The sequence below is a fragment of the Nostoc sp. CALU 1950 genome, assembly GCF_051172895.1.
In the GTDB taxonomy this organism is placed as follows: domain Bacteria; phylum Cyanobacteriota; class Cyanobacteriia; order Cyanobacteriales; family Nostocaceae; genus Nostoc; species Nostoc edaphicum_A.
Map to the genome: position 1 here is coordinate 1 of NZ_JBDNJQ010000029.1, position 57,671 is coordinate 57,671.

The 57,671-nt window shown below is 41.6% G+C and carries 29 protein-coding genes (1 of these 29 running past the window's edge); 17 read left to right on the top strand and 12 right to left on the bottom strand.

Going from position 1 to position 57,671, the window contains the following annotated elements:
• Positions 1-88 precede the first annotated feature (88 nt).
• Together ABF638_RS10885 and ABF638_RS10890 are read left to right on the top strand one after the other, a co-directional pair.
• Positions 89-304 carry a DUF2945 domain-containing protein gene (locus tag ABF638_RS10885; protein ID WP_335193624.1) on the top strand — a complete coding sequence of 72 codons (216 nt, stop codon included), beginning with the start codon at positions 89-91 and terminating at the stop codon, positions 302-304.
• A gap of 9 nt (positions 305-313) precedes the next feature.
• On the top strand, positions 314-640 hold the full coding sequence (locus ABF638_RS10890) for a DUF3140 domain-containing protein (RefSeq protein ID WP_435022719.1): 327 nt from the start codon (positions 314-316) through the stop codon (positions 638-640).
• 83 nt (positions 641-723) lie between these two features.
• On the opposite strand, the gene ABF638_RS10895 is transcribed toward ABF638_RS10890, so the two are convergent.
• The 3 genes from ABF638_RS10895 to ABF638_RS10905 are packed head-to-tail and all read right to left on the bottom strand — an operon-like array spanning position 724 to position 26,375.
• Positions 724-936: a hypothetical protein gene (locus tag ABF638_RS10895; protein ID WP_435022721.1), complete on the bottom strand. Its 213-nt coding sequence runs from the start codon at positions 934-936 to the stop codon at positions 724-726.
• Positions 937-942: 6 nt separating this feature from the next.
• Positions 943-15,165: a non-ribosomal peptide synthase/polyketide synthase gene (locus ABF638_RS10900; protein ID WP_435022723.1), complete on the bottom strand. Its 14,223-nt coding sequence runs from the start codon at positions 15,163-15,165 to the stop codon at positions 943-945.
• Positions 15,162-26,375, bottom strand: coding sequence for an amino acid adenylation domain-containing protein (locus tag ABF638_RS10905; protein ID WP_435022725.1), 11,214 nt, complete (start codon positions 26,373-26,375; stop codon positions 15,162-15,164). The genes ABF638_RS10900 and ABF638_RS10905 overlap by 4 nt, the downstream gene beginning before the upstream one ends.
• A gap of 733 nt (positions 26,376-27,108) precedes the next feature.
• On the opposite strand from ABF638_RS10905, the gene ABF638_RS10910 reads away from it, so the two are divergent.
• From ABF638_RS10910 to ABF638_RS10935, 6 genes are all read left to right on the top strand, one after another.
• Positions 27,109-29,118: an ABC transporter ATP-binding protein/permease gene (locus ABF638_RS10910; protein WP_435022727.1), complete on the top strand. Its 2,010-nt coding sequence runs from the start codon at positions 27,109-27,111 to the stop codon at positions 29,116-29,118.
• A gap of 227 nt (positions 29,119-29,345) precedes the next feature.
• Complete coding sequence (locus tag ABF638_RS10915; protein ID WP_435022729.1) at positions 29,346-30,143, top strand: 2OG-Fe(II)-dependent halogenase WelO5 family protein; 798 nt, start codon at positions 29,346-29,348, stop codon at positions 30,141-30,143.
• Between the two features lie 449 nt (positions 30,144-30,592).
• Entirely contained in the window at positions 30,593-31,387 is a 795-nt protein-coding gene (locus ABF638_RS10920; RefSeq protein WP_435022731.1) for a 2OG-Fe(II)-dependent halogenase WelO5 family protein, read from the top strand.
• A gap of 167 nt (positions 31,388-31,554) precedes the next feature.
• Positions 31,555-32,661, top strand: coding sequence for a zinc-binding dehydrogenase (locus ABF638_RS10925; protein ID WP_435022733.1), 1,107 nt, complete (start codon positions 31,555-31,557; stop codon positions 32,659-32,661).
• A 39-nt stretch (positions 32,662-32,700) separates the two neighbouring features.
• A complete protein-coding gene (gene proC / locus ABF638_RS10930; RefSeq protein WP_435022735.1) occupies positions 32,701-33,525 on the top strand; it encodes a pyrroline-5-carboxylate reductase in 825 nt (274 codons plus the stop codon).
• Positions 33,526-33,897: 372 nt separating this feature from the next.
• Positions 33,898-34,623, top strand: a complete 726-nt coding sequence (locus ABF638_RS10935) for an alanine--tRNA ligase-related protein (protein ID WP_435022737.1) — start codon at positions 33,898-33,900, stop codon at positions 34,621-34,623.
• 582 nt (positions 34,624-35,205) lie between these two features.
• Here the strand turns inward: ABF638_RS10935 and purU are convergent.
• From purU to ABF638_RS10950, 3 genes are all read right to left on the bottom strand, one after another.
• Positions 35,206-36,060: a formyltetrahydrofolate deformylase gene (purU, locus tag ABF638_RS10940; RefSeq protein WP_229466265.1), complete on the bottom strand. Its 855-nt coding sequence runs from the start codon at positions 36,058-36,060 to the stop codon at positions 35,206-35,208.
• A gap of 133 nt (positions 36,061-36,193) precedes the next feature.
• Positions 36,194-36,817 (bottom strand): DUF4340 domain-containing protein, encoded by a 624-nt coding sequence (locus ABF638_RS10945; RefSeq protein ID WP_435022774.1) that lies wholly within the window; start codon positions 36,815-36,817, stop codon positions 36,194-36,196.
• A gap of 77 nt (positions 36,818-36,894) precedes the next feature.
• A complete protein-coding gene (locus tag ABF638_RS10950) occupies positions 36,895-38,562 on the bottom strand; it encodes a GldG family protein (RefSeq protein WP_435022776.1) in 1,668 nt (555 codons plus the stop codon).
• A 167-nt stretch (positions 38,563-38,729) separates the two neighbouring features.
• On the opposite strand from ABF638_RS10950, the gene ABF638_RS10955 reads away from it, so the two are divergent.
• Positions 38,730-39,104, top strand: coding sequence for a four helix bundle protein (locus ABF638_RS10955; RefSeq protein WP_435022740.1), 375 nt, complete (start codon positions 38,730-38,732; stop codon positions 39,102-39,104).
• Positions 39,105-39,125: 21 nt separating this feature from the next.
• On the opposite strand, the gene ABF638_RS10960 is transcribed toward ABF638_RS10955, so the two are convergent.
• The gene (locus tag ABF638_RS10960) at positions 39,126-39,938 is read right to left on the bottom strand and encodes an ABC transporter permease (RefSeq protein ID WP_435022742.1); all 813 of its coding nucleotides are present in this window, start codon (positions 39,936-39,938) and stop codon (positions 39,126-39,128) included.
• The gene (locus tag ABF638_RS10965) at positions 39,939-40,940 is read right to left on the bottom strand and encodes an ABC transporter ATP-binding protein (protein ID WP_435022744.1); all 1,002 of its coding nucleotides are present in this window, start codon (positions 40,938-40,940) and stop codon (positions 39,939-39,941) included.
• Positions 40,941-41,533: 593 nt separating this feature from the next.
• On the opposite strand from ABF638_RS10965, the gene ABF638_RS10970 reads away from it, so the two are divergent.
• From ABF638_RS10970 to ABF638_RS10990, 5 genes are all read left to right on the top strand, one after another.
• Positions 41,534-42,622, top strand: a complete 1,089-nt coding sequence (locus tag ABF638_RS10970; protein WP_435022746.1) for an HMA2 domain-containing protein — start codon at positions 41,534-41,536, stop codon at positions 42,620-42,622.
• A gap of 37 nt (positions 42,623-42,659) precedes the next feature.
• Entirely contained in the window at positions 42,660-43,499 is an 840-nt protein-coding gene (locus ABF638_RS10975) for a hypothetical protein (protein WP_435022748.1), read from the top strand.
• A gap of 137 nt (positions 43,500-43,636) precedes the next feature.
• A complete protein-coding gene (locus tag ABF638_RS10980) occupies positions 43,637-45,889 on the top strand; it encodes a heavy metal translocating P-type ATPase (protein WP_435022750.1) in 2,253 nt (750 codons plus the stop codon).
• 70 nt (positions 45,890-45,959) lie between these two features.
• Complete coding sequence (locus ABF638_RS10985) at positions 45,960-46,265, top strand: DUF5132 domain-containing protein (RefSeq protein ID WP_435022752.1); 306 nt, start codon at positions 45,960-45,962, stop codon at positions 46,263-46,265.
• Between the two features lie 520 nt (positions 46,266-46,785).
• Positions 46,786-47,352, top strand: a complete 567-nt coding sequence (locus ABF638_RS10990) for an HMA2 domain-containing protein (RefSeq protein ID WP_435022754.1) — start codon at positions 46,786-46,788, stop codon at positions 47,350-47,352.
• 9 nt (positions 47,353-47,361) lie between these two features.
• On the opposite strand, the gene ABF638_RS10995 is transcribed toward ABF638_RS10990, so the two are convergent.
• Entirely contained in the window at positions 47,362-49,710 is a 2,349-nt protein-coding gene (locus ABF638_RS10995; RefSeq protein ID WP_435022756.1) for a WD40 repeat domain-containing protein, read from the bottom strand.
• A 505-nt stretch (positions 49,711-50,215) separates the two neighbouring features.
• Between ABF638_RS10995 and ABF638_RS11000 the strand changes: the two genes are divergently transcribed.
• Both ABF638_RS11000 and ABF638_RS11005 read left to right on the top strand, forming a co-directional pair.
• Positions 50,216-50,860, top strand: a complete 645-nt coding sequence (locus ABF638_RS11000) for an HMA2 domain-containing protein (protein WP_435022758.1) — start codon at positions 50,216-50,218, stop codon at positions 50,858-50,860.
• A gap of 250 nt (positions 50,861-51,110) precedes the next feature.
• A complete protein-coding gene (locus ABF638_RS11005) occupies positions 51,111-52,184 on the top strand; it encodes a phosphatase PAP2 family protein (RefSeq protein ID WP_435022760.1) in 1,074 nt (357 codons plus the stop codon).
• 162 nt (positions 52,185-52,346) lie between these two features.
• On the opposite strand, the gene ABF638_RS11010 is transcribed toward ABF638_RS11005, so the two are convergent.
• The 3 genes from ABF638_RS11010 to ABF638_RS11020 form a co-directional block, all read right to left on the bottom strand.
• Positions 52,347-54,083 carry a diflavin flavoprotein gene (locus tag ABF638_RS11010; protein WP_435022762.1) on the bottom strand — a complete coding sequence of 579 codons (1,737 nt, stop codon included), beginning with the start codon at positions 54,081-54,083 and terminating at the stop codon, positions 52,347-52,349.
• A 50-nt stretch (positions 54,084-54,133) separates the two neighbouring features.
• Positions 54,134-54,646 (bottom strand): phosphate-starvation-inducible PsiE family protein, encoded by a 513-nt coding sequence (locus ABF638_RS11015; RefSeq protein ID WP_435022764.1) that lies wholly within the window; start codon positions 54,644-54,646, stop codon positions 54,134-54,136.
• Positions 54,647-54,743: 97 nt separating this feature from the next.
• Entirely contained in the window at positions 54,744-56,474 is a 1,731-nt protein-coding gene (locus ABF638_RS11020) for a diflavin flavoprotein (protein WP_435022766.1), read from the bottom strand.
• A gap of 396 nt (positions 56,475-56,870) precedes the next feature.
• On the opposite strand from ABF638_RS11020, the gene ABF638_RS11025 reads away from it, so the two are divergent.
• On the top strand, positions 56,871-57,671 hold the 5' portion of the coding sequence (locus ABF638_RS11025) for a 1-aminocyclopropane-1-carboxylate deaminase/D-cysteine desulfhydrase (protein WP_435022768.1). Its footprint extends 153 nt past the window's final position; only the first 801 of its 954 coding nucleotides appear in the window; it begins with the start codon at positions 56,871-56,873; the stop codon falls past the right edge of the window.

A 57,671-nucleotide genomic window follows, 5' to 3' on the forward strand; every position in this document is an offset into this window, starting at 1 on the left:
ATTCTTTCCTGCTCTCTATTTTACGGTTCTATGCAGCCTCACATAGAATTGGTATTAGTAGGTATAAAACATCAAAGAGGAGATGAATGTGGCTGAAGAATTTAAAAAGGGCGATCGGGTTGAATGGAACACTTCACAAGGTAAGACAACTGGCAAAGTAGTAAAGAAGCTCACTTCACCTACAGATATAAAAGAACACCATATTGCTGCAAGTGAAGATAACCCTGAATATTTAGTTGAAAGCGATAAGACAGGAAAACAAGCTGCTCACAAGCCTAATGCTCTTAAGAAAGTAGAGGAGTAATGCTTAGTCATGAGTAAAGATGTTAAAGCGGTGATTGACGAGTTTCATCAAGCTGTCAATATGACACCTAAAGAACTAGAGTCTTGGCTAGATACGGATGAGTCACAAACTGTCGGGCAAAAGGATGGCGACGATGAGTCAATCGGTCATAAATCTGGACGGCGTATCATCCAGCTATTGCAGAAAAAGGATGATTACACCGACGATGACTTTTCGCACATGAAGAAAGTTATTAGTTACGTCCATCGTCATATTGCACAGCAGCCATCGGGTGATTTGGAACACACACGCTGGTGCTATTCTTTGAAGAATTGGGGACACGATCCACTCAAGTAAAGTACATCATAGCCCACCATTTAGGTGGGCAAATTCCTGCGATCGCAGCCCTTGTTAAAAATTAAAGCCTGTAAAGAAGGCGATTAAACAATAGTGCATTTATTAAGAATTACTTCCAGTCCATTCTGTACTTGCTCAAGTTCTTGGCGCTTTTGGTAAATCCATATCTTTTCAGCCTCACGTTGTTCCAGAGTTTCGTTGTGAGCCTTTTCCTGATATTCTAGGAGGTTTTCGTAAAGTGCGATCGCTTGTGCGATGACTCGACTAGGCTTATGTTCAAATCCACATTTATGCAAAAAACCTCAATTACTTTTTTTCTCCAAAGTCGAATTGCTAAAGTTGGTAAAGAAAGCTTGGAGTAATTTATCGTCTACTTCCGGCCAGCGAATGGCGGTATCTGCAAGTGCATTGAGGGTATTTTGGCAATCAAATTTTAAGTTAGGTATTTCATTTGGTGTTGACTCTGAAGATGTATTTTCTCCGACCAGCGATACAAATGAATACAAAGCGTTATCAGTAGAAATTTGGTTACTACGAACTAGTTCAGCTTGCCAATCCTCATCGGAAAGCTCTTGCAGAGGGTAGCCCAAAGAGCGGATGCAGTTAATATATTGACCCCAAGGAGCAGAATGAGAACTAATTAGATGAAAGGCTTTGCCCAAAGATTCTGGCTGCTGCGACAGGTTGATTAAAGCTTTAGCGAGATAGTCTACAGGTGTAATTTTTTCCATGCTGTTCATCTCTGGCGCACTTTTTAGTTGAATGCAGCTTTTGATGAATCTATAAAACATGTCATTTGAATTCCAAACGCCGGTTTGACTGTGCCATGTGACTCTACCAAGCCTATAGATACTACAAGGCAAACCGCGATCGCGTGCTATCATGACAATCTTTTCTGCAACCCATTTACTTTGGGTATAACCTCCAACCAGCCCTTGACTGTGTTCCAGAGGATCATTTTCTAAAACAACCCCTAATTTGAAATACTCATCTGAGGTAAAAACACTAGCAGTAGAAATGAAATGCACAGGCTTGATTTTGATTTGACTAGCTAATCTCAAGACTTCCTCAGTGCCACGAACATTTGCTGCTTTGAACAAAGCGTATGGATAAATATTATTCACCAAAGCGCCATTATGGTAAATTGAGTCAATTTTCCCAGCCATGAGGTGAAACTGCTCATCTGAAAGACCGAGAAGCGGTTGAGATAAATCTCCTAATACTGGAATAATCCGCGAGTTAAAAGATTTCTCCCAAACTAAATAAGCTTTTAGGGTTTCTTCCAGCCGTTGTTTCCCTGCGATAAAATCAGCAGCACGCACCAAACAATAGATATCTGCTTGAGTTTGTTGTAATAATTCCGCCAGCAAGAAAGCACCGACAAAGCCTGTTGCACCTGTCAGCAGAATCGCCTTTGGTTCACTTACAGGTTGATAAACTAGGTTTCCTGGCTTAATTGTCTCGTCTAGGACAACTTCAGCCTCTAAGTTTAGAGTAGTAATTTCACTTGCACGGACACTAGAGTTTGCCCCAAAGGTAGAGTCAATAGTTTGAGCCAGTTCAGCGATCGTTGGGGCGGTAAATAAGTGGCGCAACGGTAACTTAATCTGGAAAGTCTCATTTATCTGGGACATCACCCGAATTGTTGTCAGTGAATGACCTCCTAAGTCAAAGAAATTATCCAGAACACCCACTTTCTCTATGTGCAGTGCATTAGCCCAAATGTCTGCCAATATCTTCTCTACAGGGGTACGTGGTGCCACAAAAGTGACTGCCAACTGAGTATTCTGGGAATCAGGAATAGGTAAGGCTTTGCGGTCTACCTTGCCATTAGGAGTTAAAGGTAAAAGCTCTAACCTGACAAAAGTAGAAGGCACCATGTACTGTGGTAATTTTTCTGTCAAGAGAATGCGTAACTCATTAGTAGTTGGTGTTTGCTCCAACTGCGGTACAAAATAAGCTACTAAGCGTTTTTCTCCGGGAATATCTTCTCTCGCTATTACCACATTTTCTCTAACTCCTGGATGCTGACTCAGTATTGCCTCAATTTCCCCTAACTCAATTCGGAAACCTCGGATTTTTAGTTGATTGTCGATGCGTCCCAGATATTCTATGTTTCCATCTGGTAAATAACGAGCCAAGTCCCCTGTTTTATAAAGCCGGGGACTGGGGACTGGGGATTGGGTACTGGGGATTGTGTACTCGGGATTGGGAAGAATTTCTGCTCCCTTGCCCCCCTGCTCCCCTGTTCCCCTGCTTTTACCGAAGGGATTGGAGATAAATTTCTGTTGTGTCAACTCTCTTTGATGGAGATAACCTCGTGCCACCCCTGCACCACCAATGTGCAGTTCTCCTGTTACACCAATTGGTACTGGTTGTAATTGCGAGTCTAAAATGTAGATTTCTGTATTGGCAATTGGACGACCAATGGTAACTTTGTTGTCCTCTGGAGTGCATTTGGCTACTGTGGCACAGACGCTGGCTTCTGTTGGGCCATAAGCATTGAAGAAGTTTCTGCCAGCAGACCAAAGTTTTATCAGTTCAGGAGAACAGGCTTCACCAGCGACAATGATTGTTTGCAGTTTGGGAAGTTCTTCAGTTGGTAGGACTGCTAGGGCTGATGGTGGTAGGGTGACATGGGTAATGCCATAGTCACGCAATCGCTCCATTAACGGCATACCCGGCATTATTGAGTCTTTTGTTCCTAGGTATAGTGTTGCTCCTGTTCTCAGGGCCATAATAACTTCCCAGATACAAGCATCAAAACTCAAGGAAGCAAACTGAAGAACGCGACTATCAGAGTGTACGCCAAAAGTTTGAATCTGAGCTTGAGCTAGGTTAACTAATCCCTGATGCTCAACCATCACCCCTTTAGGTTTACCTGTGGAACCGCTTGTGTAAATCACATTCGCTAGACCAGAAGCTGTGACTTTACTAGTAACGTTATGCTGGTTTTTTTGACCAATTTCTAACCAGATTTCATCTATAAAGACCAGTTTTGCTTGATTTGGGGGTAGTTGAGAAAGTAAGTGCTGTTGGGTAAGCAGTACCGGAACTTGAGTGTCTTCTAACATAAAACTCAGACGATCGCTAGGATACTCTGGGTCAAGGGGCACGTAAGCACCACCCGCTTTGAGAATTGCCAACAGTCCTATGACCATTAAAAGCGATCGCTCCACACACAACCCCACCAGTACATCTGCGGACACTCCCAAGGACTGCAAGTAATCAGCTAACTGGTTAGCACGACAATTTAACTGATGGTAAGTGAGTTGTTCATTTTCAAATACAACTGCCACAGCATCGGGTGTGCGTTGAACTTGCTCTTCAAACAACTGATGAATGCATTTATCGTAGGGATAGTCTACTTGAGTATCATTCCACTCAACCAATAACTGCTGTTGCTCGGACACTGTGAGCATTGGTAATTGCGAAATCCGCTCTTGGGGATTATCCACAATACCTTCTAGCAGTGTCACAAAATGACCCATTATTCGTTCGATAGTGCTGCTATCAAACAAGTCAGTGTTGTACTGCCACCATCCCACTAGTCCAGCACTTGTACTGAGCGTAGTCGAAGTACTAGTATTCTCCATAACTAAAGTCAGATCGAACTTTGTCGTGGAAGTCTCTAGTGGCAATTCACTGACACTTAACCCGGTCAACTCCAATTGAGACGCAGGATTATTTTGGAGAACGAACATCACTTGGAACAGTGGTGTATGGCTCATGTCTCGTTCTGGCTGCAATGCTTCTACCAACATTTCAAAGGGCAAATCTTGATGAGCATAAGCGGACAGTGCCATTTCTCTCAGGCGCGGGAGTAATTCGTTAAAGCTGGGGTTTTCTGCCAAGTTCGTCCGCATGACTAAAGTATTGACAAAAAAGCCAATTAACCCTTCTATATCAGTGCGATCGCGGTTAGCAATTGGTGTCCCCACTAAAATATCTGTTTGTCCCGTGTAGCGATAAAGCAGAGTATTATAAGCTGCCAACAAAGTCATAAACAAAGTCACCCCTTGCTGTTGACTCAGTTTTACCAACTTTTGAGTTAGCTCAACAGAAAGTGTAAACTCCAGATGTGCGCCATTGAAAGTCTGCACAGCAGCTCTGGGTCTGTCTGTGGGTAATGGTAAAAATGTCGGTGCGTTTGCCAATTGTTGTTTCCAGTAACCCAATTGGCTGTTGAGTACCTCTCCTTGCAACCATTGTCTTTGCCAAATTGCAAAATCTGCGTACTGAATTGGCAGTGGCAACAGAGGTGACGGTTGACCCTGAGAATAAGCATTGTAAAGCGTTGTTAATTCCTCGACAAACACACTCATTGACCAGCCATCACTGACAATGTGGTGCATACACACAGATAACCACTGTTCTGTAGGAGATAGCACCATTAATGTGGCTCTAATTAATGCTTCTGATTCTAAGTCAAAAGCATTAATTGCTTGTTGTTGCACTAATTTCTGTGCAGCCGTTTTTTGTTCTATTACGGGTAAATGCTGCAAGTCAACAACAGATAGTGTCCAATTCGTTTGGGTTTGAATGATTTGTAAAGGCTTTCCATCAACGACAACAAAGTTGGTGCGTAATGCTTCGTGGCGATGAATAATTTCCTTAAAGCTTTGTTCTAAGGCAACAACATTAATAGTTCCGACTAAGCGCAAGCCAACGGGAATGTTGTATGAGGCACTGTTTGGGTTTAACTTGTCTAAAAACCACAAACGCTGTTGAGCATAAGACAGTGGTATTTCTGCATTCTCTGCCCGCTTTAATATGGGTGGTGCAACAATTTCTAAGTCTTGTTGCTGCAACTGTTGAATGTTTTGGGACAATTGAGCAATTGTTGGTGCAGCAAATAAGCTACGCAATGGTAGTTCTACTTTTAAGTTGGTACGGACGCGGGAAACCAGTTGCGTTGCTAGTAGCGAATGTCCTCCAAGTTCAAAGAAGTTATCATGTATGCCCAAAAGGTCTACTTTCAGCACTTGCGCCCAAATTAGTGACAAAATTTCTTCAATTGGGTTACGTGGAGCAACATACTGATCTAATAATTGACTGTGTAAATCAGGTGCAGGCAAAGCGCGACGGTCTAATTTTCCGTTGGAGGTAATCGGTAGAGCTTCCAAGATAACTATTGCACTTGGCAGCATATACTCTGGTAACTTCTCCTTGAGGAAGCTACGCACAACGTTTATAGAGACTCTACTTCGACTTCGCTCAGTACAAGTCTGCTCTGGCTGTGGCACAATGTAAGCGACTAAACGTTTATCACCTGGGGCATCTTCTCGCACAACCGCACAAGATGCTTGTATATCACTTAGTTGTCCCAGTACTGCTTCAACTTCGCCCAACTCAATGCGAAAACCGCGAATTTTAACTTGATTATCGATGCGTCCTAAAGATTCGATGTTACCGTCAGGTAAATAACGTGCTAAGTCCCCAGTTTTGTACAGGCGGGAATCAGGGTCAGTGCTAAAGAGGTTGGGGATGAATTTCTCTTGGGTTAACTGGGGTCGGTTGAAATAGCCTTGTGCCAAAAGCACACCAGCAATGTACACTTCTCCTGTTACACCCACAGGTACAGGCTGTAAATATTTACTTAGGATGTAAATTTGTGTGTTGGTAATCGGTCGCCCAATGGGAGGTAGTAGCGGCCAAGTTTCTACTGTACGAGGCAAAGTAAAACTGGTAGCTAAGTGGCTCTCTGATGGCCCATACTGATTGTGCAATGTACAATCACTGAGTTTACCCAACCACTCATAAATAGCAGGGGTAATTCGCAACTGATCCCCAGAAGTAATGATTTCTCGCAAATGAGTATTGATTAATTCACTACCAACAGCGACTTCAGCTAGTTGCTGTAAGCCCACAACGGGAAGAAACATTCTCTGGATGGCTTTTTCTTGCAGAAAATCTAATAAAGCTGTTGTATCGTGGCGCAATTCCTCAGTTGTTAAGAACAATGTGCCGCCAGAACACCAGGTAGTGAAGATTTCTTGAAAGGAGACATCAAAGCTAATCGAAGCAAATTGTAGGGTTTTTGCTCCACGAGCAATTTTCAGATTGTCCCGATGCCACAAGATATGATTGCAAAGGGCAAGCTGACTCATTGCTATACCCTTTGGTTTGCCTGTAGAACCAGAGGTATAAATTATATAAGTTAAGTTATTTGATTGTACGCCAGAAATTATGTTGTCCTGACTGCATTTAGATATCTCTTCAGCGTCAGTATCTAAGCAAACAAGCTGTGTTTTATTTGGGGGCAGTCGGTCAAGAAGCGATCGCTGGGTTAGCAACACTTTAGCTTGAGTATCTTCTAAAATATAGCTCAAACGCTCAGTTGGATACTCTGGATCAAGTGGTACATACGCTCCCCCTGCTTTGAGAATTCCCAACAGTCCAATGACCATCTCCAAAGAACGCTCGACACACAACCCGACTAGAATATCTGCACCTACACCCAAAGAGCGCAAGTGATGAGCTAATTGGTTAGCGCGACAGTTTAATTGGTTGTAAGTAAGTTGTTGCTCCTCAAACTCCACTGCCACTTCATCGGGTGTCAGTTCTACCTGTTCCTCAAACAACTGATGTATGCACTTATCAAGGGGATAATCAACTTGAGTATCGTTCCACTCAAAAAGTAATTTTTGTTGCTCAACTTCACTCAGCAGGGGCAATTGTGAGATTTGCTGTTGAGGATTAGCAACAATGCTTTCCAGTAATGTGACAAAATGACTTGTCATGCGATCGATAGTACTAGCATCAAACAAGTCAGTGCTGTACTCCCACAATCCTATCAGCCCAGTAGGACTGTTCTGCATGATTAAGGTTAAATCAAACCTGGAAGTTGTCAGTTTTACTGGCAATGAACTGACATTGAGCTTACTCATTTCTAATCCAGATGTGGGCGCATTCTGGAGGACAAACATTACCTGAAACAATGGTGTGTGGCTGAGATCCCGTTCCGGCTGCAATGCTTCCACTAGCATTTCAAAGGGCAAATACTGATGAGAGTATGCCTCCATTGCCATATCCCGAACACGGGTGAGTAATTCGCTAAAGGTGGGATTTTCTGTCAAGTTAGTCCGCATGACTAAGGTATTGACAAAAAAGCCAATTAACCCTTCTATTTCAGTGCGATCGCGGTTAGCAATTGGCGAACCCACCAAAATATCTGATTGTCCAGTGTAGCGATAAAGCAGGGTATTGTAAGCTGCCAACAGAGTCATAAACAAAGTCACCCCTTGCTTTTGACTCAGGAGGGTTAGTTGTTGAGTTAACTCAACAGACAGGGCAAACTCAAGATATGCACCATTGAAAGTCTGCACAGCAGGTCTGGGTCTATCTGTGGGTAGTGACAAGAATGTGGGTGCATTTGCCAATTGTTGTTTCCAGTAACTCAATTGGCTGTTAAGTACTTCCCCTTGCAACCATTGTCTTTGCCATAAGGCGAAATCTGCGTACTGAATTGGCAGTGGTAATAAGGGTGATGGTTGACCTTGAGAATAAGCATTGTACAGTGCTTGTAACTCCTCGATAAACACACCCATTGACCACCCATCACTGACAACGTGGTGGATAGACACTGATAACCACTGTTCTGTAGGAGACAGCACCACTAATGTGGCTCTGATTAATGCATCATGAGCTAAGTCAAAAGGAAGAAGCGCTTGTTGTTGGACTAATTTATGTGCAGCTATTTCTTGTTCTGTTACTTCTGCTTCGCTCAGTACAAGTAAGGGTAAATGCTGTAAGTCAACTACTGTCAGTGACCAATTTGGTTCTATTTGAATGATTTGTGTTGGTTTTCCATCAATAGAAACAAAATTAGTGCGTAATGCTTCATGGCGATGAATAATTTCCCTGAAGCTTTGTTCCAAAGCGACAACATTCACATTTCCGACAAAGCGCAACCCGAAGGGGATGTTGTATGAAGGACTGTTTGGCTCGAACTGGTCTAAAAACCACAAACGCTGTTGAGCATAAGATAGTGGTAGTTCTGTATTCTCTGCCCGCCTTAAAATGGGTGGTGCAACAAGTTCTATATCCTGTTGCTGTAATTGCTGAATTAATGGCGCTAACTCTGCAATTGTTGGTGCAGCAAATAAGCTTCGCAATGGCAGTTCTACTTTCAAGCTACTACGCACACGAGAGACGAGTTGCGTTGCTAATAGGGAGTGTCCTCCCAAGGTAAAAAAGTTATCATGTCTGCCTACAAGCTCTATTTTTAAGACTTCTTGCCAAATCAGTGCCAAGATTTCTTCTAGGGGTGTACGTGGAGCTACATATTTATCTGATAATTCACTACTTGGCTCTGGTGCTGGTAGGGCGCGACGGTCTATTTTGCCGTTCAAGGTTAGGGGTAAAGATTCTAAGATGGCGATCGCACTTGGTACCATATATTCTGGTAGCTTTTCTTTGAGGAAGCTACGCAGAACACCTACTGTAGGTGTTATCTGTGGCTGCGGTACTATATAGGCGACTAGGCGCTTATCACCAGGAATATCTTCGCGGACGATGACTACAGATGTTTGCACATCTTGATGTTGACTTAGTGCTGCTTCGATTTCTCCCAATTCGATACGGAATCCACGGATTTTTACTTGATTGTCGATACGTCCCAGATATTCGATATTGCCATCTGGTAGATAACGAGCCAAATCTCCGGTTTTATAGAGGCGGGAACTGGCAACTGGAGATTGCACTATTTTTTTCCTCCTCTCCCTTACTCCTCTGCTCCTCTCCTCCCCTGCTCCCCTGCTTCCACTGAAGGGGTTGGGGATAAACTTTTGTTCTGTTAACTCTGGGCGGTTGAGGTAGCCTCTTGCTAATCCTGCACCACCAATATGCAGTTCTCCTGGTACACCCACAGGTACTGGTTGTAAGTTTTGGTCGAGTATGTAGATTTGCGTATTGGAAATTGGGCGACCAATAGGCACTGTCTTCAAATTGCTCTCTGGTTGACATTCCCAGAAGGTGACATCAATTGCGGCTTCTGTCGGCCCGTAAAGATTATGCAATTGACACTCTAAACAAGCAAAAAAGCGTTCCTGAAGTTCTTTTGGCAGTGCTTCGCCACTACAAATAACTTGCTTCAAGCTACTGCAATCTTTTAAACCTTGTTCTTCTAGAAAAATCTGGAGCATCGAAGGAACAAAATGCAGTGTAGTAACTTGCTGTTCTAGTATTAGGTTGACCAAGTAACCACTATCTTTATGTCCACCTGGTTTAGCGACAACTAAACGCGCTCCAGTCAATAATGGCCAGAAAAACTCCCAAACGGAGACATCGAAGCTGAAAGGAGTTTTCTGTAAAACGCAGTCTATTTCTGTTAATTGATATGCTTGCTGCATCCACAGGAGGCGATTGCAAATCCCTAGATGCGTATTTATCGCTCCTTTAGGCTTTCCGGTGGAACCCGAAGTGTAAATTACATAAGCCAAGTTACTAGTTTGCACACCAGTGATTGGATTTTGCTGATTCGACTGGCGAATGATTTCCCAGTCGGTATCTAAGCACACAATACGCGCTTGATGTTCAGGTAATTTCTCAACTAATTGCTGTTGGGTAAGTAGCACTGAAACTTGAGCGTCTTCGAGCATAAAACTCAAACGGTCTTGGGGATACTCTGGGTCAAGCGGTAAGTAAGCCCCACCCGCCTTAAGAATACCAAGTAATCCCACCACCATCTCTAAAGAACGCTCGGCACATATCCCCACTAGTACGTCGGCTTCCACACCCAAAGACTGCAAATAATGCGCCAACTGGTTAGCACGACAATTTAACTCGTGATACGTCAATTGTTGATTTTCAAACACCACCGCCACAGCATCGGGCGTGCGCTCCACCTGTTCTTCAAACAATTGATGGATACATTTATCTTGGGGATAATCTACGCTTGTATCATTCCACTCAACTAATAACTGCTGTTGCTCAGATGCTGTCAGCATTGGTAATTGAGAAATCCGCTCTTGGGGATTGGCGACAATATTTTCCAGCAGTGTCACAAAATGACCAGTCATGCGCTCAATGGTGCTGCTATCAAATAAGTCAGTGTTGTACTCCCACCACCCCACGAGTCCATTGTTAGTGTTTTGCATTCCTAAGGTAAGGTCAAACTTAGCGATCGCACTTTCTATAGGCAAAGAACTGACACTTAACCCAGTCAACTCTACTTCAGATGTGGGCGCATTATTAAGAACGAACATCACTTGAAACAGTGGTGTATGGCTCAAGTCCCGTTCTGGTTGCAATGCTTCTACCAACATTTCAAAGGGCAAATCTTGATGAGCGTATGCGGACAGTGCCATTTCCCGGATACGTGGGAGTAATTCGTTAAAACTGCGATCGCCTGATATCTCTGTCCGCATGACTAAGGTATTGACAAAAAAGCCTATTAACCCTTCAATTTCGGAGCGATCGCGGTTAGCAATTGGCGAACCCACCAATATATCTTCTTGTCCTGTGTAGCGATAAAGCAGGGTATTATAAGCCGCCAACAAAGTCATAAACAAAGTCACCCCTTGCTTTTGACTTAACTGCACCAATCGTTGAGTTAACTCACCAGACAGAGTAAATTCAAGATATGCACCATTGAAAGTCTGCACAGCAGGTCTGGGTCTGTCTGTGGGTAGTGGCAAAAACGTAGATGCATTTGCCAATTGTTCTTTCCAGTAACTCAATTGGCTCTTCAGTACTTCCCCGACTAACCATTGTCTTTGCCAAATTGCAAAATCTGCGTACTGAATTGGCAGTGGTAACAAGGGTGACAGTTGACCTTGAGAATAAGCATTGTACAGTGCTTGTAACTCCAGGGTAAACACACCTATTGACCAGCCATCACTGACAACGTGGTGCATACACACTACTAACCACTGTTCTGTATTAGACAGCAGCAGTAATGTTGCTCTGATTAATGCTTCTGACTCTAAGTCAAAAGGCTCAATTGCTTGTTGTTGGACTAATTGTTGTGCAGCAATTTCTTGTTCTGTTAAAGCTAAATGCTGCAAATCAACTACTGTTACTGACCAATTTGCTTGTGTTTGAATGATTTGAGCAGCTTGTCCATCAACAGTAACAAAGTTAGTACGTAATGCTTCGTGGCGATAAATAATTTCAATTAAGCTTTGTTCTAAGGCGGCAACATTAAGAGTTCCGACTAAGCGCAACCCGAAGGGGATGTTGTATGAGGCACTGTTCGGCTCGAACTGGTCTAAAAACCACAAACGCTGTTGAGCATAAGACAGTGGTAAGTTTACATTCTCTGCTCGCCTTAAAATGGGTGGTGCAGCAATTTCTAAGTCCTGTTGCTGTAACTGCTGAATGAATGGCGCTAATTCCGTAATTGTTGATGCAGCAAATAACTCACGTAATGGTAGTTCTATTTTGAAGCTAGTGCGGATGCGTGAAACCAATTGCGTTGCTAAGAGTGAGTGTCCCCCAAGTTCAAAGAAATTATCGTAAATACCCACTTGCTCTACTTTCAAAACTTGCGCCCAGAGGAGTGCAAGCATTTCCTCAACGGGTGTACGCGGGGCGACATATTTTTCTAGGAGTGCGGTGTCTAAGTCTGGTTTTGGCAGGGCGCGGCGGTCTACTTTGCCGTTGGGAGTCAAAGGGAAAGATTCCAAGATTACTATTGCCGAAGGTATCATGTAATCTGGCAGCTTTGCTTTGAGGAATTGACGTATTTCACCCATCGTAGGTTGACAGTCTTGATGCGTTACGATGTAGGCGACTAAACGTTTATCTCCAGGGGTATCTTCGCGGACAATGACACAAGATACTTGCACATCGCTGTGTTGGCTCAGGACTGCTTCAATTTCGCCCAACTCAATCCGTAAACCACGTATTTTTACTTGGTCATCGATGCGTCCTAAGTATTCAATGTTGCCATCGCTTAAATAACGCACTAAATCCCCAGTTTTATATAATCTACTCCCTCCTGCCTTCTGCCTCCTGCCTCCTGCCTTCTCAAACGGATTGGGGATGAATTTTTCTTGTGTTAACTCGTTGCGGTTAAAGTATTCCCTAGCTAGACCATCTCCACCAATGTATAATTCTCCCGGTACACCAATACCCACTGGTTGTAGTTGGGAATCTAACAAATAGATTTGTGTGTTAGAAATTGGTTGCCCGATGGGAATAGTTGTCGCGCCTTCTGGTACATCCTGCACCAAGTACCAGGAACTAAATGTTGTATTCTCTGTTGGCCCATAAACATGGAGTAGTCGCTGCGGCGCACCATTGTTGAGTACTTCTTTAACCCATTTAGGATCGACAGCCTCGCCGCCAAATAGAAGATTCCGTAGTGAATAGAAAGCAGATGGGACTTCTTGAGCAATTTGATTGAACAGCGCAGTTGTCAAGAATAATACACTGATACTTTGCGATCGCATAAAGGCTGCGAAATCTCTGGGCGAAAGTGCCAAATCTTTGCTCACCCCTACCAACCGCGCTCCGTTGAGTAAGGCTCCCCAAATTTCAAAAGTAGCAGCATCGAAAGCGTGATTTGAGGCTTGAGCAATTACATCTTGAGGAGAAATGCTGATATAGTTGGTTTCTTTGACGAGTCGAACTACATTTCGATGGACAATGCTCACACCTTTGGGTTGACCTGTAGAACCGGAGGTGTACATTACATAAGCTAAGTTATCAGCTTTGACGCTGGTAGTTGGGTTCTGTTGTGTGTGTTGATTGATGATATCCCAGTTTGAGTCTAAGCAAATTACACTAGCTTGGCGATCGCCTAGCTTATTAACTAGTTTTTCTTGAGTCAATATGACTGATAACTGAGTATCTTCGAGCATGAAGGTCAATCGCTCTTGAGGATATTCTGGGTTAAGTGGCACATAAGCACCACCCGCCTTGAGAATCCCCAATAGTCCCACAATCATTTCTAAGGAACGCTCCACACATATCCCCACCAGCGCATCAGCTTTCACACCCAAAGACTTCAGGTAGTGCGCCAACTGGTTAGCACGGCTGTTCAATTCGCGGTATGTGAGATTTTGATTCTCGTACACCACTGCGACAGCATCGGGTGTAAGCTCTACCTGCTCCTCAAACAACTGATGAATAGATTTATCCTGGGGATAGTTAGATTGGGTATCGTTCCATTCAACTAATAGCTGTTGCTGCTCAGATTTTGTTAGTATTGGCAATTGGGAAATTTTTTGCTGAGGATTAGTAGCGTAGACGCAAAGCGGCTTGTCGTCAGACATCGCCTCAAGCATTGTTCTAAAATGACCTAGCATCCGGCTAATCGTTCCATCTTCAAATCGACTAGCATCGTACATCACCCTCAGCGACAACTGCTCACCAGGGGAAACTAAAACCGCCAGAGGATAATTTGTTTGTTCAATCCACCTAAAATTCGAGAGGGAAAAATTGCTATTGCCTTGTAGAACAGCAGTATCAATAGGATAATTCTCAAAAACAACAATACTCTCAAACAAAGACGTACCTTTGGGAACATCACTTAGCCCCTGAATCTCTGCCAATGAGCTATAGGAAAATTGCTCAGATTCAATCTGTTGCGCCTGTAAATCCTTTAACAAACCGAGCAATTCAGTCTGCTCGGAGATTTGCACCCGCACTGGCAGAGTATTGATAAATAACCCCACTATCGACTCTACACCAACAAGTTCAGGCGGACGACCAGACACCGTTGCACCAAAAACCACATCTGTTTCTTGACTGTAGCGAGACAGCAACAATCCCCAAGTCGCCTGCACCAAATTACTCATCGTCAATTGATGCTGTCTGACAAAAGACATTACTGCTGCTGTCGCTGGCACAGTTAAGTCAATTTGTTGTTCGCCATAGCCTGAATGCTTCTCCCGCATTGACAATGGTTTATCCACAGTCAAAGGAGTTGGTGTAGTAAAACCTTGAAGTTTTTGTCGCCAAAATTCTTTAGCTAAATCTCGATTCTGTTGCTGTAACCAAGCAATATAGTTGCGATAGCTGACAGTTCCGATGTTAGATAAACTTTTACCCTGAGAAATAGCTTGATAAAACTCCAACAGGTCTTGGAAAACCAAAGGTGACGACCAGCCATCAAGTAATAAATGATGATGACACCAAACAAACTGATAAGTATTCCCATCCAACTGGATTAGATGTAGGCGCATCAATGGTGCTTGCGACACTTGGAAACCCTGTTGTCGCTCCGAATCCAGAAAAGTTTCTAATTGCTGTTGCTGCTCTTGTGTAGATAACTCCCGCCAGTCATAAGTTTCGACTGTCACATTTACCTGTCGATACACGACTTGAACTGGCTGGCTCAAAGACTCCCATAGAAATGCTGTGCGGAAGACGGGATGCCGAGCTACGACTTGCTGCCAAGCTTGTTCAAAGGTTTTTACATCTAGGTTTCCCGTCAAAATACAAGTTATCTGCTCAAAATATACGCCTGAGTCTGGAGCATATAAACTTTCAAACAGCATCCCCTCTTGCATGGGAGATAAGGGATAAATATCTTCAATATTTTGGCGATTAGTTTTGCTAAGTTCTAATTTCATAATTTTTGTAATATCTGATCTATTTCTAGTTGGTTAAGTTGAATTAATGGGAAATCTGTAGGCGTATAACCTGCATTTTCTGTTGATAAACAATGAGCAATTAACTCTTGCAAAGTTTCGACAAATTCTTGAGCAATATTCTCAATCGTTTCGTGCTGATGAATATTGCTGCTGTATGTCCAATCTATTTGCAGTTGTTCGTTGATAACGATGGCATTAATGTCTAGCAAATAATGGCGCTGACCTTGTAAACTCTGGCTGTTTCCGCTAGGTTCATTAGCTATTTGCATCAGAGAGGATGTATTCACAACTTGAGCAAATTGTCCCAAGTAATTGAAGCTAATTTCTGCCTGGAGAATTTTTTCTAATTGGGCGCTAATTTCTGAATCAATATTTAGATAACGCAATAAGCCATAGCCAATGCCTTTATTAGGAATTACACGTAATTGTTCCTTGACGGATTTTAACGCAGTACCAAGATCGTCTATGATTCCCAGCTCCACAACCACTGGAAAAATCGTTGTAAACCAACCAACGGTGCGTGATAAGTCTACACCATCAATGATCTCCTCCCGCCCATGACCTTCTAAGTTGAATAACACTGACTCAGAGCCAGTCCATTCACTCAACACCAGTACTAAGGCAGTTAACAAGATATCGTTTATTTGTGTTTTATAAGCTTTCGGAACATCTTGCAGGAGGGAAAGTGTTTCGGTTTCGTTTAATAATACTGATACTGTCCTAGCAGATGCAGTAGTGTTTATTCCTTGTGCATAGTCTACCGGGATGGAGTCAACTGCATCGTAAGATGGATTCAACCAATAATCTAGTTCTGATTTCAAGACTTCTGATTGTGCATATTCTGTTAGTTGTCGCGCCCAATCTTTGAAGGATGTAGTTTTTGCAGGTAGCTGAATGGTTTTGCCTTGACTGAGTTGCTGGTAAGCTGTCTGCAAATCTTCTAACAATATCCGCCAAGAAACACCGTCTACTACGAGGTGGTGAATTACTATTATTAATCTGGCTTTTTTGTCAATACCCAACCAGAAAAATGCTACTTGCACGAGATTTTCTGAAAGATTTAAACTCGCCTGTAATTTATTGGCTGTGGTTTCAATGACAGTTTCTATCTCAGTTTCTGGAACTGTCGATAAGTCAAAACGGGTGATAGTAATATTATCCGTTGGCACAGCATGAATCTGCTGCCATATTGTATCTGTTTGGGTAAACCTTAGCCTTAGAGCATCGTGATGTTTTAGTATTTCCTGCCATACTTGCTTTAATATTTCTAGGTCGAGGTCTGATGGTACTGTGAGGAAAAATGATTGATTAAAGTGGTGTTTCTCTGGTAATTTCTGCTTGAAAAACCAGTGTTGAATTGGTGTTAGGGGTAATGTTCCTGTGACTAATCCTTGTTCAATTGCAAGTGCTTTTGTTGTACCTGCAACTGTGGCTAATTGGGCGATGGTTTGATTGGCAAATAGTTGTTTAATAGTCAGTTCTATTCCGGCAACTTTTGCTCTGCTGATGATTTGAATACTGAGGATGGAATCTCCTCCTAGCTCAAAAAAGTTATCGTGTATGCCTATTTGCTCTACTCTTAATACTTGCTCCCAAATTCGGGTTAATTTTTCTTCAATGGGGGTGCGCGGTGCTACTAGGCTGCTTTCTATTCCTGTGCGTGCTTCTGGTTCTGGTAGGGCGCGTCGGTCTATTTTGCCGTTGGGGGTAAGTGGTAGGGATTCTAGGGTGACGATCGCACTTGGTACCATGTAGTCTGGTAGCTTTTCTTTAAGGAAGCTACGCAGAACACTAATTGTAGGTGTCACCTGTGGCTGCGCTACTATATAGGCGACTAGGCGCTTATTTCCGGGAATGTCTTCGCGGACAATGACTACAGATGTTTGCACATCTTGATGTTGGCTTAGTGCTGCTTCGATTTCTCCCAACTCAATGCGGAAACCCCGGATTTTTACTTGGTTGTCGATACGACCCAGGTATTCGATATTTCCATCTGGGAGATAACGTGCTAAGTCCCCAGTTTTGTAAAGTCGGGGACTGGGGATTGGGGGCTGGGAATTGGGAAGAACTTCTGCCCCCCTGCTCCCCTGCTCCTCTGCTCCCCTGCTTCTACCAAAGGGGTTGGGTATAAATCTTTCTTGTGTTAACTCTGGACGGTTGAGGTATCCTATTGCTAATCCTGCACCACCAATGTGCAGTTCTCCTGGTACACCCACAGGTACTGGTTGTAAGTTTTGGTCGAGTATGTAGATTTGCGTGTTGGAAATTGGACGACCAATGGGGACAAGTTGTGGATAAATCTCACGCTGACAATTCCAGAAAGTTGCATCAATACAAGCTTCTGTTGGGCCGTAGAGATTGTGTAAATTTACATCTAGCTTACTTAACAAGCTTTCTTGCAGAGTAATGGGTAAGACTTCACCGCCACAGAAAACGTGTTTGAGGGAGTGACAAGTTTCGATTCCTCCCTGCTCTAAAAGCATTTGCAGTAAAGATGGAACAAGTTGAATAGTAGTTACCTGCTGCTGGGCGATTAACTTTAAGAGATAAGCACTGTCAGTATGACCTCTGGGTTCAGCTATTAACAACTGTCCACCTGCTAACAATGGAGCATAGAATTCCCAAACTGAGGCATCAAAGCCAAAAGGAGTTTTTTGCAGTACTTTGTCTTTTTGAGTCAGGGGGAATGTTGCTTGCATCCAGAACATGTGGTTGCAAAGGTTACTGTGAGATAGTATTACCCCCTTCGGTTGACCAGTAGAGCCAGAAGTATAAATCACATAAGCTACGTTACTAGCTTGCACCTGGGCAATTGGATTCTCTTGGCTAGACTTAGCGATCGCAACCCAGTCTTTATCTAAGCAAACAACGGGCGCTTGATGTTCAGGTAACTTCTCAACTAGATGCTGTTGGGTTAGCAGCAGGGAAACTTGAGCATCTGCAAGCATAAAACTCAGACGGTCTTGGGGATACTCTGGGTCAAGTGGTACATAAGCGCCACCCGCCTTGAGAATACCAAGTAATCCCACCACCATCTCCAAAGAACGCTCCACACATATCCCCACCAGCACATCTGCGGACACTCCCAAAGACTGCAAGTAATGCGCTAACTGGTTAGCACGACAATTCAACTGCTGGTAAGTCAGTTGTTGATTCTCAAACACTACCGCCACAGCATCGGGGGTGCGTTCCACCTGTTCTTCAAACAACTGATGAATACATTTATCTTGGGGATAATCTACGCTTGTATCATTCCACTCAACTAATAACTGTTGCTGCTCAGATGCTGTGAGCATTGGTAATTGAGAAATCCGCTCTTGAGGATTAGCAACAATAGCTTCTAGCAATGTCACAAAATGACCAGTTATCCGTTCAATTGTGTTGCTATCAAACAAGTCAATGTTGTATTCCCACCCTCCCACTAAACCAGTGGTAGTGTTTTCCATTGATAAAGTTAAATCAAACTTAGCGATCGCACTTTCTATGGACAAGGAACTGACAGTTAACTCAGTCAACTCTACTTCAGTTATAGGGGCATTATTGAGAACGAACATCACCTGAAATAGTGGTGTATAGCTGAGATCCCGTTCTGGCTGCAATGCTTCCACCAACATTTCAAAGGGCAAATCTTGATGTGCGTATGCGGACAGTGCCATTTCCCGGATACGCGGGAGTAATTCGTTAAAACTAGGATTTTCAGATAAATCAGTCCGCATGACTAAGGTGTTGACAAAAAAGCCAATTAGCCCTTCTATCTCGGTGCGATCGCGGTTGGCAATTGGTGTCCCCACTAAAATATCTGTTTGTCCCGTGTAGCGGTAAAGCAGAGTATTATAAGCCGCCAACAAAGTCATAAACAAAGTTACCCCTTGCTGTTGACTTAACTGCAACAACCGTTGAGTTAGTTCACTAGACAAAGCAAACTCAAGATATGCGCCATTGAAAGTCTGTACAGCAGGTCTAGGTCTATCTGTGGGTAATGGCAAGAATGTGGGTGCATTTGCCAATTGTTTTTCCCAGTAACTTAATTGGTTTTGTAGAACCTCCCCTTGCAACCATTGTCTTTGCCATAAGGCAAAATCTGCGTACTGAATCGGCAGTGGTAACAAGGGTGAAAGTTCACCTTGAGAATAAGCGTTGTACAGTGCTTGAAACTCCTCAATAAACACACTTATTGACCAGCCATCACTGACAACGTGGTGCATACACACTAATAACCACTGCTCTGTAGGAGAAAGCACTATTAATGTCGCTCTGATTAATGCATCATCAGCTAAATCAAAAGGAAGAAACGCTTGTTCTTGGACTAATTTCTGTGCAGCAGTTTTTTGTTCTGTTACGGGTAAATGCTTTAACTCAACAACTGATAGTGTCCAAGGTATATTTTCCTGTTCCCTGTTCCCTGTTCCCTGTTCCCTCCAATTGTGAATGATTTGAGTAGCTTGTCCATCAACTGTGATGAAGTTAGTGCGTAATGCTTCGTGGCGATGAATAATTTCACTTAAGCTTTGTTCTAAGGCGACAACATTAAGAGTTCCTACTAAACGCAACCCGAAAGGGATGTTGTATGAGGCACTGTTCGGCTCGAACTGGTCTAAAAACCATAAACGCTGTTGAGGATAAGACAGTGGTAAGTTTGCATTCTCTGCCCGCCTTAAGATGCTTGGTGCAGCTAGTTCTAAGTCTTGTTGCTGCAACTGTTGAATGTTATTCGATAGTTCAGCGATCGTTGGTGCAGCAAATAGCGATCGCAATGGCAGTTCTACTTTCAAGCTGCTACGCACACGGGAAATAAGTTGCGTTGCTAATAGTGAGTGTCCCCCTAACTCAAAGAAGTTATCATGTCTGCCTACAAGGTCTACTTTTAGGACTTGTTGCCAAATCAGTGACAGTATTTCTTCGATGGGGTTGCGTGGGGCGACATATTTCTCTAATAATTCACTACTTGGCTCTGGTGCTGGTAAAGCGCGACGGTCTATTTTGCCATTGGGGGTTAGGGGTAAAGACTCCAGGACGACTATTGCCGAAGGAACCATGTAGTCTGGTAACTTTTCCTTGAGGTTGCTACGCAGTTCGCTAATTGTGAGTGTTACTTGTGGTTTAGGTACGATGTAGGCAACTAAGCGCTTGTCACCAGGGGTATCTTCACGAGCTATGACATAAGATGCTTGCACATGGGGATGTTGGCTTAGTGCTACTTCTATTTCTCCCAACTCAATGCGGAATCCCCGGATTTTTACTTGGTTATCGATACGCCCCAGATATTCTATATTTCCATCTGGTAAATAACGAGCCAAGTCCCCAGTTTTATATAATTTTGAATTGTTAAAGGGATTGGGAATAAATTTTTCTTGTGTTAACTCTGGTCGGTTCAAGTAGCCTCTTGCTAATCCTGCACCACCAATGTGTAGTTCTCCTGATACACCTACAGGTACTGGTTGTAAGTTTTGGTCTAGTATGTATATCTGGGTATTAGAAATTGGGCGACCAATAGAAATCAAGCTCTCGCTGGATTCGAGTTGACATATTGATGACCAAATAGTAGCCTCTGTTGGCCCATAAAGATTCCACAAAGAAGCGCTCCTAGAAAGCAATTTACTAACTAGATCCCAAGGTAAAGCTTCACCCCCGCAAAGTATTTTTAGATCGCTAAATTGGTAGTTGGAGTCTAAAAGCAATCTCCAAGTAGCTGGAGTTGCTTGCATAATTGTTGCCTTAGACTTAACTAACAAATCAAATAACTCTCTTCCATCAAGGGTCACGTCACGACGGGCTATGACTAGACATGCACCTACAGTTATGGGCAGAAAAATTTCTAAGGCAGCAATATCAAAGGAAATAGTAGTGACCGCAAGCAGTGTATCTTGTTTTGTTATTCCTGGGCGCTGCTGCATAGCAGATAGGAAATTACTCACAGCCGTATGTGAAATTTGCACACCTTTGGGCTGGCCTGTAGAACCGGAAGTATAAATCACATAAGCTAAGTTACTAGCTTGGACATTAGTGATGGGATTTCCTTGAGGCAACTGAGAAATCAACTGCCAGTTAGTATCTAAGCTTACAAGCTGCGCCTGACATTGAGGTAATTTTCCAACTAAATGCTGTTGGGTAAGCAGCACTGAAACTTGAGCATCTTCCAAGATAAAGTGCAAACGCTCTTGCGGATACTCTGGGTCAAGTGGTACGTAAGCACCACCCGCCTTGAGAATACCAAGTAATCCCACCAGCATCTCTAAAGAACGCTCTATACATATCCCCACCAGTATGTCGGCTCCCACACCCAAAGACCGCAAATAATGCGCCAACTGGTTAGCACGACAATTTAACTCGTAGTACGTCAATTGTTGATTGTCAAAGACCACTGCCACGGCATCGGGTGTACGCTCTACTTGCTCCTCAAACAACTGATGGATACATTTATCGAAGGCGTAATCTACTTGAGTATCATTCCACTCGACTAATAACTGTTGCTGCTCAGATGCTGTGAGCATTGGCAATTGGGAAATCCGCTCGCTGGGATTTGCCACGATCGCTTCAAGTAGAGTCAGAAAATGACCAGTCATCCGTTCGATAGTACTACTATCAAACAAGTCAGTGTTGTACTCCCACCACCCAAACAGCCCATTGGGAGTATTTTCCATTGATAAAGTTAAATCAAACTTTGACGTGGTGATTCCTATTGGCAAGCCACTGACACTTAACTCAGTCAACTCTATTTCAGACATGGGAGCGTTCAGGAGAACGAACATCACTTGGAACAATGGTGTATAGCTGAGATCCCGTTCTGGTTCCAATGCTTCCACCAACGTCTCAAAGGGCAAATCTTGATGAGCATAAGCGGATAATGCCATTTCTCTGAGGCGCAGGAGTAATTCTTTAAAACTGGGGTTCCCTGCTAAATCAGTCCGCATTACTAAAGTATTGACAAAAAAGCCAATTAACCCTTCAATTTCCGAGCGATCGCGGTTAGCAATTGGTGTCCCCACCAAAATATCTGATTGTCCCGTGTAGCGATAAAGCAGGGTATTATATGCCCCCAACAAAGTCATGAACAGGGTGCAACCTTGCTGTTGACTTAGCTGCAACAACCGTTGAGTTAACTCAACAGACAGAGTAAACACATGATATGAGCCATTGAAAGTCTGCACAGCAGGTCTGGGTCTATCTGTGGGTAGTGGCAAGAATGTGGGTGCATTTGCCAACTGTTTTTCCCAGTAACTCAAATGGTTTTGTAGAACCTCTCCTTGCAACCATTGTCTTTGCCAAATTGCAAAATCTGCGTACTGAATCGGCAGTGATAACAAGGGTGACGGTTGACCTTGAGAATAAGCATTATACAGTGCTTGTAACTCCTGGACAAACACACCTATTGACCAGCCATCACAGACAACGTGGTGCATACTCACTAATAAGCACTGTTCTTTTGAAGACAGCATTACTAATGTCGCTCTGATTAAGGCATCATTTGCTAAGTCAAAAGGCTCAATTGCTTTTTGTTCCAGTAATTTCTGTGCAGCAGTTTGTTGTTCTGTTAAGGGTAAATGCTGCAAGTCAACAACTGCAACTGTCCAATTTGTTTGAGTTTGAATGATTTGTGTTGGCTTTCCATCAACAGTAACAAAATTGGTGCGTAAGACTTCATGGCGATCGATAAGTTCTTTTAAACTTTGTTCTAAGGCGGCAACATTAAGAGTTCCTACTAGACGCAAACCAAGGGCGATGTTGTATAAGGCACTGTTCGACTCTAACTGGTTTAAAAACCATAAACGCTGTTGAGCATAAGACAGTGGTATTTCTGTATTCTCTACCCGCCTTAAGATGGGTGGTGCTGACAGTTCTATATTTTGCTGCTGTAATTGCTGAATTGATGATGCTAACTCGGCAATTGTTGGTGCAGAAAATAACTCACGCAATGATATTTCTACTTTCAATCTGCTACGCACACGCGAGATGAATTGCGTCGCTAGTAGGGAATGTCCTCCTAGTTCAAAGAAGTTGTCATGTCTGCCTACAAGCTCTAATTTCAGAACTTGTTGCCAAATTACTGCCAGGATTTCTTCGATGGGGGTGCGCGGAGCTACATATTTCTCTGATAATTCACTAGTTGGCTCTGGTAGAGCGCGACGATCTATTTTGCCGTTGGGGGTTAGGGGTAAAGATTCTAAGATGGCGATCGCACTTGGTATCATGTATTCTGGTAGCTTTTCTTTAAGGAAGCTACGCAGTTCTTGAACTGTGGGTGTCTGCTCTGGTTGCAGTACGATATAGGCTACTAGGCGCTTGTCACCCCTGTTATCTTCACGAGCTATGACACATGATGCTTGCACATGGGGATGTTGGCTTAGTACTGCTTCGATTTCTCCCAACTCAATGCGAAATCCCCGGATTTTTACTTGGTTGTCGATGCGCCCCAAGTATTCGATATTACCATCTGGCAGATAACGTGCTAAGTCCCCAGTTTTATACAGACGCTCTCTCCCCCTGCTCCCCTGCTCCCCTGCTCCCCTGCTTCTACTAAAGGGGTTGGGGATGAATTTTTCTTGTGTTAACTCGTTTCGGTTGAGATAACCTCGCGCCACTCCCGCACCACCAATGTGTAGTTCTCCTGGTACACCAATTGGTACTGGTTGTAATTGCGAATCTAAAATGTAGATTTCTGCATTGGCAATTGGACGACCAATGGTAACTTTCTCGTCCTCTGGAGTGCATTTGGCTATTGTGGCACAAACACTCGCTTCTGTCGGGCCGTAGGCGTTGAAGAAGTTTCTGCCTTTTGACCATTGTCGCATCAGATCCAGAGGACAGGCTTCTCCGGCGACAACGATCGCTTGCAATGTTGGCAGTTCTTCTACTGGCAGGACTGCTAAGGCTGATGGTGTTAGGGTGACATGGGTAATGCCATCATTCTTTAATCGCTCAATTAAAGGCATACCCGGCATTATCGAGTCTTTTGTTCCTAAGTAAAGTCTTGCCCCCGATCCCAAAGCCATCAAGATTTCTGATATGCAAGCATCAAAACTGAAGGAGGCAAACTGGAGAACTCGACTATCACCAGACAAACCGAAAACCTGAATCTGAGCTTGAGCAAGATTGCACAATCCACTATGCTCAACCATTACCCCTTTGGGTTTGCCTGTGGAGCCGGATGTGTAAATCACATTTGCTAGATCGGCACTCTTTACTACCTCAATCAGGTTGTTCTGTTTGTTTTGCAGAATTTCTGACCAGACTTCATCTAAACAAATCAGTTTTGCCTGATACTCAGGTAGTCGATCCAGGAGTCGCTGTTGACTTATTAATACTGGAACTTGAGCGTCTTCGAGCATGAATTTCAGACGGTCTTTAGGATATTCTGGGTCAAGTGGTACATAAGCCCCACCCGCCTTGAAAATTCCTAGTATTCCTACCACCATCTCTAAAGAACGCTCCACAGATATCCCTACCAGCACCTCGGGCCCCACTCCCAAAGACCGCAAATAATACGCCAACTGGTTAGCACGACAATTCAATTCGCGGTACGTCAATTGTTGGTTCTCAAACACCACCGCCACAGCATCGGGTGTACGCTCTACTTGCTCCTCAAACAACTGATGAATACATTTATCGAAGGCGTAGTCTACTTGAGTATCATTCCACTCAATTAATAACTGCCGTTCCTCAGATTGTGTGAGCATTGGTAATTGGTCAATTCGTTGCTGGGGATTTGCCACAATTGCTGAAAGCATTGTTACAAAATGCCCCATCATCCGCGCGATCGCACTGTCATCAAATAAGTCGGTGTTATAATTCCACGTACCTTTGAGTGAGTCTGTGCCCTCAAGAATGGTTAAGGTTAAATCAAAGGCGACTCCTTTAGACTCTGGAATCATTGATTCCAAAATCAAATCATCATTAATATCTATATTCTGGTAAGAGCAATTCCAAATTAAGGCTACCTGATAGAGTGGCGAAAAACTGGGGTTGCGGACAGGTTGTAGTTGCTCTACTAACAGGGGAAAGGGATAATCTTGATGGTCTTGGGCATCTAATACACAAGAGTGCGATCGCTCCAGCAACTCTTCAAAGGTGGGATTTCCTGAAAGTTCTCCTCGCAAGACCACAGGATTAGCAAAGTGACCGACAATATTTTCAAACTCTGAACGGCTCCGATTCTCCATTGGAGAGCCAATTAAAATATCTTCTTGATTGGTATAACGTCGTAATAGTATTTGTAATGCTGTTAATAAAAGAATATATAGAGAGGCACTTTCTCTCGTCGCCAATTCTGTGAGCTTTTGCCGCAGTTCTTTCTCAACAGTAAAAAAGCGGGAAGCACCATTGTATGTTTTGGTCTGAGGTCTTGGTCGATCTGTTGGCAAATTTAGTAATGGCAACTCACCAGATAGTTGTTGCTGCCAATAAGTCCACAAACTTTCTCCATCTGAACTGGCGAGCATTTGCTCTGACCAGTTGATGTAATCTTTATACTGATAATTTTGTGTTGATAGTTGGGCTGTTTCACCTGTGGCGTAGGCGTAGCCCGTCGTAGACATCGCTTTATACAAAGCTTGGAGTTCACCGATCATGATTTCTAAAGAACAGAAATCTCCCACTATCTGATGCAGCGTGATTAGGAGAATATGTTCTTTGGTTGCTAATTTATCAGTTTTAATATGGTTAATTAATAAATCAAAGCGCAATATCGGGCCTTGTTCTAAGTCGAAGGGGCGATCGCTTTTTTCTGAAAGCCAATTGTTTACATCATCTTGTCCAAGATCGAAAACTTCTTGGATGCTAAAGTCAACTTGCTGATTTTCGTAAACTGTTTGCACAGGTTCGCCATCAATGGTTGCAAAGGTAGTCCTCAAAAGTGGATGCCTTTCCACTAGAGCTTGTGCTGCCTGTTTCAGGGCAGGAATATCTAAATTTGTAACTAATTTTGCTGCATACGTGACGTTGTAAGCAGTACTGTTGGGTGCTAATTGATATAAAAACCAGAGTGCCTTTTGAGCGTGAGATAAAGGATAATTTGCAGAGCGATCGCTACTCTGGGATAAAATGCGGATAATTTCTGGTTCCGATTGCTTAATTTCCTCCAATAATTCAGGGGGGAGTGATTTTTCAGGCGATCGATAGCGCAGTTTGTCTCCATCAACCCAAAGTTCAACATTCTTTGCTGAAAGATTTTCTAGAAGCTTTATTAAATTCATGATTCTACTCTAATCGATACTAATAATAAACTATTATTTTCCTCTAAAGCTACCTTAAATTCTTACAGTCTTAGCCAAGAGGAAAGTTAATATTAACTATAATTTCTGATACTTATGACTATCAGGAATTTGCTTTCCCAATGATATATGTTACTAGTTTTCAATGGAAGTTTACTTTTAAATAAGCAGAGTTTGTTTATTTAAAGATGTACTTTTTAATTGAATCTATGAATTATCTCACCTTAGTAAAAAAAATACAATACCAATTAAGACAGTTAAGAGGACAGTTAAGAGGACAGTTAAGACAGTTAAGACAGTTAAGACAGTTAAGAGATATCCACTCGGTAAATTGGGGTAAAAACAAAAAATAAAATGTAAATTGGTTTATACTGCGTTATAGAATATGAGACATAGTTATAGAATATGAAACGTAGCGCAAAAATTATTTGCTGAAAACTTATTAACTGCTGCCAACTCTCGACACCAAGGAGATTTCAGCAGATTTAATGAATGCGTCATAGTAGAAATATTGGGCTAAATAATACCTTCACAAGCATGTTTACAGATTTGTGATAAAAAGCCTATAATTCTCCAAAAAGCCCAACAATTACACTAGGTCAACTTGCTATTTTATTTATGGCTATAATGCTTATTTAGTAAGAAATTGAGCCTTAAAACTACTTCCATATAACTAGCTTAATTATTAGCTAAAGTCTTAGTTTAGTTTCAGAATATGCCAACCCAAGTTGTTCAAGCTCAACCTTCACCAAATGCTTTTTTAGGTTTTATTCAATTTTGGAAAGACGTAAAAGCAGTCGCACAACCTTACTGGTATCCATACGAGCCAGGAGACAGAGCATTTTCAGAGGTGATTCGCTCATGGGGAATGCTTATTCTCCTGATATTATTAATAATTGTGCTTGTTGGTGCAAATGTTTTTAATAGCTTTATTAATCGCTATTTGGCGGATATCATCATTCAAGAGAAGGAAATCTCTAAATTTTATGATGCTTTACTGCTTTATGGTTCAGCTCTAGCATTAGGAACTCTCTTAGCCGGGTTCTCCAGACTAGTGAGAAAAAAAATTGCTCTAGATTGGTATCAATGGCTGAATAATCAGATTTTATCAAAATATTTAAACAGTCGAGCTTATTATAAAATTAACTTTAGGTCTAATATTGATAATCCAGATCAACGTTTATCTCAAGAAATCGAACCCATTGCAAGCAATGCTTTAAGTTTTTCAGCTACTCTCCTGGAAAAAATACTGGAGATGACAGCTTTTTTATTAATTCTTTGGTCAATCTCTGAGTCTGTTGCACTGATTTTAGTTACTTATACGGTTATAGGCAATTTTATTGCTGTCTACTTGACCCAAGAATTAAATAAAATTAATCGAGAAGAACTCGAAGCGAAAGCTGACTACACCTATTGCCTGACTCATTTACGCACTCATGCTGAATCAGTAGCTTTTTTTCGAGGAGAGAAGCAGGAATCAAATATTATTGCCCGTCGATTTAGTAATTTGATAAAAAATGCTAAACGCAAAATTGATTGGGAGAAGAATAGCGAGATTTTTAATAGAGGTTATCAATCTGTAATTCAAATATTTCCATATATAGTATTTGGTCCTTTACAAATTAGAGGTGAAATGGAATTTGGAGAAATTATCCAAGCATCTACATGTTGCTATTTTTTCGCTAATGCTTTAGGTGATTTAATTAATGAATTTGGGAATTCTGGGAGATTTTCTAGCTATGTTGAACGGTTATCTGAATTTTCAAATGCTTTAGAAGAAGTAACTAGAGAACCAGAAAATGTTAGTACTATTAAAACAATAGAAGAAAACCATCTCGCTTTTGAGAATGTCACCTTACAAACGCCTAACTATGAACAGGTAATCTTTGAAGATTTGTCGTTGTCGATTCCGCCAGGTGAAGGTTTATTGATTGTTGGACCAAGTGGTCGAGGTAAAAGTTCTCTATTGAGAGCGATCGCTGGTTTGTGGAATGCTGGGACTGGCCGCCTAGTGCGACCTCCTTTAGAAGAAGTCTTGTTTTTACCCCAACGTCCTTACATAATTTTGGGAACTTTGCGCGAACAGTTACTTTATCCTAATACTAATCGTCAGATAACTGACGTAGAACTCAAAGCAGTGTTACAACAAGTCAACCTGCAAAACTTACTTAGTCGAGTCGATGGCTTTGATACTGAAGTTCCTTGGGAGAATATATTATCGATAGGAGAACAACAACGCTTGGCGTTTGCACGACTGTTAGTGACTCATCCTAGCTTTACTATATTAGATGAAGCAACGAGTGCTTTGGATTTGAAAAATGAAGGAAGTTTATATCAACAGTTGCAATCAACGAAAACAACATTTATAAGTGTTGGACATCGGGAAAGCCTGTTTGATTATCACCAATGGGTTTTGGAATTGTCACAAGATTCTAGTTGGAAACTTGTGACTGTTCAGGATTATCGAAATCACAAAGCAAGTATTACTAAATCCCCAAAAGCTGCTCAAATCAAAATAGATGATTCATCTCAATATAAAGCTACAAATAAGTCACAAATAAGCACAAACAAAAAGCTTACTCATAAAGAAATGAATGAACTAACGTACTATTCCCTTAGCACTATTAGAAGCAAGGCAAGCAAAGGAGAGTGTATAACTACTAAGGACGGCGTTAGCTATGGATATGATAAAGATCCCAAAGTATTGAAATGGGCGAGAGTTTAATCGCCGCTATCCTTGAGAAGTCAATAAAGTAGTTTGTTCAAACAGTTAAAATACTTAAACTTTTTAATTAAATAATCATGCGAAGGAAGGGAAGAAAGCAGTCTCCTCTTCTTCCAATTATTAATGCCAAAAATTTGGACAGGATAAATATTAAATAACTTTTTAATAAAAAATACATTAAAAATTTGTATCGATTTCTATTTTGAGAAAAACCTAATTTACAAGATATGAATGACAAATTTTCCATGCTAAAGACAACCCAGTGGCAAGCAGTAAATGACTGCGAGATGAATTCTAAAAACTTTCAAGCATTGCTGAAAAATGAGATTCCATCAATTCGTATTTCTCAATTTGCTTCATTTGAAGAATGCCATAAAATAGCTATGGCAATTGAAAAAGTTGGGTTTGATTTTTATAGAAATGTAGAACCACCAATAGGAAGAATTGGAATTACCCAATTTGAATATAGAAATAGGGATAAGTCGGGATACTTTGATGCGGTTGAAAAAGCTACGATAACTTATAATAAGGTAACTTCTTTATCTTTTGATCCGCTAAAACGGTTAGGAACAATTCTCCATCAGAATGTATCAAATAAAGTACAAACTGCTTATGAAAATGAAGTATATGGGTATTATTTTGCAGGATTGATACGTCATATCAATGTTGCCTTGCTGCACATAGACTTTGCCCCATTAGATGCTCCAGATTGGGGAATAGGAAATGTTACCTCACAGCTAGTATGGAATTTATATGTAAAAGCGCCTACCCAAGGTGGTATATGCAAAGTCTACAACCGTCAGTGGCAACCCGAAGATGAAAAATATAAAATTCCTGGTTCGTATGGCTACGATTTTTCCTTAATAGCTAACTCACAAGTAAAGCATAATATTCCACTAACAGGGGATTTGGTTATCTTTAACAGCCGTAATTTTCATGAAGTCTTGCCAGGCATTGGAGAACGTATAACAATTAGCTCTTTTATTGGACAAAAACCTAGAGGAGATTTAGTTCTTTGGTCGTAAGTAGAACGACTTGAAAAAACCAATCTATGTTAAGTAATGTAAGAAAAATAAGATTCAGTTCATAGTAAGGACTTTAGTCCTTTCTTGAGAACTAAAGTTCTCACTACAAACCTTTAATTATTTACCCTGTTCTACTTAAAGGCAAAAAAATTAGAACCTATAAAGGATAAAAGTAGCGGTGCGATGTAGAAGTTGAGTGTTATTTGTTTGTGTACTAGCGAATTCTATTCGCCCAATACCTTCTAAACATTCTCTAAGGAGTTAGTCAATATCGTGAGATGGAAATATATCAATCAGAATTAAATCATGTCGCTAATTACCAAAGTTGATGAATTATTCGCCCGGTAGATAAACTTGTATTCAGCAAGCACAAGCAAACCTCGTGTTGCTGAATATGGGTATGAATTGAGTTTGACCAAAGTTGAAATTTAAATGTAAGGAACTGTATTATGACTGCTGCTTCTAACCAGATTAAATCGCCGGTGTGGGATAACAAACAAGAGTATCCCTTAACTACAGAATCTTTAAAAATGCTGCTTGAACAGCAAATTCCTCTGATTCGACTGAAAGAATTTGCCACGCCCGAAGAGTGTGAGATGTTATATGCTCAATCTCAATTGCTTAACTTTAACGCTTATGAAGATGTGAGTCCTAAAATTGAAAAAGTTGGCATTACAGTGTTTGAATACAACAGCATTAGTAAAGCAGGTTATTTTAAAGAAGTAAAAAAAGCTACTAAATTAAGAGACTCTATTACATCAGCCTCCTTCAATCCATTGGAGCGCATAATGGAGAAGTTCCGAGAGTGCGGCGCGAAGGTGCGAATTGCTTCTGAACCATTCTACGGGAGTTATTATGCAGGATTGATCAGAAAAATAGAGCATGGTACCCAACTTCATATTGACTTTGCTCCTTTGGAGCAATCTGAATGGGAAATTTGTACAATTACTGCTCAACTTTCCTGGACTTTGTACTTGAAATTGTCTGACAATAATCAAGGTAAAACGTGCATTTACGATCGCCGTTGGAAACCAGAAGATGAGCAATATAAACTCGATTCCTACGGATATAGTGATACGGTAATTGCGGATGCAGACATGATCTCGTTCCAACCTTATGTCGGAGATGTATTGCTTTTCAATACAAGCAACTTTCACTATGTTGAGCCGATGCATGGGCAACGTGTGGCTTTCACTTCCATGATTGGATTACTTCCTAACGGAGAAATTATTTTCTGGTCTTGATAGGAGGCAGGGGAGCAGGGGGCAGGAAGCAGGGGGAATAGAAAATTCTAGTAACCATAATTAACAATCCATCACCCTGGCTCATAAAACGCTAATCCCCCTGCACCCTGCCCTCTGCTCCCTGCCCCCTGCCTGCCCCCTGTCCAAATATAGTGAGGTAATGATTCATGCCCAAAGCAGCTGTGATGACTGCACCTAATCAACCAGTTGAAGTTCAACAATTACCAGACCCAATTCTGGAAAAGGGTGGAATCATTATTGAAACCTTATATTCTGAGGTTTGTGGAACTGATGTACATTTACTACGTGGGCATTTAGAGGGAGTACCCTATCCAATCATCCCTGGCCACTTCAGTGTTGGTCGTGTGGTGGAAACAGGTGGTCAGGTTAGCGATGTCAATGGTAAATTAATTCAGCCTGGGGCGATCGCAACTTTTCTTGATGTTCACGAAACTTGTTACAACTGCTGGTATTGTCTAGTAGCCAAAGCATCCACTCGCTGTCCACAACGCAAGGTTTATGGTGTCACCTACTCAGCCAAAGATGGATTGCTAGGTGGTTGGTCTGAACTGATTTACCTCAAACCTGGGGTTAAAGTTCTAACTTTACCCGAAGAAGTCTCACCAAAGCAATTCATTGCTGGGGGATGTGCTTTACCAACTGCACTACATGCGATAGATCGAGCGCAGATTCAAATTGGTGATGTTGTCGTGGTGCAGGGTTGCGGGCCTGTGGGTTTGAATGTGGCAATTCTAGCTTTACTCTCAGGTGTGGGCAAAGTAATTGTCATTGATAAATATGAGAGTCGATTATTAGTTGCCAAATCTTTCGGCGTAGATGAAACCCTTGTAATTCAAGCTAACGATCCACGACAACATCTTGAGCGAGTTTTGGAATTGACGCACGGACACGGTGCTGATGTCACTATTGAAGCCACAGGCATTCCCATTGCTGTTAAAGAGGGCTTAAATATAACTAGAAATGGAGGTCGCTATGTTATTGTCGGGCATTACACTAACACGGGTGAGATTCTCATCAATCCACATTTAGAGATTAATCTAAAACATATTGATATTCGCGGAACTTGGGGAATTGATTTCAGCCATTTTTACAGAATGATTGAATTACTAAAACGTCATAGTGATTCCAGTAAAAATATTGCTTGGGAAAGTATAATCAGTCGTTCATACACACTACAAGAAATTAATCAAGCGCTGGCAGATGTTGAGCAAGGCTCTGTATTAAAAGCTGTGATTCAACCTAATCTACCTTGATGCCACCATATCAAATGACTTAGAGAATAGGGAAAAGATATGCTCGGAAATTTACAAATTGCCTTTATCGGCGGTGGGACGATGGGCGAAATGATAATGGCTAGATTGCTATCAACAAAAATTGTTGAAAAACCTGAGCTAATTATTGTCAGCGATCCATTGCCTGCACGTTGCCTTCATTTAGAAAAGGAATATGAAATACGTACTACAACCTGCAATATAGAAGCTGTCCAAGGTGCATCTATTGTGATATTAGCAGTGAAGCCGCAGGTTCTAGCCTCTGTTATGGCTATGCTGAAGGATAAAATTTCACCTGATGCTTTAGTAATTAGTATTGTGGGTGGAGTGAGTATTCCATCTCTGTGCCAAGGGTTGAATCATCCTGCTGTTGTCCGTACAATGCCGAATATTGCAGTCCAAGTTGGTCATGGGACTACGGTGTGGAGCGCATCATTAAGTGTGACAGAGATACAGCGATCGCATACCCAAGTCATTTTACAAGCGTTGGGCAAAGAATTTGTTACCCAAAATGAACATTACCTTGATATGGCAACGGCGTTGAGTAGCGCGGGAACTGGATTTATATTTCTGTACATCGAGGCGATGATTGATGCTGGGGTTCAGATGGGTTTAACTCGGACACAAGCCGAAGAACTAACATTGCATACGATTGCTGGCAGCGTAGAACTTATGTTGCAGACTCATGAACATCCAGCAGTCTTACGAAATAAGGTAACTAGTCCTGGAGGAGTGACTGCTGTTGGCCTTTACGAGTTAGAAAAAGGTGGTATGCGAACTGTTATTTCTAATGCAGTGCTTACTGCCTTGAGCCGCACTCAACAATTAGGTAATAATATTAGTTGAAAAACTATGCTCGACTGGAAAGATAGTTCCGAGTTGTAAGTGCTGAGTAGAGGTTCCTCACTCGGTACTTATTACTGATTATCCCGCGCTAAAAACAAGAAGGATATGTTTTTACCTTCTATCCTACTTCTGTAGTTAATATTGTCAAAATCAAAAATACTTTAACAAGAGACGAAATTGGCCTCACAGATTATGATAACTGGTAATGTGTAACAACAGTAATAACATTAATATAATCGGGATTTTTAATACAATAATATTTATGAGTCGGATTATGGTCAGGCGTTTAGCATAAAATCTGGTCTATCATCACTTTAACACCTTGTTAAATAATCGTTCTCAAAGTTAAAAGTCGAATAGAGAGATTTATCTATGTCTACAGTACTTGCTTATCTTGAAGATACATATAAATTCACTGATAATGCTCACATTGAGTATGTTGCCGATGATGAACGGGGTTCTTTTTGTGTATTAGATAGCACTGTGTTTTATCCGCAGGGTGGTGGCCAGCCCTCAGATATAGGCAATATTGAAGCAAAAGGAGTTCAGCTTCCAATCAGTTTCGTAAGCTTTGTAGATGGAGATGTTCGTCATTATGGAGATTTTTCATCTATATCCTTAGAAAAAGGGGAAGAGGTAACTTTATATGTTGATGAAGCCCATCGTATGCAAAATGCTAAGGCTCATACAGCTGGACATCTTATGTACACCATAATCGAATCCCTAGATAAAAATCTAATCGCAGTTAAAGGATATCATTTTCCAGATGGTTCCTATGTGGAGTTTCAAGGAAGCCCTGCGTTTGAAAATACGGAAATATTTATCGCTGAAGTTAATACAAAAATTAGTGAAGCTTTAAATGAAGCTACTAGTGTAGAAGTTTCACTGATTACACCAGAAAAATTAGCAGTACGTTGGTCTAACATACCCAATAATTTACCTCCAGGAAAACCTTTAAGAGTAGTGACAATTGACAATTTCCATCCCACTCCATGTGGGGGGACTCATTTAAAATCACTTAATGAATTAAAAAGTGTAATAGTTACTAAAGTAAAACGTCAAAAAGGAAATCTCAAGATCAGTTATAAATTTGAGTAGATTTAAACGTATCTCCTCAATAATTCGAGGTAGGCAATAATTCTGCTTGCCATGACCAACCTAAGAGGTTGTTTGAAAAGTGTTTCGCTGTGACTTTAGGCACTTTTAGATCCCCCCTAACCCCCCTTAAAAAGGGGGGAACCAGAATTAAAGTCCCCCTTTTTAAGGGGGATTTAGGGGGATCTAAAATTTTTGATACTGACAATAGAACTTTTCAAACATCCTCTAAGGAATGAAGAGAAACTTGGAAGCTAGTAATAGTTGCCAGAAGTAGAATTATTTTAGCCTTAAAGGTGAGCTGCGCCTACGCACACATACTCAAAAAAGTTAATTTCCAACTTCTGAGTAGTGGCAAGAAGAAATTGCTTAAATCCCCAAATTTTAAAAAATTTGGGGGATTTTTTTGTTTACGAATGAATAATTCATGATCTAAACTGGTCAATTACGCAGACTCGAATGTGCTTGGGAAATTGAACAGGCGATTGTTGCAACTTATCAAGTGCAAAGTGAAGTTTCAGCAGTCTGTCCGCCTACGTAGACCTTATTTGTATAACCGCAAATTTCATTCATTCGCATATAAGATTACTCAAAGACTACTGTTCTATTACCATATACTAATACACGATTTTGCAAGTGCGATCGCACCGCTCTTGCTAATACAACTCTCTCCAAATCTTTGCCTTTTCTCACCAAATCATCAACTTCATCCCGGTGACTAACTCGCACCACATCCTGTTCAATAATTGGGCCTGCATCTAAATCAGCAGTGGCATAATGAGCCGTCGCCCCAATAATTTTTACCCCACGTTCAAAAGCTCGGTGATAGGGATTTGCTCCGATAAAAGCTGGTAAAAATGAGTGATGAATATTAATAATTTGCGGAAATTGACTAATAAAATCTGCACTAACAATCTGCATATATTTCGCCAACACAACTAAATCTATTTTGTACTGGCGTAGTAATTCTAGTTGTTGGGCTTCTTGTTCTGATTTATTGTCTTTAGTAATAGGAATGTGCTGAAAGTCGATATTAAATTGCTCTGCCACTACCTTTAAATTAGAATGGTTACTAATAATTAAAGGAATTTCAGCCACAAATTCTTTAGCACGTTGTCGCCAAATCAAGTCAAATAGACAATGGTCTTGCCGACTTACCCAGATAGCTATGCGTGGTACTGTATCAGAAAAACGTATTTCCCACTTAGCGCCTAAAGGTTGGGCGATTGCATTAAAAGCAGGGGCAATAAATTCTCGCGGTAAATTGAACCCATCTAACTGCCATTCAATGCGCGTGAGGAATAACCCAGCGGCAAAGTCTGTATGCTGATCTGCATGGATAATATTACCACCGTTAGAGTAGATGAAATTGGCAAATTTCGCCACCAATCCCCGTTGATCTGGGCAGGAAATTAGCAGTGTTGCTGTCGGATTTGTCATAGTAACTTAGAAAAACTAGTGAGATTTGAAGTCAAATTGATGTTAAAAAGACGGCTATAAACCTCCAATTTCATTCGCCTTGGCTCTAAGTTGACTGTGCGTTACCGAAACATACCACAGAAAGTGTAATTGCTCATTTACCATTGGTCGGAGTTGGTAAAGGGGTGCTGAGTCCAGGTAGTTTCTGACTATTATCTACAGGTTGTTTCCACTCTGATAATTCCCGATTCACAGCATTTGCAAAATCTGTAGATACCAATAGTACATTTATATTTCCATCGGGTTTTGTAGCTGGATCGGCTTGAGCATACAAAAAGCTACCGTTAAAGTTAGATTTGCCCAAAATCAACTGATAGCTTTGTCGGTTTTTCAGGGTGATATTGATAGTTGCTTGGGGTTGATCTAAGGCAAATTCTCCAAGCTCTTTTGCTGGAGTTGATAAAGTGCGATCGCTATTACCTTTGACCAGCAAATCCATTAAATAAGAAACAATAGCGTCATTTGCTGGGCCAGATATCGGAGATTTGATTAACCACTTGGGGTTACTAGATTCAGGGCTACGTTCCAGATTCAAGGTGAGTTTTTTTGTCTTGACCGTTAATGACTGGACATCATCTTCTGCAAAAGAGAAAATTTTCTGCTTTTGCTCCTTGGTTTCTTCTCGCACAGTTGCGCCACGAATTTCATAGAAGTAAACAAAACCACCTAAACCCAGGGCTAGCAGTATCAAAATTAAAGTCGTTCGCGGCAATTTCATTTTTTGGTCATTGGTCATTGGTCATTGGTCATTTGTTATTGGTGAGGAGTTAATATTTATAACTCCTAACTCACTTTTTACCGTCGTTTCCACCAGAGAATAACTGCGATCGCAAACCCAATTAAGGGTAAAACTAATAAAGACGACACTATTAAAAGATTGCCTTGGGTAGTAGTCAGGGTTATTCGACGGTTTTTTGGTTCTTTGGGGCGAATGGAAAGGGGCTGTTGATCCTGTTGACTCAGCCAAGTAACTGAGTTGAGGAATACATCTCCATTTAGTTGCTGTTGAAACAAGCCATTAGTGGCGAAGTTAGAATTTCCTAAAACCACTAACCGTGACTCGGTGGCTGTTTGAGATGAGGGAGTGGGGGAAGGAGTAGGAGTAGGGGAGGTGGAGGGAGTGGGGGGAGCTTGAGCTTGGGTGGTTGGTGATGGTAGGGGTGAAGGTGTTGGTGAAGCTTGGGGAGTGGTAGCAGATTTAGCTGCTTGTTTTCTTGTTAAGGCAACACCCAAGGTAAGAGGCCCTTGGAGGTCTTTATCTGCATTAAACTCCAATTTTTCGCTTTGGAGGTCGCTTTCTGCCCAACTGCTGGGATAGGGTTTGGTTCGCAGCAAAGGAGTCGCTTCAACACCTGGTACAGAGGTAATTTCTAGTGGTCGTGCAACTGGATAAAAAGAATTACCGTTACCGAAATCTTTGGTAATTGGATGTTGTCCGTATTCTGTAACTAAGGGGGTGGCAGGGCCAAGTCCTATGACGCTTTCACCTGAAACATCGACTGCTAAACGATTATCTAAACGAACACCCCACTCTTGTAGCAAGCTGTTAAGTTTGGGATCGGTATTAGGGTCAATCATCAACAGTAAGTTACCGCCACGATTCAGATATTCTTGTAAGGCTTTGACTTCGCCCTCAAACAGCCCTCGCTTGGGGCCAGCTACTATGACGACAGCGGCATCTTGAGGAACTTTGGAGGTTTCTGCTAGATTCAGCGGAGATGTTGTAAAGTTTTTGTCGCCTAATCCCTGAACTGCTTGTGATATTGCATCTTTACCAGCCGAAAGTTGGCGTTCGCCATGACCTTGGAGTAAGTAAACTTTGGCTGTGGTTGAACTTGTTAGTTGTTGTAGGCGACTAGTTAATCTGATTTCTGACAGACGCTCATTTTGATTAACTGTTTGCACTAATTGCCGTTTATCACCAGATTCTAAATAAACTTCCCCATAATCTTTGACGCCAAACTTTTCTGCAAGTCCTGGTCTTGTTTGGGGGTCAATATACTCATATTTAAATTTTGAGCTTTGTCGTTGATAATTTTCTAGCAATTCTTGGTCTTGGGGATTCTGGTTAATATCAAACACCCACACTTTAACCGGCTGTGGTAATGCACTTACTAATTCCCGTGACTGGGGCGCAAGGGTAAACAATTGAGCTTCTGTTAAGTCTGCCCGCAAGTGATAGCGAGTTCCCAAAAAGTTAATCAATCCCAATATTGCCAATACTGCTAAAGTTGCCACTAGGGCATTAGTTCCAGCTTGGGTAGAACGACGCTTCCACCAGTTAGTCTGGTAGCTTTGCCATATTATCCCCAACCCACTAATCACAAGTCCTGCAATTATAAATGCTAATGGAATTAGTCCCCACTGTTCAGAGACTAATCCAACTGTTAAACCGACCGTAATTAGGAATGGGCCTAACCAAAATAAATATTTCCACAGTTTATTTTTTGCAACTATCTTCATGTTATTTGTCATTGGTCATTTGTCATTTGTCATTTGTCATTGGTCATTGGTCATTGGTCATTGGTCATTGGTCATTGGGCGTTGGTCTAAAAATAGTGACAAGTAAAAATATATGGACGAGAATTGAGTGACTAAAAATAAGTAAAGTAAGCAAGATAACTGAATAAATGGCAGCAAAGCGTTTCCAAGAATTACAGGTTTATCAATTATCAGAAAAGTTGGCTGATGACATTTGGAAAATTGTTGAAGGATGGAATTTTTTTGCAAAAGATACGATTGGTAAACAGATTGTACGTTCGGCAGATAGTATCGGTGCGAATATAGCAGAAGGTGTAGGAAGAGGTAGTTTTCAAGACAATAGACGTTTCATAAAAATAGCAAGAGGCTCTCTCAATGAAACTCAACATTGGTTAAGACGAGCTTACACTCGTAACCTTTTAACTACCGAACAGATAAATGCAATCAAAACAATCATTAACGAACTAGCACCAAAATTAAACTCCTACCTAAACTCAATTGGCAATGTACCAGATAACAAATGACCAATGACCAATGACAAATGACTATTGCCTTTGAAAGCGCAGTGCATCAATTGATTGAGCGGTGAGAAATATGCCCAAAAAAATATAACTGGCGAATAAAATGAAGGTGCTGGTATCAAAAATACCTTGGATTAAGGTGTTGTAATGTTTTAGCAAAGATAGATAACCTAAAGCTTCGCCGATGGGGCCAGGGACAATTTTGCCGATTAAATCAATCAATAACAATAATAAGATTACTGCAAAGGTAAGAACGGCAGACAGAATTGTGCTGTCTGTTAATGAGGAAATAAACATTCCTACAGATAAAATTGCTGCTGCTAGCAAGATTAATCCCAAATGACCCAATAAGGGAATTGAGGGTGCCATTGGTGGATTTGAGCTGCTGATAGCGATCGCTTCAAACACTAGCATGGGTATGACCATCGAGGTAAAAAATGTTAGCACGCCTAATAATTTACCTACAGCTACCGCCCAATTGGTGATTGGTGAGGTGGCTAACAGTTCTAAAGTACCCCGCTTCCGTTCTTCGGCATAGAGTCCCATTGAGAGTATTGGCAGGATAAACAACAATAGCCACCCCATACGATCTAAAAATGCTCGGACAAATTCGTAAGGGACATCTATCGGCGGTACTGGTACTCCCAGTTGTTGCCCTTGTGCATCTATTGCCGCGACTCCTAGCAAAATGCCGTCTGGCCCTAGCAAAATCATCACGAAGAATAACCCCGCAAGGAACCAAAATATGCCTGCGATCGCATAAGCTAAGGGCGATACAAAATAACTCTGCAACTCCCGGCGATAAATAGCAATGATATTACTCAGTACTACACCCATTTACGCTGCCTCTCCTTCTTTCTCTGCTGCTAAGTCTACCTCAGTCTCGAAATTCTTTTCTTCTGTGGTCAGTTGCAAGAATACGTCTTCTAAGGTAGCGTTTACTCGCCGCAGTTCATGTAAACCAAATCCTGCACGCACTAATGTTGTAACAATATCCTTTCCTGGTTCTTTTCCCGGTTGCGATATTACCCGCAGGTAAGCGCGATTTGCCTGGGGTTGATGACTCGCTGTCGGAATTGATTCTATCAGGCTCACACCTGCGACTTTTTGCAATACCTGTTTCGCTAGGGCAGCTTCTCCTTCTATTTCAATTTCATACCCAGAACCACCTGTCAACTGGGTCATCAGATTTTCTGGTGTATTAGTTGCTACGACTTTACCGCGATTGATGATGGCGACGCGGCTACAAGTCATACTCACTTCTGGCAGAATGTGGGTGGAAAGAATAATTGTGTGAGTCCCAGCAAGGCTTTTAATTAAATTCCGCACCTCAATTATTTGTCGAGGATCGAGTCCAACTGTGGGTTCATCGAGAATGATTGCTGGGGGATCGTGGACGATCGCTTGAGCAATTCCGACTCTTTGGCGGTATCCTTTTGAGAGTTTGCGGATAATTACCTTTCGCTTATCTTCTAGGTTGCAGCGTTCGATGGCGGCTGTTACCTTGTTGGGGCGATCGCCTGCTGAAACTCCTTTAATTCGGGCAACAAAATGCAAAAATCCCTCCACCGTCATGTCTGGATACAACGGTGGTGTTTCGGGTAAATAACCAATTCGTTGGCGTACAGCCAGGGAATTTTCATGGACATCATAACCAGCAATCCGGGCATTACCATTGGTTGCTGGTAAATAACCAGCCAGAATCCTCATGGTTGTGGTTTTTCCAGCGCCATTGGGGCCCAACAATCCTAAAATCTCCCCAGGTTCGACGCTAAAGGTGACATCAGTAATTGCTGGGGTGGAACCGTATATTTTACTCAGATGTTCAACTTCAATCATAAAATCTCATACACAATATCAATTCTTTCAGCCTTTACTCCCTTAAAAAGGCTCAAATACCCTGGTTTCTGTGTTTGAACACAAATTATTAGCATAATTGCGTACTCAGCAATTATGTTCAACTCTGGGAGCGAGAATCTACCTCTATTATGTCTAAAGTAAATAACTCGCACCTGCCTAAAGGCTGAACCCGCATTTCTCACTCTTCTCAAGGCGTTTGATGGAGCAGAGAAGAAGTAATGAGTAATGAGTAATGAGTAATGAGTAAAAACTTCTTACTTCTTACTCATTACTTCTCCCCTGCACAAGCGCAGGCTTTAAGAGGTGTGGTGAGAAATCCGGGTGAAGTGGGAGCTTTCAGAGGTCTGTCTTTTTTAGATAATCATTCTCATGAAAATTAATGTTAAAAATAATTCTGAAGACACATCCTTTATACCCAGACTTAAGCTAGATTTAACCTATTGTTAACCTATTGACTTGATCTAGCTATTGGGTAATCAGGTAAATGACTAAAAATATTAGTAATCGTGAAAAATTAAATATTGTCGCTAAAGTATCTCCTAATTTAATCTCTACAGAACAAAGCAACTAAGATGGCACAGTCAACGAATTCACAGCCCTCTGGTGGGTTGCAAATAGTTCATGTAACTACCGGGCGCGTGCGATTCCGCACCACTGACAGTAGTTTGAACTCAATATTGGACAGCATAGCCCAAGATTTACGCTCCTTAGAGGGAGTGAGAGAAGTTGCTGTGAATGAGCAAACTGGCAGTTTGGTAGTTAATTTTGATGAAGATAAGCTGTCATTACCGCAAATTTTGGCGCTAAGATCCGATATTGAGATTCAACAGCCGCAAGCTTCATCTGATTCACCTAGCAAAACCGATCCCTTTGCTGCTTGGAAATCGCCTTTATTTTGGAAAGAGCAGGGTGTTTCCTTAATTCCGATGATGACAGGCTTGGCGGTAACAGGAGGGTTAGGAATTCATGGCTGGGTATCGATTCCAGTTTATATGATTGCGGCGGATGCAACCCGTGGTGTAATTGGTTATCTTGGCTCTCAAGTTCCGATATCAGAAAAAAACGAGGGTAATAATACCAGTTTTGCGATATCGCAATTATCAAAAGAGGAACGCCAATCTACTATCCAACCAGAAAAATCAACAAATAATCTTGAGAAAGCTAGCGAGGTGGCAGCACCTGCAAAGATTGAATATAGCGTAATCCATGCAATTAGCGGGCGTATTCGCTTCCATGTGCCAAAAATCGCTCAAGATCGAGCTTATGGGCGGCGACTTGAGAGAATAGTGAAAACCGATGCTGAAGTTACAAGTGTGCGGATGAATTTTGATGCAGCATCGATCGCGATCGCTTATCAGTCTCGTGAGATTCCATTATCTTATTGGGTAAGTTTGATGGAATTAGCGTTGGAGACAAATCCACCAACGCAGCCAATTACAACGGCTAACCAATCCCTCCAGGAAGTTAGTCAGACGAATCAAATTACAGACGCAACAACGTCACATCAAACAAGTTTAAATCTTAGTCAGACTCCTGAAGTTATCAACTCAACAACAGCAAGCGAAATAACTTCAGAGTTATCCAGTCTGTGGACTAACTTAAAACCGCCTGCGATGTTTTTCTCATTAGGCATTATGGCGAACTTACCCTTGGGAACCTAATATACAGTTTCAAATTGCGGAATACTGGAGGGGAATTATGGCTGTATTAAATTTAGAATCGGTAGCAGATTTAGACAAAAAACCAGAGCCAACAGTCACAGACAAGATTAATTACCCAGCAACGCCGCCTTCAAGGGTAGTGTATAGCATTATTTGTGCATTTCCTGGACAAGTGGCGTTTTGCATCCCTCAGATTAGCGAAGATCCAAAATATGTGGAACGTCTTGTTGCCTTGCTTGCTAATGAGCCTTTGGTAATAGATCGGCAAGTCAATAATACTACGGTAGGGTCAATTGCCATTACCTATAAATCTGATACAGTGTCAGATGTTGATATGCGATCGCATTTGGCTAATTTGATTCAGTTGGCTGGTAATGAAAAAGTGTTACTAGCAACTGCAAATCAGTTGAAACCATACTCAGCGTTAGTGGCAACAGAAGATAGGCAGGATAGAAAGCCAGCAATGCAACCACATAAGCAGAACTCAGCAACATTCTCTTTATCTTCTGCGGATGCATCAGTCTCTAAGACTAAAAGCAATTCGGTTTCTTCGGCTGATTCTGTAATTCAACAAGCAAGAAAGCCTGCAAAAGTAGCTTATAGCATTGCTCATGCCATTCCCGGAAGAGTGCGGTTTCGTGTGCCTCGAATTGCCTGCGATCCCAAATATGTCCAACGGTTAGAGGCATTACTCAAATCAGATTCGACAGTTACCAGTGAGCGAGTTAATAGCGCTGCGAGATCAGTTGTTATTACCTATAAAACTGGAACGATGCGGGATTCTCAGAAGCGAGTACAAAGCTTTTTGTCAACACCAATATCTCATCTAATCAATTTAATTGAATCTGCCAATGATCCCGCCACAGCCATAAGTTAGCTAACGAATTCAGCAAATTACAAATAACCAAATTGATAGCTAATCAATCTCACAGGATTGGTGGCTAATTTCCTCTATACCCCAGCAGAGAACCTGATTTTCATCGAAGTGTAACAATTTTGGATTAAAGAAAAGTAATGGCAAAAGTAGCACTACAACTCCCATCACCTCCAAAATCTCAATTCACTGTGTTGGAAGGGAATGGAAAAGCTTCTTTAACTGACACTAATGGACATTCTCGAAGAGAATTCCCTAACGTTACCTACAGCATTGTCCATACAACTCCGGGAAGGCTGCGGTTTCGCCTACCTCGTTTACGCTGTGATGCCAATTATGCCAAGCGTCTCGAAGTATTGCTAACAGCAGATGCGCTGGTGAAGAATGTTCGTGTGAAGCCTGCGGCGATGTCAGTTGCAGTTACTTATAAATCTGATAAAGTTTCCGATGCGAAGATGCGATCGCACCTTCACGATTTGATTCAGGCTGCAAGTGAAGTAGTTGTTCTCAAAAACTCTACATCTTTATCAGAAACTAAAAAAGAGCCATCTTGGCCAGGTTTACAACTCTCTGCCGTTGCGACTACTTTAGCAGTCTTGGGGGGGCCGTTAGGATTACCGATCCCACCTTTGATAGTGGTGCTTCCAATCGCTTTGGCTACTTTACCTGTTGTCCAACGAGCCTGGGAAGGTATTAGGGTAGAACGAAAATTGAATATTGACTTTTTGGATTTTATGGCGATCGCTATTACTACCTTCCAAGGGCAATTTCTCACACCATCGCTGATGCTGGGTTTAATTGAAGTCGGTGAAAATATCCGCGATCGCACGGCTCGTTCTTCTGCTCAACAAACTCTAGATTTACTTAGTTCTCTGGGGCAATTTGTCTGGGTGGAACGCAATGGCGAAAAGCAGCAAATTCCCATTCAAGATGTACAGCGTGGCGATACAGTAATTGTTTACCCTGGCGAACAAGTGCCGGTTGATGGTAGCATTTTGCGAGGTAAAGCCCTGCTAGATGAGCAGAAACTAACTGGCGAGTCGATGCCAGTACTGAAGAAAAAAGGACAACCAGTTTTCGCCTCAACGCTGGTACGAGAAGGACGAATTTATATTGTTGCAGAATGGATAGGCAATGATACCCGCGCTGGACAGAGCATTAAGTTAATGCAAGAAGCGCCTATCCACGATACGCGGATGGAGAATTATGCCACGAAATTTGCTCAAAAAGCTGTTGTGCCAACTTTGGTACTTGGCGGGGCAGTATTTGCCGCAACTCGTAATCCCTCACGAGCAGCCAGCGTTCTAACTCTAGACTTTGCTACAGGTATTCGAGTCTCCGTCCCCACAACAGTTTTAGCAGCATTAACTTATGCTGCCCGACGGGGGATTCTCATCCGTAGCGGACGGGCGTTAGAACAATTAGCAGAAGTTGATACCATAGTTTTTGATAAAACGGGGACACTGACTAAGGGAGAAGTCGATGTTGTCAGTGTGGAAAGTCTCAATCCAGCAACCTCAAGATTGCGAGTGTTGGAATTGGCAGCCGCCGCCGAACAACGTTTAACTCATCCAGTAGCAGAGGCAATTGTTCGCTATGCCGAAGCAGAGCAAGTGGAAATTTTGCCGCGTAGCAAGTGGGATTATCAACTAGGTTTGGGCGTACAAGCTCTGATTGATGGAGAGACAGTTTATGTTGGGAGCGATCGCTTTTTGCGTACCAATGGCATTGATACCGCAGCGTTAAATGGTCAACAAAAATCTGCAAATTCAGCGATTTATGTAGCCAGCAACGGGCAACTTCAAGGTATCATTAAATATAGTGATCTTCTCCGTCCCGAAAGTCGGGAAGTCATCACAGCACTTTCGACGGTCGAAGGTGTAGAGATTCACATATTAACCGGCGATAATAAGCGAACTGCTACTGCTGTTGCTGCTCAACTTGGTATTTTGCCAACGCATACTCACGCCGAAGCTTTTCCAGAACAAAAGGCAACAGTTGTCCGCCAACTACACGAACAAGGAAAGACAGTTGCATATGTAGGCGATGGGATCAACGATTCGCCAGCTTTAGCCTATGCCGATGTTTCTGTTTCCTTTGCCAACAGTTCTGAGATTGCCCGCGAGACAGCAGACTTAGTGTTGATGCAGAATGACTTGTATGGTTTATTAGAAGCGATCGCGATCGCTCGTCAAGCCAAGCAATTGATTCGGCAAAACACAGGACTAGTTGCTGTTCCTAATTTAGCAGCATTAGCGATCGCCGTTTTCTTTGGTCTTAACCCCTTAGCTGCAACAGTAGTCAATAATGGCTCAACCGTAGTTGCCGGAGTCAACGGTTTGCGTCCAATTCTTAAAAGTCGTCAACATAAAACTCTACCATCGGCAAGATGATGCAACTATGCCGGCAAGAGTATCTTAAAAAGCTTTCCCAGATTTCTCAATTAATAGGAGGAAATTGAATATGGCTAAAATTAGTGATTTTGTTGAAGATGCAGGCGCTCCCGGCATTATAGCCGGAATTGGTGCAGTACTCTTAGCACCTGTTTTATTGCCCATTGTCGCTGGAGTTGGTAAACCCTTAGTCAAGTCAGTCATCAAAGGCGGAATTGGCCTTTATGAAAGAAGCAAAGGAACCATTGCAGAAATGGGAGAAACCTGGGAAGACATGGTAGCCGAAGCCAGAGCTGAACTCGCTGATGAAAAAGAAACCCCCGCATTTGAAGCTAGTGCCACCAATGCGGATAATGTCGCCGATAATGGTGCGTAATTTCATCTGCATATCAGCAAGTTAAATTGTTCGCCAAATAGGACTTCCAATTACCAAAAGAAAAGAACCCCACCCCCAACCCCTCCCCGCAGGACTACAGTGTACACACATCTTTATACAAAACCAAAGTCTTGTAGATCCTCCTAAATCCTCCTTAAAAAGGAGGACTTTGAAAGGTTTTTGCCCCCCTTTTTAAGGGGGGTTGGGGGGATCGAAGCCTGTGGGGTAACTCAAGAAGAATTGTCTGTACACCGTAGCCCCGCTTTTCGGGAGGGGAGACAAAGCACAGCTTTGGCGGGGTGCGGTTCTCCGCGTTTAATAAGTAATCAAGCGGACATAATATAATTTATGTTTTGGAAGTCCCTAGTGCAAGATAGTGCAAAAACTCTCTCGCTCCTCTTATTCCTCTGTGTTCTCTGCGCCCTCTGCGGTTCGTTTTTTATTAATTTTCCACTCATTCCTGTAAATAACAAACCCACAACAAAGAATCCACCTTCATACAAGTCAAAAAGGCAGTTGTATGTTGACAAATGGTTATAGCACTTACAATAAAATGCCGGAAATTATAGACAAACCCACTTTCAAAACACCACCAAAACCGATATCTACAAAAGTTGTAAGTTCAACCCCCGGAAGATTGCGGTTGAGAGTGGCTCATTCCCATCGTCAACCAGAAAAAATGCAACGTATCGCCAATGCTTTGTTAGCAAATCCTCACATTAATCAAGTTAAGACAAATTTCCATCATGGCAGTATTGTTATCAATCACGATGGTCTAGAAAATGTGCTAGCAACACTTAAAGATTTAGGAATAATTTTTGCTGATGTTTCCGAGGGTAACACCGAGGCAGCAGCAGGAGTATCATCTGCGGTTGTTGACTTAAACCAGCGCATCAAACAGTTAACACATGGTGCTTTTGATCTGCGGATTCTTTTCCCTTTGGGATTAGCTAGTCTTTCGGTACGGCAATTATTTAAGAGAGGGTTACAGCTAGAAATGATTCCTTGGTATGTTTTAGCATGGTATGCTTTTGATAGCTTTATTAAGTTGCATGGAACTAGCCAAGAAAAATCAGCAAACGATTAACTAAAAAGCTTAATTTATCTGCCAAATTTTGATGGTTTTATCAGAACTAGCACTAGCCAAAAATTGACCATCATGGCTAATAGCAACAGAGTTTACTGCCCCTGAGTGTTCTGTGATAGTTTGCAGTAACTCTCCCGTCTGCAAATGCCAAATTTTGATGGTTTTGTCTACGCTACCGCTAAAGAGAATTTCTCCATCAGGACTAACAGCTAAGGATCTTACCTCTTCTAAATGTCCAGTCAAGGTATGTAACACTTTGCCTGTAGTTAAATGCCAAATTTTGATAGTTTTATCTGCACTAGCGCTAAAAAGAATTTCTCCATCAGGACTGATGATTACTGATTTCACCTCACCAGAATGTCCGTTGAGGGTGCGTAATGGCTCTCCCGTGTGTGGGTTCCACAGCCTAATTTTGTTGTCAGAACTACCACTAGCAAGGATTGTACTATCGGGGCTGATAGCAGCAGCATTAACTGCGAATGAATGCCAAAGGGTAGAAATGCGATCGCCTTTATGCAAATTCCAAATTTTGATTTTATTACTACCACTGGCAAGAATTTGCCCGTCAGGACTGATTGCGATGCAGTTAACCGGTTTTTGATGTCCTAACAGAGTGTGAACGAGTTTGTCAGAATTGAGATTCCATACTTTGACATTACTTCTGGGGTGTTGATAAATACCAACAGCAAAATAATCTCCATCAGGACTAATCGCAACAGAGGAAATTTTGCCTAAATCTTCTGTGAGAGTGCGGATAAGTTTACCAGTCTTAAGATTCCATACTTTGATGGTTTTATCTGCACAACCGCTAACTAAAGTCTCAGAATCAGGACTAATGGCAACAGATGTGACTTTTTCTGAATGTCCAGTTAAGGTATGGCTGAGAAAAATATGTTGTACTGTTACTTGGTGTTTGAGGTTGGCGATGCGATTTAAAATTTCATCAACATCAGCAATACTCTGAGTATCACCCACCGCGACAAAATATTCTCTTAACTTTTTTACATATTCCTCATCTTTAACGCTAACGGCTGATTGCATTTCCTGAAGCGGATTAGGAGAATTGTTTGGTGATATTTGGCGTAGTTGTAACCATGTACTCAGAGAATAATTTAGCTGTTCGTTTGCCCAAGCGCGTAGTTTACCGCCGTAGGCATCGCTTAAATGGCATAAACTCTGGGCTAATTCTAAAGCCAATTCTGGAATCCAGTAACAGCGCTCATTTTCCAGAGCTTGGTAAACTTGTTTGTAACCAGAGGCGATAACCCCTAGTGATTGTAAATCAAAAGCATCTGACAGCAAACTCGGCAGCAACTCTGGTAGTAGCGGAGGTACACCACGATCAACCAGGTGGTAAATATCCGCTACCCAACCTGCAACCAAACAGTGATAGGTAATCAAAACCTGGCAAAGTTTTTCATAATCCTGACGATTGACTTGATATTGTAAAGATAACTTACTAATATCAATTCCTTTTTCATGCCATTTTTCTACCTTTTCTAAAGTTTCTAAATTTATCACATTATCTTTTCCAAGCTGATTAATTTCCTCTAATTCTTCTCCTAATGCCACAAGCTCATCTCTAATTTTCTTCCATTCTAATGCTCGCCTTTTAGCAGACTCTTCCAGAATTTCTCGATAAGGCAAACGAGCAATTGTTTTATAATAATAATTGTCTTGCCCTAAACCCCAGTAGGCAATCCTAAAATTTAAATAATCTCCATCATTTTCTGACTCTAAAATCAAACTTGGCTCTGTTTTCAACATTCCAAACAGAGCTTTAATACTTGATTCACTGTGAAAACGTTTACTATCCCAGGCTCCTGCCAATAACTCTGTTGGTCTAACTTGGCTGTGTAAAGAGTAATGTTTGTTGAGAAAATCTCTTAACCCTTCAGCTAACATTAACTCAATTTGAGAAATATTTTCATCTCTACGATCGCCAAATTGGTCAAAATCTACTTGCGGAGGAGCGATAAAAATTTTAAGTGGAGTATGTCCATAATTGGTGTGGTCTAAAATTTGTGAAGGGTATAATCTTAAGGGCCAGCTATCAAAAATCTTATTGACTTCTGGTAACTTAAGCGCTGTTTCTCGCTCTTGTGCGGCTATTCTTAACCGCGTTTGTTGATTATCGGCTACTAATTGCTGTTGGAAAATTCTTGCTTGTTCAAAATCTTCAACATCACCGCTTTTTTTATTTGCAGGATTTAGAATTTTGAGTATTTCGGGAATTGCCTCAATCGGTTCATATTTACTCAGTCCTAACCTGGATTTATTTCTATTTTGGACTAGCTCTGCAACAACAGGTGCAAACTCTAGTACCAGTTGAATTAGTAACATTAACCCTTGCTGCATAAACACATACCTAGAAACTAATTGAAGAAGAATTCAGAAGTCATAATCAAGACGCTCTCTACAAGACGCTGTGCTATCCGCTTTTTCGGTCAAAATTTAGAATGAATTTTGATTCCTGACTCTTGAATTCTGTTTTGATAAAATAAATAAGCAAGGCTTACATGAAATCAGGGTAATACTTTCATCCAGCAAATTCATACATAGCCTTGATGTTACTACTTGAGAGTATAGTAACTCAAACGTAAGACATGAAACTCGTTATATGTCAATAAATCTATGTGGTTAAATCCCTGTAAATTAAAATAAACACAGTATTAAAAAAACTTAATCAACTTGATAGCAACGGGAACTAGATTCACTACTGAGATAGATTTCTTCATTCAGAAAAATAGGTATAACTAGAGTAAAGTTAATGCAGTTCGATAAAGCGCTCTCTTAAAACATTAATAGATAAGTTTATCAGCTTGGTTACGTTTTTTATTTTTTAATTTCAAAAAATAGTACGATGACTTCTATAAAACGTTCTAACTCTGGCAAAACTGCTAGTATGAACCTGCGTTTACCACCAAAAATGGCAACTAAAAGCGTAGCTAAGAAAGCAGCTTCATCCCAAAAGATATTCTATAGCATTGTCCATACAATTCCTGGACGGATTCGTTTTCGTATTCCTCTGTTAGGCAGAGATACTGAGTATGCTAATCAACTTAAATTAGCGATGGAATCCGATCCTAGAGTTACAAATGTCCGTGCTAACCCAAAAGCTGCATCCATTGTCATCAATTATAAAGTAGGCGTAATTTCAGATAATCAAATGCGCGAGCATCTGGTTAATCTGATTCAAACTGCTCAAGATGTGGTTCTGCCAAAAGAGATAATGGCAAAATCAATCGTAGGGGCTATCTTTGATGCTCTAATCAACTTAATTGATAATACACGCAAGATTAACCAAGCACGTAATGTTCTTGTATATCGAAGGTTTAGAACAGACATTTGGGAACGGATGCTTTCTACCTCAAGAAGCATAATTAAGAGGTTAAAATCTGCCACCATGTTTATCTTACCTAACAAGCGATGGCGATTACGCGGCAATGGCGAGGCGAATTCCCAGCCTTTGAAACTGAAATCTGCCAGCGAACCAAATCTTATATAGTTACTAATAGTAAGTGAGCATAAATAATTGTCGTTGGGATAAGGCAATAGGCAACAGGCAATAAGTATAAGTGTTTTAGCCTAGTTCATTTTTATTTGCATAGCTTGATTTTCTTGTGCCAACTTACTTAGTAGCAATTAAAATGATTCCTGGTTAAGAGTAATTAGCTCTAAAAAACTGGGATTTACCATAACTCATGAAAATCTCTTTTATCTAGCCTTCAATTCAAGCATTTTATTATCAATAACAAATGGGTACTCCTCACTGTCAAAAACTTCTGAATCAAACCCATTGGGTTCAAGCAATACATACTGCTGTTAAGGGAAGAGCTAGATATAAAGTAAATGGGCTTTATCATTCGGAAGCTCTCAAAAGATATCTTGAATCGAGATTATTAGAGGATAAAATAATCTTGCAAGCTCGTGCTAATAGTTACACAGGGAATGTGCTTGTTAGTTTTCATCCAGACAACAGTTCAAATGCGATCGCACTCCTTATCCAAGAAATTGTCTTAGATTATCGGAAAAAAGTCAGTAAATCACTTGGAACTAGTAACTTGCATTCCTTTGGCACTAAAGAAAATATTGGTTTCGTTGGGGGTAATAATCGAAACATATTTGATTCAGCCGTACTGTCTCAAATATCTATGCAGCGACAATTAAACCAAACAGCCAGTCAACTTATTCCGGTTGTTTGTGTCCTTGTATGTGGCACTGCACTGTTGTACGCATATAATCTTGACGAGGCCATTTTGCTCTTGATCCAGAAGTTGCATACACCACTGCGCGATCGCATCATGCTTGGTATCACTTTTCTAGGCGATCCACTAGTAATGCTGATATCTTCTTTGGGGCTGGCGATTAGTCCGTTATATTCTAATCGTCGCAGGCAAGCAACTATCTTGGGTATCGCTGGAGTCGGCGCAATCTTACTAAATTGTTTAATGAAAATATCATTTGGTAGAGCGCGTCCAGCACTGTGGAAACATATTATTAATGTCGGCCAGCACAGTTTTCCTAGCGGCCATGCAATGGTTTCAATAGTGATTTACGGCTTCACTGGCTATATTCTGGCAAAGCAGTTTCCTGAATGGCGCTTTTGGATTTATGGCTTGACTGTTTTCTTGATTGCTGCGATTGGTTTCAGCCGGCTTTACCTTGGAGTACATTGGCTGACTGATGTTACAGCTGGCTATGCCACAGGTTTGGTGTGGTTAATTGCCTGTATCCTTATTTTGGAATCGGAACAACAAGGAATAATTGACGAGTTAGAAGGGCGGTTAGAAACCGCGTCTATACAAACAAAACCCACCTTCGTGGGTTAAAAATATTAATTTTCTCTTAGTCCGCGCAGGCGGACTTTGTTTGTGTAGCCGCGAATTCCATTCGCCCAGGCTTAAGTTGACACCAATGACAGATGTGCTACCCTACCAATGCACAAATTATTTTGGATAATTTATTTTTTGGAAATTCCTTACTGGTAACTGTTAATAATAGCTGCCAGATTTCCGATGCTCCAAAGCAGTGATACCATCATTTTCCAACACTTCACCGTGATTAATAACGGCATAAATTAACCATCTATCGCCACATTCAAGCTGATTTTGCACCGTACATTCTAAATAGGCTAATGCCTCATTCAAAATCAAACAACCATTATCAGCAGTTTTTGTGGAAAGATTTGCAAAGGGATTATCGCCTAAAGTGCTATGGCGAGAAAAATAGCGTCGCACATTTCTTCCTTCTTTGAGGATATTCAGCACAAATTTATCACCAGGATGATGCATTAAATCTGCATTTTGCTCGTTAGCGATCGCAATCATAATTCCTGGCGGGTTAAAAGTTGCCTGCGATACCCAAGAAGTTAAAACCCCTTTGTGAGTTTCTTCATCACGAGTTGTCACAACACACAGAGAACCAATGATTCGCCCCACCGCTTGTTCGGTACGATCTACATGGGTTTCTGTCACAACCTGGCGGGAAGTCCGCAGTTTTTTGGTTTTCTTCAAGTTTTGAGCAAACGCAGCACCTGCTTCTTGACACTGCTGAAGAATCTCAGGAGTCGGGCTAAAACGCACCCGAATGGTTTCAAATCCTAGTTGATAATTTGCATCTTTGAGCTTGCTTTCGATTAAATCAATTGCCTCGCCACTCCAACCGTAAGAACCAAACACCCCTGCTAACTTAGTTTTAGCCGCCACAGAGAGAACTATTCCTAAAGCAGTTTGAATTTGAGTCGGTGCATGACCACCTAAAGTAGGTGAGCCGATAATCAAGCCATCGCAGATTTCTACAATGCGGTTAATCTCCGCAGAATCGGCTAGTTCACAGTTGATTGATTCTACATTAACTCCATTTTGAATCAAACCTTGAGCGATCGCATTCGCCAGAGTTGCTGTATTTCCATAAGCAGAAGCATAAAGCAAAGCGACACTCAACTCTTGAGATTTTTGCCCTTGACACCATTGACGGTAATCATAAGTAAAACGACTGAGGCTGTAACGAACAACCGGGCCGTGTGCTGGGGCATAACATCTGGCTCCTAAGACTGACAATTTATCTAAGGCTACTTCAACTTGTTTGGCTTGGGGCGCATGGAGACATTCAAAATAGTAACGACGCTCCGCGTCTAATCCCTTCCAATCTTCATCAAACAAAGTATCTTCGCAAATATGAGCGCCAAAAAGTTTATCTGTGTAGAGAATTTTTGTGGCGGAATCGTAGGTACAAAGTCCATCCGCCCAGCGAGGAGTCGGTACGGAGATAAATGATAGAAGATGTCCTTGTCCTAAATCTAGAGTATCTTGCGATCGCATCGCTTGAATAGGTGATTCAAATTCGGGAAAGGCAGTTTTTAGAGCATTGGCGGCGGGGCGAGAACAAATTAAAGTGGCTTGAGGAACCAGAGATAGCAATACTTGCAAGGTTGCTCTGCGGTTCGGGTTGACATGACTAAGAACAATGTAATCTAGGGTAATGAAATCTAGATGTTGTGCAAGTTGCTCAAGGTAAATTTCGGTAAAAGATTCGCCGGGAGGGTCAATTAAAGCCTTTTTATCAGCTTGAATTAGATAAGAATTTGCTGTAGTTCCCCGTTGGCGGGAATATTCCACCTCAAATTTTAGTCTGTCCCAAGTCCGCGATCGCAAAATCAGAGTATTTTTACCAATTTCAGCAACTTGTACATCTCTAGGATGGCTGGTAGTTAAAGTATTTGCAGACATAATAACCTCTGTTAATCATTGAGCATGGCGGAAGATTCTACTCCCTATTCTTAATGGCTATTGGTTTCTGTTAATTCAGACTTAACTCGGCTTCTATAGCGTTTAGATACTTCTTGTTCGGGATCGATACCTTCAAAGGTAGGGGGTAGCCAAACTCGGAGAAACAATAGTACTCCCAGCACTAATAAAAAAGCACAAGTTGCTAAAACTTGACTCCAACTTGTTTCTAGAACACCTTTAACAATGACTTCTCGCAAGGCGGAAACGATGGAAACTTCAACAGCTACTCCAATAGATACTCGATGTTCCTGTAGGTAAATAATCAGCAGCCGGAATAACTCAACTAAGATAAGCAAAAAGAGAATATCGGCAGTAACAGCATGAAAATCTAGAGGTGGAAGTAAGGAGAGAAACATATCTCTCACCTGAAGCACCATGAAGCTAAATAATCCGATACACAAACAAATCACAATCACATCTTGGATAAATTCCAAGGTTCGCACAACACGCCCACGATTGATTTCGTACATCGTAATCGGGGTATTTTCAACAGATTTATACATAGTTTTTTGGGACTTTGTAGAGACGCGATGAATCGCGTCTGTTGAGGAGCAAGGGAGCCTAATGAAAAATGACCAATGACAACTGACAAATGACTATTTAATAATGATTGCCAATTTTACGGTGATGCGCGGCAGTAAGTGCATTTAGTTTGGCGACTCTTCCAGTTTGGACTGTGCTATAAATTACCCAATGATCTCCACAATCCATACGGCTAGTAATTTCACATTCTATGTAAGCTAAAGCTTCAGCTAAAACGGGTGATTCATTTTTTGCTGGATATGTTTTCACTCCAGCAAATCTATCTGCGCCAGGAGCAAAACGCTTGAGGAAATGTTTCATTAATCCTTGATATTTACCTTCTTCTAAAACGTTTAGAACGAAGCGATCGCCAACGTGCATCAAAGATTCAATTGCCCGATCTTTGGATACTGCGATCGCTACTCCTAAAGGCTCAAGACTTGCTTGTATCACCCAAGAAGCCAGCATTGCACTCTGAATTTCCCCTTTTTTGGCGGTGATGATGTATAATCCTGTGCTAATCCGCCCTAAAGCTTTCTCTAACTCGGTATTGATAGATTTTATCTGTTTAATGGTGCGATCGCGGTTCAGCCATTGACCCAAGTCTGTCCCCGCTTCATCACAAAGCTGTTCCGTTGCTTGGGTAGGAATTTCCTTAACTAAGATAGGAGGAAAAGCTTCAGTTAATCCTAGTTCTTGAAACTTATTACGTAAAGGATAAACAGGTTCATCATCTCCCCCTCCCGACTCTAATAAACCAATTGCCTGTTTCTTGTGAACAGCAGCCAAAATTGTACTTAAAGCAGCTTGAGCCATCACCAAAGATTGGGGTGGCATTGCAATTACTAAGCCAGAAGATTGTGCAACTAATTCTCGAACTTCTTGAGGCTCGGCACTATTGAGAGCTATTAATTCTACTGCCGCTCCTGTTTTCGCGCATCCATGTGCTATGGTACGAACTAAATGTTCACTATGCCCGTAATCTTCAACATAAAATAGAGCCACTAAAGTCTCTGTTTTTGCTTGTTCTAAACTCCAATTTTGATAACGCCTAAGCCATTCAGAGATATAGTGTTGTAATAAAGGCCCGTGTCCAGTGGCGACTGTTCCTATTTCTAACTTTTCAATCCGCTTTAAAGCTGTCAAAACAGACCGAGCATTGGGGCCCATAAGACAATCATAATAATATTGAAAATCTTCCTCAAGTAAGGTGATATTTTCATCATAAGTGTGGTCATCACAGTAGTGCATTCCAAACACATCGCAAGTGTAGAGAGTGCTAGTTTTGTGGTCATAAGTCAAGATTGTGTCAGGCCAGTGTAAGTTAGGTGCAGAGATAAATTCTAATTCGTGTCCGTTGCCTAAATCTAACCGCTCTCCACTTTTCACCTGTATTGATTTAAAAGGCTGGTGAACCATATTTTCTAGAAATTGAATAGCTACCTTAGCACCAACAACAGTAATTGAGGGAGCTAATTGCAAAATATCTTTCACTAACCCACTATGGTCTGGTTCCGTGTGACTAATAATCAAATAGTCTATTTTAGTTGGATCAATTAATCCCACCACTACCTCAAGATATAATTGCTCAAACTTGCGGTGAGATGTGTCAACTAAGGCTACCTTTTCTCCCTGAATTAAGAAAGAATTATAGGTTGTACCATTACGTAAACCAAACTCGACATCAAAACGTTCTCTATCCCAGTCGAGACAACGAATAGCAGTCGTTGCAGGAGCAATTTCAACAGTTTGAATCGTCAAACGTCCTGAGTTGGGAGTAACTGGAGTAAGCTCTGTGAGTGCAACCATTTGTTTTCTCCAAAAATATTTTTGTCTGAGAGGATGTTTGAAAAGTTTTGGGCGATTGGAAATCGCGGCTACACAAGCAAAGTCCGCCTGCGCGGACTAACACAAAATCAAGCTTCTTAACCCACGTAGGTGGGTTTCGTCTGTGTAGCCGCGACTTCTAGTCGCTAGGGCAAGTAATAATTTAGACTTTTCAAACAACCTCTGAGGAGAGCGTTATGTTTTTTATATTTACCTGAAATACTCAATTAGTAAAATGCCAATTTCTAAAGCTAATCATCAGAAATATTTATTCATTATTTAGATTGATTTACCATTTAATTGCTCAATGTTTATCATTACTTTTATCTTCAAGAATGAATGTGAGAAGATATAAATACTAAGTTAAAATGTTTATGGATGTCGTTAATATTTTTTCCTCCTCCCATACAACAAATCAACAGCGAAATCGCCCGTCACGCTGGTGTTGATCTGTATGTGCTACGCCTCGATCTCATGCACCCGTGGGTTAACGGCAATAAGTGGTTCAAGCTGAAATACAATCTTTTGGAAGCCAGAGAGAAAAATTTCACAACGCTGCTTACTTTTGGCGGCGCTTATTCTAATCACATCTATGCAACTGCGGCGGCTGGTAATCTTTTCGGTTTTCGCACCATCGGCGTAATTCGTGGGGAGGAGAGGCTACCATTAAACCCTACCCTGAGTTTTGCTGTACAGCAGGGTATGCAACTTGTGTACCTGAACCGCGAAATGTATCGACAGCGCAACACACCAGCACTACAGGAATATCTGCAACAACGTTTCGGCGAGGTGTTTATCATTCCCGAAGGCGGGAGTAATTTAAATGGTGTGCGCGGCTGCACAGAGATAATTATTGGTGATGCGATTGCATTTAATCATATATGCGTAGCTTGCGGTACGGCTACCACACTAGCGGGGATTGCACTTTCGTTGCACGAAGGACAAAGAGCGATCGCTTTTCCCGTATTGAAAAATGGCGCATTTCTTGCCCAAGAAATCGAAACTTTATTGACAAATTACCTCGCCTCTGATTTACCCACACCATATAATTCTCCCGCTTCCTGGGAATTAATGTGTGATTATCACTTCGGCGGCTATGCAAAGGTGAACGATGAGTTACTACTATTCAGCCAGCAGTTCACACAGAAACATGGCGTACCTCTCGATTACGTATATACC

Coding starts and splice junctions, on each gene's coding strand:
- ABF638_RS10955 (WP_435022740.1), top strand. CDS start 38,730: ATGGCAGCAAAGCGTTTCCAAGAATTACAGGTTTATCAATTATCAGAA.
- ABF638_RS11020 (WP_435022766.1), bottom strand. CDS start 56,474: ATGGTTGCACTCACAGAGCTTACTCCAGTTACTCCCAACTCAGGACGT.
- ABF638_RS10925 (WP_435022733.1), top strand. CDS start 31,555: ATGCCCAAAGCAGCTGTGATGACTGCACCTAATCAACCAGTTGAAGTT.
- ABF638_RS10935 (WP_435022737.1), top strand. CDS start 33,898: ATGTCTACAGTACTTGCTTATCTTGAAGATACATATAAATTCACTGAT.
- ABF638_RS10915 (WP_435022729.1), top strand. CDS start 29,346: ATGAATGACAAATTTTCCATGCTAAAGACAACCCAGTGGCAAGCAGTA.
- ABF638_RS11000 (WP_435022758.1), top strand. CDS start 50,216: ATGACTTCTATAAAACGTTCTAACTCTGGCAAAACTGCTAGTATGAAC.
- ABF638_RS10990 (WP_435022754.1), top strand. CDS start 46,786: ATGTTGACAAATGGTTATAGCACTTACAATAAAATGCCGGAAATTATA.
- ABF638_RS11005 (WP_435022760.1), top strand. CDS start 51,111: ATGGGTACTCCTCACTGTCAAAAACTTCTGAATCAAACCCATTGGGTT.
- ABF638_RS10970 (WP_435022746.1), top strand. CDS start 41,534: ATGGCACAGTCAACGAATTCACAGCCCTCTGGTGGGTTGCAAATAGTT.
- proC (WP_435022735.1), top strand. CDS start 32,701: ATGCTCGGAAATTTACAAATTGCCTTTATCGGCGGTGGGACGATGGGC.
- ABF638_RS10910 (WP_435022727.1), top strand. CDS start 27,109: ATGCCAACCCAAGTTGTTCAAGCTCAACCTTCACCAAATGCTTTTTTA.
- ABF638_RS10975 (WP_435022748.1), top strand. CDS start 42,660: ATGGCTGTATTAAATTTAGAATCGGTAGCAGATTTAGACAAAAAACCA.
- ABF638_RS10995 (WP_435022756.1), bottom strand. CDS start 49,710: ATGCAGCAAGGGTTAATGTTACTAATTCAACTGGTACTAGAGTTTGCA.
- ABF638_RS10890 (WP_435022719.1), top strand. CDS start 314: ATGAGTAAAGATGTTAAAGCGGTGATTGACGAGTTTCATCAAGCTGTC.
- ABF638_RS11015 (WP_435022764.1), bottom strand. CDS start 54,646: ATGTATAAATCTGTTGAAAATACCCCGATTACGATGTACGAAATCAAT.
- ABF638_RS10900 (WP_435022723.1), bottom strand. CDS start 15,165: ATGAAATTAGAACTTAGCAAAACTAATCGCCAAAATATTGAAGATATT.
- ABF638_RS10960 (WP_435022742.1), bottom strand. CDS start 39,938: ATGGGTGTAGTACTGAGTAATATCATTGCTATTTATCGCCGGGAGTTG.
- ABF638_RS11010 (WP_435022762.1), bottom strand. CDS start 54,083: ATGTCTGCAAATACTTTAACTACCAGCCATCCTAGAGATGTACAAGTT.
- ABF638_RS10965 (WP_435022744.1), bottom strand. CDS start 40,940: ATGATTGAAGTTGAACATCTGAGTAAAATATACGGTTCCACCCCAGCA.
- ABF638_RS10945 (WP_435022774.1), bottom strand. CDS start 36,817: ATGAAATTGCCGCGAACGACTTTAATTTTGATACTGCTAGCCCTGGGT.
- ABF638_RS10985 (WP_435022752.1), top strand. CDS start 45,960: ATGGCTAAAATTAGTGATTTTGTTGAAGATGCAGGCGCTCCCGGCATT.
- ABF638_RS10920 (WP_435022731.1), top strand. CDS start 30,593: ATGACTGCTGCTTCTAACCAGATTAAATCGCCGGTGTGGGATAACAAA.
- ABF638_RS10905 (WP_435022725.1), bottom strand. CDS start 26,375: ATGAATTTAATAAAGCTTCTAGAAAATCTTTCAGCAAAGAATGTTGAA.
- purU (WP_229466265.1), bottom strand. CDS start 36,060: ATGACAAATCCGACAGCAACACTGCTAATTTCCTGCCCAGATCAACGG.
- ABF638_RS10980 (WP_435022750.1), top strand. CDS start 43,637: ATGGCAAAAGTAGCACTACAACTCCCATCACCTCCAAAATCTCAATTC.
- ABF638_RS10950 (WP_435022776.1), bottom strand. CDS start 38,562: ATGAAGATAGTTGCAAAAAATAAACTGTGGAAATATTTATTTTGGTTA.